General features: G+C 72.3%; 52 protein-coding genes (2 of these 52 running past the window's edge). 24 read left to right on the top strand and 28 right to left on the bottom strand.

The features are described from left to right. On the bottom strand, nt 1-611 hold the beginning of the coding sequence (locus tag BS83_RS39965) for a bifunctional glycosyltransferase/CDP-glycerol:glycerophosphate glycerophosphotransferase (protein ID WP_037608271.1). It extends 1,546 nt beyond the left edge of the window; the window shows 611 of its 2,157 coding nt (coding positions 1-611); the start codon lies at nt 609-611; its stop codon lies beyond the left edge, outside the window. Nucleotides 612-678: 67 nt separating this feature from the next. Continuing rightward, on the bottom strand, nt 679-1,056 hold the full coding sequence (locus BS83_RS39970; protein ID WP_051945838.1) for an STAS domain-containing protein: 378 nt from the start codon (nt 1,054-1,056) through the stop codon (nt 679-681). Between the two features lie 175 nt (nt 1,057-1,231). Here BS83_RS39970 and BS83_RS39975 point away from each other — a divergent pair, with 175 nt between their 5' ends. Both BS83_RS39975 and BS83_RS39980 read left to right on the top strand, forming a co-directional pair. Continuing rightward, the gene (locus BS83_RS39975) at nt 1,232-1,798 is read left to right on the top strand and encodes a sigma-70 family RNA polymerase sigma factor (protein WP_037611012.1); all 567 of its coding nucleotides are present in this window, start codon (nt 1,232-1,234) and stop codon (nt 1,796-1,798) included. Then, the gene (locus BS83_RS39980; RefSeq protein ID WP_051945166.1) at nt 1,795-2,916 is read left to right on the top strand and encodes a zf-HC2 domain-containing protein; all 1,122 of its coding nucleotides are present in this window, start codon (nt 1,795-1,797) and stop codon (nt 2,914-2,916) included. The genes BS83_RS39975 and BS83_RS39980 overlap by 4 nt, the downstream gene beginning before the upstream one ends. Before the next feature lie 8 nt (nt 2,917-2,924). On the opposite strand, the gene purU is transcribed toward BS83_RS39980, so the two are convergent. Together purU and BS83_RS39990 are read right to left on the bottom strand one after the other, a co-directional pair. Beyond that, the gene (gene purU, locus BS83_RS39985) at nt 2,925-3,782 is read right to left on the bottom strand and encodes a formyltetrahydrofolate deformylase (RefSeq protein WP_037608272.1); all 858 of its coding nucleotides are present in this window, start codon (nt 3,780-3,782) and stop codon (nt 2,925-2,927) included. 111 nt (nt 3,783-3,893) lie between these two features. Then, nucleotides 3,894-4,412 carry an SCO4402 family protein gene (locus BS83_RS39990; protein ID WP_084714832.1) on the bottom strand — a complete coding sequence of 173 codons (519 nt, stop codon included), beginning with the start codon at nt 4,410-4,412 and terminating at the stop codon, nt 3,894-3,896. Nucleotides 4,413-4,569: 157 nt separating this feature from the next. Here BS83_RS39990 and BS83_RS39995 point away from each other — a divergent pair, with 157 nt between their 5' ends. Continuing rightward, nucleotides 4,570-5,802: an ABC transporter substrate-binding protein gene (locus BS83_RS39995; RefSeq protein ID WP_037608276.1), complete on the top strand. Its 1,233-nt coding sequence runs from the start codon at nt 4,570-4,572 to the stop codon at nt 5,800-5,802. Nucleotides 5,803-6,051: 249 nt separating this feature from the next. Here BS83_RS39995 and BS83_RS40000 read toward each other — a convergent pair whose 3' ends face one another. Further along, a complete protein-coding gene (locus BS83_RS40000; RefSeq protein ID WP_051945172.1) occupies nt 6,052-7,005 on the bottom strand; it encodes a hypothetical protein in 954 nt (317 codons plus the stop codon). Nucleotides 7,006-7,126: 121 nt separating this feature from the next. Continuing rightward, nucleotides 7,127-8,506 (bottom strand): hypothetical protein, encoded by a 1,380-nt coding sequence (locus tag BS83_RS40005; RefSeq protein WP_037608277.1) that lies wholly within the window; start codon nt 8,504-8,506, stop codon nt 7,127-7,129. A gap of 285 nt (nt 8,507-8,791) precedes the next feature. On the opposite strand from BS83_RS40005, the gene BS83_RS40010 reads away from it, so the two are divergent. Further along, nucleotides 8,792-9,517 carry a bifunctional DNA primase/polymerase gene (locus BS83_RS40010; protein WP_084714834.1) on the top strand — a complete coding sequence of 242 codons (726 nt, stop codon included), beginning with the start codon at nt 8,792-8,794 and terminating at the stop codon, nt 9,515-9,517. 514 nt (nt 9,518-10,031) lie between these two features. Here BS83_RS40010 and BS83_RS40015 read toward each other — a convergent pair. After that, nucleotides 10,032-10,718 carry a metal-dependent transcriptional regulator gene (locus tag BS83_RS40015; RefSeq protein WP_037608279.1) on the bottom strand — a complete coding sequence of 229 codons (687 nt, stop codon included), beginning with the start codon at nt 10,716-10,718 and terminating at the stop codon, nt 10,032-10,034. Nucleotides 10,719-10,932: 214 nt separating this feature from the next. Between BS83_RS40015 and BS83_RS40020 the strand changes: the two genes are divergently transcribed. Next, entirely contained in the window at nt 10,933-11,682 is a 750-nt protein-coding gene (locus BS83_RS40020; protein WP_037608282.1) for a sugar isomerase domain-containing protein, read from the top strand. A 7-nt stretch (nt 11,683-11,689) separates the two neighbouring features. Here the strand turns inward: BS83_RS40020 and BS83_RS40025 are convergent, their stop codons facing one another. Continuing rightward, entirely contained in the window at nt 11,690-13,003 is a 1,314-nt protein-coding gene (locus BS83_RS40025; RefSeq protein WP_037608283.1) for a PAS domain-containing protein, read from the bottom strand. 185 nt (nt 13,004-13,188) lie between these two features. On the opposite strand from BS83_RS40025, the gene BS83_RS40030 reads away from it, so the two are divergent. Together BS83_RS40030 and BS83_RS40035 are read left to right on the top strand one after the other, a co-directional pair. Beyond that, nucleotides 13,189-14,106 (top strand): DUF4231 domain-containing protein, encoded by a 918-nt coding sequence (locus BS83_RS40030; RefSeq protein ID WP_037608284.1) that lies wholly within the window; start codon nt 13,189-13,191, stop codon nt 14,104-14,106. Nucleotides 14,107-14,145: 39 nt separating this feature from the next. Further along, a complete protein-coding gene (locus BS83_RS40035; RefSeq protein ID WP_037611016.1) occupies nt 14,146-15,021 on the top strand; it encodes an alpha/beta fold hydrolase in 876 nt (291 codons plus the stop codon). Between the two features lie 103 nt (nt 15,022-15,124). On the opposite strand, the gene fxsT is transcribed toward BS83_RS40035, so the two are convergent. The 5 genes from fxsT to pdxH form a co-directional block, all read right to left on the bottom strand. Continuing rightward, nucleotides 15,125-19,111, bottom strand: a complete 3,987-nt coding sequence (gene fxsT / locus BS83_RS40040) for an FxSxx-COOH system tetratricopeptide repeat protein (protein WP_051945175.1) — start codon at nt 19,109-19,111, stop codon at nt 15,125-15,127. Continuing rightward, entirely contained in the window at nt 19,108-20,469 is a 1,362-nt protein-coding gene (locus tag BS83_RS40045) for a TIR-like protein FxsC (protein WP_332262385.1), read from the bottom strand. The genes fxsT and BS83_RS40045 overlap by 4 nt, the downstream gene beginning before the upstream one ends. Before the next feature lie 102 nt (nt 20,470-20,571). Next, nucleotides 20,572-23,016 carry an FxsB family cyclophane-forming radical SAM/SPASM peptide maturase gene (locus BS83_RS40050; protein ID WP_051945181.1) on the bottom strand — a complete coding sequence of 815 codons (2,445 nt, stop codon included), beginning with the start codon at nt 23,014-23,016 and terminating at the stop codon, nt 20,572-20,574. 583 nt (nt 23,017-23,599) lie between these two features. Continuing rightward, a complete protein-coding gene (sjiA, locus tag BS83_RS46055; RefSeq protein WP_157597500.1) occupies nt 23,600-23,785 on the bottom strand; it encodes an FXSXX-COOH family cyclophane-modified RiPP peptide SjiA in 186 nt (61 codons plus the stop codon). Nucleotides 23,786-24,204: 419 nt separating this feature from the next. Beyond that, complete coding sequence (gene pdxH / locus BS83_RS40055) at nt 24,205-24,837, bottom strand: pyridoxamine 5'-phosphate oxidase (protein WP_037611020.1); 633 nt, start codon at nt 24,835-24,837, stop codon at nt 24,205-24,207. A 399-nt stretch (nt 24,838-25,236) separates the two neighbouring features. Between pdxH and BS83_RS40060 the strand changes: the two genes are divergently transcribed. Beyond that, the gene (locus BS83_RS40060) at nt 25,237-26,337 is read left to right on the top strand and encodes a citrate synthase 2 (protein WP_037608286.1); all 1,101 of its coding nucleotides are present in this window, start codon (nt 25,237-25,239) and stop codon (nt 26,335-26,337) included. Nucleotides 26,338-26,895: 558 nt separating this feature from the next. Beyond that, nucleotides 26,896-28,014 carry a phosphoserine transaminase gene (serC, locus tag BS83_RS40065; RefSeq protein WP_037608287.1) on the top strand — a complete coding sequence of 373 codons (1,119 nt, stop codon included), beginning with the start codon at nt 26,896-26,898 and terminating at the stop codon, nt 28,012-28,014. Nucleotides 28,015-28,079: 65 nt separating this feature from the next. On the opposite strand, the gene BS83_RS40070 is transcribed toward serC, so the two are convergent. The 11 genes from BS83_RS40070 to BS83_RS40120 all read right to left on the bottom strand — a co-directional run bounded on the left by BS83_RS40070 (nt 28,080) and on the right by BS83_RS40120 (nt 37,706). Continuing rightward, on the bottom strand, nt 28,080-28,523 hold the full coding sequence (locus BS83_RS40070) for a hypothetical protein (protein WP_037608288.1): 444 nt from the start codon (nt 28,521-28,523) through the stop codon (nt 28,080-28,082). 313 nt (nt 28,524-28,836) lie between these two features. Then, nucleotides 28,837-29,886, bottom strand: a complete 1,050-nt coding sequence (locus BS83_RS40075) for a LacI family DNA-binding transcriptional regulator (RefSeq protein ID WP_198035405.1) — start codon at nt 29,884-29,886, stop codon at nt 28,837-28,839. A gap of 266 nt (nt 29,887-30,152) precedes the next feature. Beyond that, the gene (locus BS83_RS40080) at nt 30,153-30,482 is read right to left on the bottom strand and encodes a DUF4229 domain-containing protein (protein WP_037608292.1); all 330 of its coding nucleotides are present in this window, start codon (nt 30,480-30,482) and stop codon (nt 30,153-30,155) included. 91 nt (nt 30,483-30,573) lie between these two features. Beyond that, complete coding sequence (locus BS83_RS40085) at nt 30,574-31,098, bottom strand: GNAT family N-acetyltransferase (RefSeq protein WP_037608294.1); 525 nt, start codon at nt 31,096-31,098, stop codon at nt 30,574-30,576. A gap of 6 nt (nt 31,099-31,104) precedes the next feature. Then, on the bottom strand, nt 31,105-32,268 hold the full coding sequence (gene mqnE / locus BS83_RS40090; protein WP_037608295.1) for an aminofutalosine synthase MqnE: 1,164 nt from the start codon (nt 32,266-32,268) through the stop codon (nt 31,105-31,107). A gap of 98 nt (nt 32,269-32,366) precedes the next feature. After that, nucleotides 32,367-33,338 carry a threonine ammonia-lyase gene (locus tag BS83_RS40095; RefSeq protein WP_037608296.1) on the bottom strand — a complete coding sequence of 324 codons (972 nt, stop codon included), beginning with the start codon at nt 33,336-33,338 and terminating at the stop codon, nt 32,367-32,369. Between the two features lie 7 nt (nt 33,339-33,345). Next, complete coding sequence (locus BS83_RS40100) at nt 33,346-33,825, bottom strand: Lrp/AsnC family transcriptional regulator (protein WP_037608298.1); 480 nt, start codon at nt 33,823-33,825, stop codon at nt 33,346-33,348. 129 nt (nt 33,826-33,954) lie between these two features. Further along, a complete protein-coding gene (locus tag BS83_RS40105; protein ID WP_084714838.1) occupies nt 33,955-34,599 on the bottom strand; it encodes a UbiX family flavin prenyltransferase in 645 nt (214 codons plus the stop codon). Nucleotides 34,600-34,676: 77 nt separating this feature from the next. After that, nucleotides 34,677-35,261: an NADPH-dependent F420 reductase gene (locus BS83_RS40110; protein ID WP_051945186.1), complete on the bottom strand. Its 585-nt coding sequence runs from the start codon at nt 35,259-35,261 to the stop codon at nt 34,677-34,679. Nucleotides 35,262-35,349: 88 nt separating this feature from the next. After that, nucleotides 35,350-36,249, bottom strand: coding sequence for a menaquinone biosynthesis prenyltransferase MqnP (gene mqnP / locus BS83_RS40115; protein WP_037608301.1), 900 nt, complete (start codon nt 36,247-36,249; stop codon nt 35,350-35,352). Beyond that, complete coding sequence (locus tag BS83_RS40120; protein WP_037608302.1) at nt 36,249-37,706, bottom strand: menaquinone biosynthesis decarboxylase; 1,458 nt, start codon at nt 37,704-37,706, stop codon at nt 36,249-36,251. Before BS83_RS40120 ends, mqnP begins: the two co-directional genes overlap by 1 nt. 173 nt (nt 37,707-37,879) lie before the next feature. Between BS83_RS40120 and BS83_RS40125 the strand changes: the two genes are divergently transcribed. The 3 genes from BS83_RS40125 to BS83_RS40135 are packed head-to-tail and all read left to right on the top strand — an operon-like array spanning nt 37,880 to nt 40,744. Next, on the top strand, nt 37,880-39,328 hold the full coding sequence (locus BS83_RS40125) for a purine-cytosine permease family protein (RefSeq protein WP_051945189.1): 1,449 nt from the start codon (nt 37,880-37,882) through the stop codon (nt 39,326-39,328). 4 nt (nt 39,329-39,332) lie between these two features. Beyond that, on the top strand, nt 39,333-39,785 hold the full coding sequence (locus BS83_RS40130) for a nucleoside deaminase (RefSeq protein WP_037608304.1): 453 nt from the start codon (nt 39,333-39,335) through the stop codon (nt 39,783-39,785). Next, on the top strand, nt 39,782-40,744 hold the full coding sequence (locus BS83_RS40135) for an isopenicillin N synthase family dioxygenase (protein ID WP_037608305.1): 963 nt from the start codon (nt 39,782-39,784) through the stop codon (nt 40,742-40,744). The genes BS83_RS40130 and BS83_RS40135 overlap by 4 nt, the downstream gene beginning before the upstream one ends. Nucleotides 40,745-40,943: 199 nt before the next feature. Here BS83_RS40135 and BS83_RS40140 read toward each other — a convergent pair whose 3' ends face one another. Continuing rightward, the gene (locus BS83_RS40140; RefSeq protein ID WP_037608307.1) at nt 40,944-41,870 is read right to left on the bottom strand and encodes a DUF3027 domain-containing protein; all 927 of its coding nucleotides are present in this window, start codon (nt 41,868-41,870) and stop codon (nt 40,944-40,946) included. Between the two features lie 174 nt (nt 41,871-42,044). On the opposite strand from BS83_RS40140, the gene BS83_RS40145 reads away from it, so the two are divergent. Genes BS83_RS40145 through BS83_RS40160 form a run of 4 tightly spaced genes read left to right on the top strand, consistent with a single transcriptional unit; the run spans nt 42,045 to nt 45,570 of the window. After that, complete coding sequence (locus tag BS83_RS40145) at nt 42,045-43,430, top strand: MFS transporter (RefSeq protein ID WP_408641082.1); 1,386 nt, start codon at nt 42,045-42,047, stop codon at nt 43,428-43,430. Nucleotides 43,431-43,457: 27 nt separating this feature from the next. Continuing rightward, nucleotides 43,458-43,994, top strand: coding sequence for a hypothetical protein (locus BS83_RS40150; protein ID WP_157597501.1), 537 nt, complete (start codon nt 43,458-43,460; stop codon nt 43,992-43,994). Next, nucleotides 43,964-44,713, top strand: coding sequence for a futalosine hydrolase (locus BS83_RS40155; RefSeq protein ID WP_232248664.1), 750 nt, complete (start codon nt 43,964-43,966; stop codon nt 44,711-44,713). The genes BS83_RS40150 and BS83_RS40155 overlap by 31 nt, the downstream gene beginning before the upstream one ends. Then, nucleotides 44,710-45,570: a 1,4-dihydroxy-6-naphthoate synthase gene (locus BS83_RS40160; protein ID WP_037608311.1), complete on the top strand. Its 861-nt coding sequence runs from the start codon at nt 44,710-44,712 to the stop codon at nt 45,568-45,570. Before BS83_RS40155 ends, BS83_RS40160 begins: the two co-directional genes overlap by 4 nt. A gap of 199 nt (nt 45,571-45,769) precedes the next feature. Here the strand turns inward: BS83_RS40160 and BS83_RS48485 are convergent, their stop codons facing one another. Further along, entirely contained in the window at nt 45,770-46,153 is a 384-nt protein-coding gene (locus tag BS83_RS48485; protein ID WP_037608312.1) for a cold-shock protein, read from the bottom strand. Nucleotides 46,154-46,503: 350 nt separating this feature from the next. Here BS83_RS48485 and BS83_RS40170 point away from each other — a divergent pair, with 350 nt between their 5' ends. Further along, the gene (locus tag BS83_RS40170; protein ID WP_037608313.1) at nt 46,504-46,728 is read left to right on the top strand and encodes a hypothetical protein; all 225 of its coding nucleotides are present in this window, start codon (nt 46,504-46,506) and stop codon (nt 46,726-46,728) included. A gap of 13 nt (nt 46,729-46,741) precedes the next feature. Here the strand turns inward: BS83_RS40170 and BS83_RS40175 are convergent, their stop codons facing one another. Beyond that, nucleotides 46,742-47,359 carry an HAD family hydrolase gene (locus BS83_RS40175; protein ID WP_037611025.1) on the bottom strand — a complete coding sequence of 206 codons (618 nt, stop codon included), beginning with the start codon at nt 47,357-47,359 and terminating at the stop codon, nt 46,742-46,744. A gap of 75 nt (nt 47,360-47,434) precedes the next feature. Between BS83_RS40175 and BS83_RS40180 the strand changes: the two genes are divergently transcribed. Further along, entirely contained in the window at nt 47,435-48,478 is a 1,044-nt protein-coding gene (locus tag BS83_RS40180; protein WP_037608314.1) for an ABC transporter substrate-binding protein, read from the top strand. Between the two features lie 58 nt (nt 48,479-48,536). After that, entirely contained in the window at nt 48,537-49,433 is an 897-nt protein-coding gene (locus BS83_RS40185) for a class I SAM-dependent methyltransferase (RefSeq protein WP_051945192.1), read from the top strand. A 265-nt stretch (nt 49,434-49,698) separates the two neighbouring features. On the opposite strand, the gene BS83_RS40190 is transcribed toward BS83_RS40185, so the two are convergent. Beyond that, the gene (locus tag BS83_RS40190; RefSeq protein WP_037608315.1) at nt 49,699-50,745 is read right to left on the bottom strand and encodes a hypothetical protein; all 1,047 of its coding nucleotides are present in this window, start codon (nt 50,743-50,745) and stop codon (nt 49,699-49,701) included. A 63-nt stretch (nt 50,746-50,808) separates the two neighbouring features. Between BS83_RS40190 and BS83_RS40195 the strand changes: the two genes are divergently transcribed. The 5 genes from BS83_RS40195 to BS83_RS40215 all read left to right on the top strand — a co-directional run. Continuing rightward, entirely contained in the window at nt 50,809-51,294 is a 486-nt protein-coding gene (locus BS83_RS40195; RefSeq protein ID WP_408641083.1) for a PH domain-containing protein, read from the top strand. Next, the gene (locus BS83_RS40200; protein WP_051945199.1) at nt 51,291-52,616 is read left to right on the top strand and encodes a PH domain-containing protein; all 1,326 of its coding nucleotides are present in this window, start codon (nt 51,291-51,293) and stop codon (nt 52,614-52,616) included. The genes BS83_RS40195 and BS83_RS40200 overlap by 4 nt, the downstream gene beginning before the upstream one ends. A 123-nt stretch (nt 52,617-52,739) precedes the next feature. Next, nucleotides 52,740-55,211, top strand: coding sequence for a helicase-associated domain-containing protein (locus BS83_RS40205; RefSeq protein WP_051945202.1), 2,472 nt, complete (start codon nt 52,740-52,742; stop codon nt 55,209-55,211). A 14-nt stretch (nt 55,212-55,225) separates the two neighbouring features. After that, nucleotides 55,226-55,756, top strand: coding sequence for a GNAT family N-acetyltransferase (locus tag BS83_RS40210; protein WP_037608317.1), 531 nt, complete (start codon nt 55,226-55,228; stop codon nt 55,754-55,756). Nucleotides 55,757-55,869: 113 nt separating this feature from the next. Next, nucleotides 55,870-56,219, top strand: the 5' portion of a protein-coding gene (locus BS83_RS40215; protein ID WP_037608318.1) for a Uma2 family endonuclease. It continues 232 nt past the right edge of the window; only the first 350 of its 582 coding nucleotides appear in the window; its start codon is at nt 55,870-55,872; its stop codon lies beyond the right edge, outside the window.

A 56,219-nucleotide genomic window follows, 5' to 3' on the forward strand; every position in this document is an offset into this window, starting at 1 on the left:
GCGGCGAGCAGCAGCGGGTAGGTGACCGAGATGTCCTCGTAGTAGCCGCCGCCGAAGTGCACGTCGAGCCCGGTCAGGAAGTCCCTGCGGACGACCTTGTTCCAGACCGACATGATCATCTGCAGCAGCCCGGGACGGTCCGCCAGCGTGAAGGTCTCCGGCAGCGGGGGCTCGACCAGCAGGCGGCGCCAGGTGTCCGGCTCGGTGCTGCCGTCGGGGTAGGTCCGGGCGAAGCCGGTGATCAGCACGTCGGGCCGGACCGCGGCGAGCCTGGCGGCGATCTCGTCCACCGCGTCCTCGGCCAGCCAGTCGTCGCTGTCGACGAACCAGACGTACTCGCCGGTGGCCTCCCGCAGCCCCACCTCGCGCGCGCCGCCCAGGCCCCGGTTGACGGCCAGGTGCCGCACCCGCAGCCGGGAGTCCCGCGCGGCGTAGGCGTCGAGGATCTCGCCGCTGCGGTCGGGCGAGCAGTCGTCGACGGCGATGACCTCCAGGGAGGGCAGCCGGGCGGCGAGGATCGAGTCGAGACAGCGCGGGAGGTAGTCGGCGACGCCGTACACGGGCAGCACGATGCTGAGGGAGACTCCCGTCTCTGCGGCTGCGGGGTTCACGGCTGTCGCGCTCCTGGTCGTGCGGTGGTGCGAACGTGCTGGGCACCCCGACTCTACTGGGCGGCGATCAGTTCGGTCGCTCGTCCTCCACCGTGAACAGGCGGTGCACGCCGAGCGCGGCGAAGACCCGGTGGACCTGGGAGGGAACGGCGCCCGCCGAGTGGTCGACCTCCGGCAGCACCAGACGGAACTCGCCCCCGCAGGATCGCAGCAGCCGTCTGGCCGCGATCAGGACGCCGACCCCGGTCGAGTCGCAGAAGCGGACCTCGCTCAGGTCGACCAGGACGCGGCGCGAACCGGTCGCCACCGCCTCCCTCACCGCCTCGCGAACCTTCGAGCCGGTGCCCAGGTCCAGGTCGCCGGCGACCTGCAGCAGTACCCAGCCGTCGCGCTCTTCCCGCTCCACCTTCAGTGTCGTCGTCACGGTGCCACGATTCCCTAGCATGTTCATGATGGTGATTCAGACTAACCGCGGTCTGCGGCCGCTGACACTGGGTGCCATCTTGCCTCCGGAGCGATTCTTCAAACACTCGGACGAGGGCCACCGCCCGGCGCTAGATTCGGTTCAAGGATTCCTTGGTCGTAGCTTGTGAAGCTCGTGAGGCGAAGCGGTGGTGCCGATGGCGAGTCCCGCACCGATCCGCTGGGACCGGCAGATCCAGCGACGGCTGGCCCGCGGCGAGGAGTCCGCGCTGGGCGAGCTCTACGACCAGTTCGCGCCCCTGGTGCACGGCCTCGCCCACCGGGTGCTCGCCGACCAGGCCGCCGCCGAACAGATCACCCGCGAGGTGTTCGCCCACGTCTGGGAGCATCCCGAGAGCTTCGACCCCGCCCAGGGTTCGATGCGCTCCTGGATCGGCACGCTCACCCACCGCCGCGCGGTCGAGCGCCTGCGGCGGGAGCACGCCGCCGGCGCGGAGGGGAGCGGCGACGCCGGGGGCGGTCCGCTGGAACCGCCCAGCGTCGAGGAGGAAGTCCTGGCCGCGGCCACCGCCGCGCGGGTCCAGTACGTCGTGGCCTCGCTGCCGCAGGCCCTGCGCGAGACGCTGCTGCTCACCTACTTCGGCGGACGCACCTACGCGCAGGCCGCGAAGGAGCTCGGCATCGCGCCCGCCACCGCCAAACACCGGATGCGGCTCGGCCTGCAACTGCTGGCCACCGCCCTGTCCACGGAGCCGACCCGATGACCGCCGACGCGCCGCAGACGCGCGAGGCGCTGGAACCCCCGGCGCACGAAGCGCTGCGCGGACTGCTGGGCGCGTGGGCCCTGGACGCGTGCCCGCCGCACGAGGCGGCCCGCCTGGAGGCCCACCTCGCCAACTGCCCCTCCTGCGCCGAGGAGGGCCACCGCCTGCGCGACGCGGCCGGCTGGCTCTCCGCCGACGAACCGCTCGACCCCGAACCGGCCCTGCGCCGCGCGGTCCTCGACGGCTGCCTCGGCCGCCGCGACGCGGCGTACCGGGTGCCCGCCTACGCGGAGCCCTACGTCGCCGAGACGGCCAGGCTGGACGCGCTGCTGCGCGATCTCGGCGAGCTGGACTGGCTGGAGCAGGCCTCGCTCACCTGGCACGGCGGCACCGAGCTGCGCCGCCCGGCCGAGGTCCTCTCCCACCTCGCCGCGGTCGACGGCGTCCTGGCCCGCGCGCTCGGGCTTCCCGATCCCGCGCCGGGCGTCGACGACCTGGTCGCCCGCACCGAGGTGGTGCGCGCCGCGCAGTCCCGGCGCTCGCCGGAGGCGGTCCGCGCGTTCTGGCGGGCCCAGACCCGCGCGGTGGTGGAGACCGCGGCGCTGGCCCCGCCGGAGACGGCGGGCCAGGCGGTGGACTACGGCGCGTTCCGGATACCGGTCCGCGACGCGTTCCTTGACCGGGCCTTCGAGTGCTGGATCCACGCGGACGACATCGCCGAGGCCGTCGGCTACCCGTACCACCCGCCGCGCGGCGCGCACCTGCGCCAACTGATCGGCCTGGCGGCCAAGATGTTGCCGCTGGCCCTGGCGGGCCTGCGCGAGGCGGGCCTGGCGACGTCCCCGGCGCCGGACGCGGCGGGCGCGGCGGGGCCGCGGGTGCTGAAGCTGATCATCGAGGGACGCGGCGAGAGCGAGTGGCTGATCCCCCTCGACGACCCCACCTGGACCCCGCCGCCCGGAACGGAACCGACGTCCACCCTGGCGATCGACGGCGTCGAGTTCTGCTTCCTCTGCGCCGCACGCCGCGACCCCGCCCGCGTCCCCGTCGGCATCCTCGGCGACCATGCCCCCGCCCGCGACCTCCTGGCGGCCGCACCCCTGCTCTCGCGTCCGTAGGACGCGCGTCAGGCGAAGACGACGGTGCGGGAGCCGTTCAGGAGGACGCGGTGTTCGGCGTGCCACTTGACCGCGCGGGCGAGCGCCTGGCATTCGGCGTCGCGGCCGAGCGCGACCAGCTTCTGCGGGGTGACGTCGTGTCCCACCCGCACGACCTCCTGCTCGATGATCGGACCCTCGTCCAGCGCCGCGGTCACATAGTGCGCCGTCGCCCCGATCAGCTTCACGCCCCTGGCGTGCGCCTGGTGGTAGGGCTTGGCGCCCTTGAAGCTCGGCAGGAAGGAGTGGTGGATGTTGATCGCCCGCCCGGCAAGGTCCTTGCACAGGTCGTCGGAGAGCACCTGCATGTAGCGGGCCAGGACCACCAGGTCCACCCGCTCCTCCTCGACGAGGCGCAGCAGCGCCGCCTCCGCCTCGGGCTTGGTGTCCGCGGTGACCGGGATGTGGTGGAACGGCACCCCGTACGAGCCGGCCAGTTCCTCGAAGTCGCGGTGGTTGGAGACCACGCCCGCGACCTCCACCGGCAGCGCGCCCGAGCTCGCCCGGAACAGCAGGTCGTTGAGGCAGTGCCCGAACTTGCTGACCAGCAGCAGCACCCGCATCCGCTCCTCGGCCGGGCTCAGCTGCCAGTCCATGCGGAACGCATCGCCCGTCGCCGCGAAGCTGGCCCGCAGCTTCTCCAGGGTGACCGGCGGCTCGGCCGAGAAGTGGACGCGCATGAAGAAGAGTCCGCTGTCCGGGTCGCCGAACTGCTGGCTGTCCACGATGTTGCAGCCCGTGAGGAACAGGTAGCTGGACACCGCGTGCACGATGCCCCGCTTGTCAGGGCAGGACAGGGTCAGGATGTACTGCTCGTCGGCGGCCACGGGGGTATTTCCTCCCGGAACTCGGTGGGGGCGGACCTCCGGAAAGCGTGCCACACTCCGGGCCGGCGAGGCCCTGGCGTCTCACGCCGTGGCGCCTCAGGCCGTGGCGTCTCAGGCTCCGGCGTGCGTCAGGATCTCCAGCATCGCCAGCGAGCGCGGCGCGGCGGCCGGGTCCTCACCGTCCGCGAGGGCCAGCCGCACGTGCGCCTCGTGGCAGGCGCGGACCGCCTCGGGCCAGGCGTGGTGCTGGAAGTACGCGGAGGCCGGCGCGTCAGGACCGACCTGGTGCATGATCCGCAGGACCCGCAGCACGGCCGTGTCGACCGCGGTCGCCTCCGCCGAGTCGCGGAAGATCGTGCCGACGTACTTCTCCGCCGACCAGCGGTCCAGCCAGGTGTCCTCCACGAGGCGGTAGACGGCGTCGGTGACGTCGCCGTAACCATCGCGACCTGCGGACCAGCACTCCTGCTGGAACTGCGGGTCGCCGAGCATGTGCAGCGCGGAACGGACCCGGGCCCGCCAGCGCCACCAGGGGATGTCAGTGAGCGGCATGCCGCCCATCCTCCTGGAGCGGGTGCCTGTTCGAGAAGACTTCTGGGGAGCCTCTTGGGACGTCTGTGCCGCCTGCATGGGTCACGATCCTACGTTCTACGCGTGTCCTCACCTCCTGTTCACCTTGTGATGACCTTGCGTTACCCCCACGGCCCCGCTCCCGTACGCATTCATGACAAGGGTTGAGTGCTGACGGTTTGGACGCGGGAGGGGAAACGGGCGCATGAGGTCCAAAGTGACCGGACGCACGACCAGGCGGACGAAGCTGGCGGCGGCCATCGTCGTCACGGCCCTGCTGGGCTCCGGCGCTGCGGGCTGCGGGGGCAGCGCGAGTGCCGACGACGGTGACGCCATCACCGTGATGACGTGGGCGGCGATGGACAGCCGTGCGGGCTCCGAGCCCGGTATGCCCGCGCTCGCGCAGGCCGTCGCGAAGTACTTCGACGACAACGGCGGGGTGGCGGGACACCCGGTCAGGGTCATCACCTGCGACGAGCACGGCACCAGGGACGGCGCGATCGCCTGCGCGAACCAGGCCGCGTCGGAGCAGGTCGTGGCCGTGGTCGGCTCCTCCAGCCAGTTCGGCGACCAGTTCATGCCGATCCTGGAGTCCGCGGGCATCAGTTACGTCGGCGGCTCGGGCGCGTCCGCTGCGGAGTTCACCTCGCCCTACTCGTACCCGGTGAACGGCGGCTACCAGACCCTGCTGGTCGGCAACGGCGAGCAGCTGGCGACGGCCGGGTGCCGCAGGATCGCGATCGTCCGGCCGGACACCGCGGTCGGGGACAGCATGTTCACCGACCTCAGCAACGGTCTGGCGGCGTACAACCTGACCGCCGTCGACGTGAAGGCCGCCGCCGGCCGGACCAACTACGAGAACGAGATCGCGGCGGCGGTCGGCCCCGACCGTGCGCACAACTGCGTCACCAGCGCGATGGACGCGGCCTCGACGCAGACCCTCTTCGACGGCTGGCGCCGCCTGTCCCCGCACGCGCGCCTGTCGGCGCTGATCGGAAGCTTCCAGCAGTCGCTGGTGGACTCGATGGGCGGCGCGGACAGCACGCTCGAAGGCGCGCTGGCCACCGGCTGGTACCCGCCCGACGGCAGCCCGGTCTGGAACCAGCTGCACGCGGTGATGAAGAAGTACGCCTTCACCGACAACTCCATCAACGCGTCCGACCCCGGCGTGGAGACGACGTGGGTCGCCTACGAGGTCTTCAAGAAGGTCGTCGACCGCATCCAGGGCCCGATCACCGCGATGACGGTGCACGCGGCCTTCGACGCGACCGGTCCCGTCGACACGGGCGGCGCGACGCCGCCGCTGGCCTGGCAGGACCCCAACCTGGTGGCCCTACAGTCCGCGCCGCGCACGGTGAACACCTTCGTCAGCTTCCAGCAGGTCCGCAACGGCGTCCTCACGGAGAGCCGCAGCGGCCTCGTCAACGTCGCCGCCGCCCTCACCCGCTGACCCTCAGGGGTGCGGGGAGCCGCGCGAGAAGCCACCGACATCCGGATGGTCCTCACCGAGCAGGGCCGTCCTCCCCGGCTGGGTTGCCCGCGCCGTTCCCCGCACCCCTGAGATGGCGCAACCCGCCCCTCGCCCACAAGACCCCGCGCTCGCCCGCCGCAGGCGCGCCCACGCGGCGGAGCCGCACATCAGCACAGCCCCGCACCCCTGAAACAGGGCAACCACCCCTCTGCGGTGAGGCTCGCGCCCCTACAGGTGGCCCGGCTCCTTGGACGGGAGGTGGTTGGCTGCGGCGATCGGGTTCCAGAGGGCGGCGGCCTGGGACTTGGCCGAGCTGGCGATGCCGCTGGAGGTGTTGCCCGCCGCGCCGTCGCCACCGGCCTTGGGGTGGTGGTGCTTCTGGCAGGGGTCCACGGACTCCGCGGCCCACGCGGCGTAGTGCTGGTCGGCCTGCTGGGAGGCCTGCCAGCCGCGGGTGAGCGCGTCGACCAGGGCCGGGCCCTGCTGGAGTTGGTCCACCTTCAACGCGGCCAGCTGGGTCACCAGGTTCCCGCGCGCCTGCGCCGCCGCCGTCAGGGCCTGCTGCGCCTGCGGCAGCCCCTGGCAGTGCTTGATGTCGTCCACGGCGCTGATCACCGAGGCGCGGTTGCTGCCCGCGGTCTCCAGCAGCGCGCTCAGCGCCTGCGCCTGCGGCGAGACACCCTGACCGCCGCCCTTCGCGGCCGAGGGCTGCGACACCGCCGTCCCCGAGGCCTTCGGGGACGCGGACGAGCTGCCGCCGCCGCTCAGCAGCGCACCCATCCCGATGCCGACCACCGCGCAGGCCGCGACCACGCCGATGCCTATCGTCCGCATCGAGGGACCGCTGCGCGGCGGCTCGTGGTCGCCCTGGTACCCGCCGTCCGCATAGCCGCCGTCCTGGTAGCCCTGGTCCTGGTAGCCGCCGTGCTGCTGCTGCGGGTACGCCGCGTACGGCTGCGGCTGCGGCGGCTCGTAGGAGGGCTGGGGCTGGGCCGGGGGCTGGCCGTAGGCCGCCTGCTGCGGGGCCGGCGGCATCGGCGGGAGGAACTGGGTCGCGGCGGCCTGGTGCTCGGGCGCGGGGTGGGGCGGCAGCTGCTCGGCGTAGGCCGCCGTCGGCTCCGACTCCGGACGGAAGAGGTCATCCGGAGTGAGCTCGCCGGGGTTGGGACGACGATGGTTCACGCGCTTCCTCACCTATGGGCCGAGCCGGCCCGCAGGCCCGTGCTCACAACGGCCCCACGCTACCCGTTCACCCCGACGAGTGACCATCCTGGGGGACTTCCGTCTCACCCTCCCGACGGGTTCACGCGGCCGCCTCCGCCAGCGCCCTGGCCTGGAACTCCTGGACCACGCGCTGATGGCGATAGGGCTCCAGCTTCCGCCGGAAATCCTCCAGGTATTCAGAGCCCCGCGCCGACCGCAGACAGGACATCAGTTCCATGGCCCGCGCACCCGTCTCGCACGCCTGGTCGACCTCGCGCAGCTGCAACTGCGCGGTGGCCAGCAGCACCAGATCCACCGCCCGCCGCCGCACCCGCGTCTCCGGGTGGCCGCGCAGCGCCTCCTGCGCCTGCCGGGCGCTCTGCCGTGGCTGGTCCAGGTCGCGGTGGCAGTGGGCCAGTTCGTCGGCGAGATAGGCGCCGTCGAAGTGGCAGATCCACTCCGGGTCCTCCTCCGGGCGGCTGTGCTCCAGCGACTGCATCGCACGGCCGGCCGCCGCGTCGCAACTGCGGCTGTCGCCCAGCAGGGCGTGGCCCCGCGCCTCCGCCGCATGGAACATGGCCATCGCCGTGGGCGTGGCCGCGCCGCGCGCGCCCTCCTGGGCGGCGCGGGCCAACTGCGCGATCTCGCGCGGGTTGCCGAGCGCGGCGGCCAGGTGGCTCATCGAGGAGGCCAGCACGTAACCGCCGTAGGCGCGGTCACCCGCCGCCTGCGAGAGCCGCAGGGCCTGGATGTAGTACCGCTGCGCCAGGCCGGGTTGGCCGGTGTCGATGGCCATGTACCCGGCCAGCTCGGTCAGCCGGGCGACCGCGGTGAACAACTGCCGCCCGGTCTCCTCCCGGTAGGAACCCGACAGCAGGCCGGAGACCACGGAGTTGAGGTAGTGCACGACGACCGGCCGGACGTGCCCGCTGCCGAAGCGGTGGTCCAGGTCGACCAGCATCTGCGTCGTCGCCCTGACGGCCTCCACGTCCGCCGGGCCGACGCGCGGTCCGCCGTTGCGCGCCACCGAGGGGTCGGGGCCCGTGATCAGCCAGTCCCGGCTCGGTTCCACCAGCGCGGAGGCGGCCACCTGCGCACCTGTCAGGAAGTCGCGTCGGCCGACGTCGCTGCGCCACAACTCGCAGACCTGCTCGACGGCCCCGGCCAGGGTCGCCGAGAACTGCAGGCCGATGCCCGAGGAGAGGTTCTTGCCGTCGGCCATGCCGATCTCGTCGACCGTCACCTGCCGGCCGAGCTTGCGTCCGATCGCCTCCGCGATCACGGAGGGGGCCTGCCCGCGCGGCTGCTGGCCGCGCAGCCAGCGCGCGACGGACGTCTTGTCGTACCGCAGGTCGAGCGAATGCTCGGCCCCGCAGAGGTTGACCCGGCGGGCCAGGCCCGCGTTGGAGCAGCCGGCCTCCTGGATCAGGGCCTGGAGCCGTTCGTTGGGCTGTCGTGCGACGAGCGGTCTGGCGGCCATGGACGTCACTGCCTCCCCTTTGAGGTCGGAGGTCGCAGGACAGGAGCATGCCCCTGATGCGTTCCGGTGATGCGTCACGAGGTGTCAATCGCGGGCAATGGCTTGGAATATCAGGACATTCGGTGCGAGACCTCCAGCGTATCGAAGCCACAAGGGGTACACATACCCGTTGCCGGGGGTGCAGCACATGTGCGCCCCCCGGTGTGCAACCGCGCGCCCCGCGTGTCGCGTCCCGGATGGTCGAGTTTTGGAGATCGCCCGTAACCAGCTGCCCCGCTGTGAGTTGTGCAGCACGTGGAAGACACCCTGGGAGCCACTCGGCAGCACGATCTCGCGGACGAACTCGCGGCCACCGGCAGGAGTGCCGCGCGCGACCCCCTGTTGACGGCGGCGGTCGCGTACGCGGAGGAGCGGCACTGGGAGGTCTCCCCCGGCGCCTGGCTGCTGGAGGACGACGGCCCGCCGCGCTGCTCCTGCGGCGACGCCGCCTGCCCGATGCCCGGTGCGCACCCGGCCACCCGCGACTGGACGCGACGCGCCAGCTCCGGCCCCGGCGTCGTCCGCCGCTGGTGGACGGAGAACCCGGCGGCCTCGATCCTGCTGCCGACGGGCCGCTCGTTCGACGCGATCGACGTGCCCGAGGTGGCCGGCTGCCTGGCGCTGGCCCGGATGGAGCGGATGGGCCTGCAGTTGGGCCCGGTCCTGGCGATGCCGGGCGGCCCGGGGCGTGGCCGCCGGCTGGTCTTCCTGGTCCTCCCCGGCGCACTGCCCAAGCTGCCGGACATGCTCCGCCGCCTCGGCTGGGGCCCCGGCCGGCTGGACCTGGTCGGCCACGGCGAGGGCGGCTGGATCGTCGCCCCGCCGACCCGGATCGGCACGCTGGGCTACGCGCAGTGGGCCAGGGAGCCCACAGCGCTGAACCGGTGGCTGCCGGAGGCGGCCGAGGTGATCAACCCCATTGCTTACGCCTGCGGCCGAGAGGCGCCGCTGCCCGCACACGCGGGGCAGTAGCACAAGCCCGGCAATCCCCTGTGCCCCCGAGTCACGCGGTGTCCGCTCCCGCGTCGGACCGGGGGCACAGTCACGCTCCGCGGGGAATGGGGAATCTACCCACTCGGGAGAGTGGAAAAGCCCCACCTTCGAGTGAAGGGGCTCAAGGATTGTCCGGAGATGCCGAGGGGATCTATCTCGTCGTAAGGGTCGCAGCCACAGCCTCACCGACACGGAAGGAGAGACCGCGTCGACAGGGGGCGCCCGGAGGGGAAGCCGGGCCCGGTGGGGGAATCGGGGAGGGATCAGCGGGGCCTCGGCGCTCGGGGAAAGTCAGCCGAGGCCCCGCACCTTCGCTTGCCGCAGACATCCCGTTGCACCATCGGGGGCGCGGGGAACTGCGCGAGCAACCACCCTGTGCGGATGGCCCCGCGCGTTGAGGACCATCCGCATGCCGGTGGCTTGGCGCGCACGCAGTTGATCAAGCAGAGCCTCGCGCCCCTGAGGTAGTGCAATCGAGCCTCTGCGTAAAGGGCTACGCGCGGGCGACGAAGACGTGGGCGGCGATGTCCTTGCCGAGTTCCGCGGCTTCGCCGCCGCTGCCGACGAGGACGCCGCCGGTGGACTCGGTGACGTTGACGACCGCGCCCGGCTGCACGCCGGCCCTGCGGAGGGTGTACATCAACTGGGCGTCCGTCTGGATCGGCTCGCCGATCCTGCGGATGATCACGGCGCGGCTCTCCGCGCCCGGCGAGAGCTCGTCGAGGGCGATCAGCGCCTCCGCCTCGTCCGCCGGGGTCTCACCCAGCTCCTCCAGCCCGGGGATCGGGTTGCCGTAGGGCGACTCCGTCGGGTGCCGCAGCAGTTCGAGGACGCGGCGCTCCACAGCCTCGCTCATCACGTGCTCCCACCGGCACGCCTCCGCGTGCACCTGCTCCCATTCCAGGCCGATCACGTCGACCAGCAGGCACTCGGCGATCCTGTGCTTCCGCATCACCCGCGTCGCCAGCCGGCGGCCCTCCGCGGTCAGCTCCAGGTGGCGGTCGTCGGCGACCGTCAGCAGGCCGTCCCTTTCCATCCGGGCGACGGTCTGGCTGACCGTGGGCCCGCTCTGCTCCAGGCGCTCCGCGATCCGCGCGCGCATGGGGACGACGCCCTCTTCCTCCAGCTCGAAGATCGTCCGCAAGTACATCTCGGTGGTGTCGATCAGGTGGCCTGACATCGGACAGCGGGCTCCGTTCCTCAAAAGTGCTCCGGTCGCGCTCCCGGGTGCTCCTCAATTCTTGCGCATGCCGCCGACAATCGGCTGCGCCTCTCACGCGGGGCACCGATGCTTCGTGCCCGCGCGGTGTTGACAGCACCCCCACGCACCCATCACCGTGCCAGTCACCACACGCAGCGCATCGATCCACCTACGCAGGGGAGCCAGAGACCCGATGAGCGATCTCGCCGGTCAGTACCTCGACGCCGCCATCGCCCACCTCCAGCGGATCAAGGAAGAGGAGTCCGCCGGCGTCGAAGCCGCCGCCGACGCGCTCGCCAGGACGATCAGGGAGGGCGGGCGGATCTTCACCTTCGGCGCCGGGCACTCCTCCCTGCCCGCACAGGACGTCGTCTACCGGGCCGGAGGCCTGGTGCTGATGAACCTGCTCGCCGTTCCCGGCGTGATCGGCGTGGACGTCGTGCCGGCGCATCTGGGCAGCGCGCTGGAGCGCGTGCCCGGGCTGGCCACCGCCACCCTGGACGCCGGGCCCGCCAGGGCCGGCGACCTGCTCTTCGTGATCTCGCTCTCCGGCCGCCAGGTCATGCCGGTGGAGCTGGCCCGGCACGCGCGCGAGCGCGGGCTGACCGTGGTCGGCGTCACCTCCCTGGCCTATCCGTCGGCGGTCACCTCGCAGCACCCCAGCGGGCTGTACCTCAAGGACGTCTGCGACATCGTGCTGGACAGCAAGATCGCGGTGGGCGACGGCGAGCTGACCGCCACCGGCGCGGAGACCACCTTCGGACCGGTGTCGACGCTCACCACCGTCGCGCTGATGCAGTCCGTCGTCGCCGTCGCCGTCGGCAAGCTCGCCGAGGCCGGGATCACCCCGCCGCTGTTCCGTTCCGGCAACGTCGACGGCGGCACCGACTGGAACGCCAAGCTGATGGCCGAGCACAAGGACCGCATCTTCTACGCGTTCTAGTCGCGCCTCAGCGCGACGCCGCGTCCAGGTCCACGGCGGCGGCGACCCGCGCGGCGACGTCCTCGGCGAAGTCGGTGTCGGCGCGGTCGAAGCGCTGCCGCCCCGCTCCGCGCAGGAAGGTCAGCACGCCGTGGCTCCGGCCGCGGCTGCGCAGCGGCGTGGAGAGACCGTGCAGCGTGCCGGCCGGCCAGTGCCGCAGCGCCGCCCAGCCGGGGGCGGCGGGCACGGCGCCGACGCCGCCCGGCGGCGTCCCCGCGTCCGAGACGCAGACCGAGCCCCCGCGCTCCAGGGCGCGCAGGGCGGGGTGGACCTCGCCGTAGCGGGTCGGCAGGCCGAGCGGGGTGAGGCCGCCGCCAGGCCGGAAGGCCCCGGTGGGCGCGGCGGCCACGCGGATCAGCGCGTCCTCGCGGAGCACGTCGAGCAGGGCGTGGTCCGCGAAACCCGCCAGCACGAAGTCCAGATAGCCGACGGCCGCCTCCAGGCCGTCCTGGCACTCCGCCGCGGCGAGCCCGGCCCGCCGCAGCTGGTTGGCCCGGAAGCGGAGCACGGCGTTCTCCTGGTCCGCGCGCTCCTGCAGGGTGACGTCCTCGAAGAGCCAGACCACGCCGAGCGGCACGGGCTCCTCTCCCAGCGGTGAGCCGAGCCTGACGAACTCGCTGCGCACGCACCGCCGCCGGACCGGATCGGCGCGCAGGGCGATCCACAGCTTGACGCCGCCGAGCGGCTTGCCGGTGGAGAGGGTGTGCTGCAGCGCGGACTCCAGCTCCTGCACGCCCTCGCCGAGGACCTCCCCCAGCGGGTGGCCGAGCAGGGCGGCCCGCGCCCGGTCGAGCCAGCGGGCGGCGGTGTCGCTGACCGTGGCCGGCCGCAGGTCGGCGTCGACGAGGACGATGCCGGTCGGGGCGTCGTCCAGCAGCGACTGGGCCAGGCCCAGCGAACGCTCCAACTCGATCTGCGCCCCCGCCTCGGAGAAGGCGAAGTAGTGCCCGAGGGTGTCGCCGCACTCCGAACGGACGGAGCTGACCTGCGCGCGGACCAGCACCCTGCGCCCGTCGCTGGTCAGCAGCGGGAACTCCTCCAGGGTGCGGACGCCCTCGGGGGCGCCCTGCAACTGCGCGCGGACCGCCTCGGCGTCGGCCTGGCGCACCGCCCAGCCCTCCAGGCCGCGTCTGCCGACGGCCTCGTCCGCGCTCCAGCCGAGCAGCCGGCCCGCCTCGCGGTTCCAGTGCGTGACCACGCCGTCCGCGTCGAGCGCGGCGAGGCCCACCTCCATGCTCTCCAGCAGAGCCGTGAGCAGTCTGTCGTCGTTCTCGACGGGCATGCCGGGCGCACCTCCCCCTGCGGACTCGTCCATTCAACTCGCCCGGTTCGTTCCGTACACCCCGTTCCGGAATTTTCGGACCGGAGGCGGGACGCCGGATTCAGCGAATACGTGTGCTGTGCAAGGACGGTGGGCAGGGTGACACTGATTCAGGGCGAACGGGCGAGGGCGAGGGGGAGTCGACCATGGTCCAGATCTCTGCTCGGGAGTTCCAGGAGAGAGACCTGATCCCGGATCCCTACCGGCAGGTGGACCGGATCTCCGTGACGGAGCAACGCAGGGCCACCCGCTGGTACGGCGGTCAGATACTCGCGCTGTTCCTCGCCTCACTGCTGGGCATATGGGACTGGCACGCGGGCGGGCTGGACATCTCCCCCGGACTCTCGATCGCGGCGTTCGTCGCGGCGTTCTACTACTGGAGCCGGCTGCGCGCGAAGAAACCGCAGACGGCCTGGTTCGAGAGCCGGGCCGCCGCCGAGGCGATCAAGGGCCTGGTCTGGCGGTACGCGATCCGCTCGCGCCCCTTCGAGGGCGACGCCGTCTCGGACGAGGCCGACGAGCAGTTCCTCGACCAGATCAGCGAGGTCTTCGAGATCTACCGCGGGCTCGGCGTCATCGACAAGGACTCCGAACCGGCGATCACCCCGGAGATGGTCCGGCTGCGCCGGGAGGGACTGGCCGTCCGGCGCGAGGTGTACCTGCGCGAGCGGGTGCGCGCCCAGCGGGTCTGGTACCTGTCGAAGGCGGACGCCTTCGACAACAAGAGCACCGGCTGGTCGCTGGCCACCCTGATCGCCATCTGCTTCGGCGGCGCGCTCGCGCTGCTGCAGATGTCCGGCGCGACCCACGTCCACGCGCTCGGCACGCTGGCGACCTCGGGCGCCGCTATCACCGCGTGGACGCAGCTGAAGCAGTTCCGGCCGCTGGCCGCCGCCTACCGGGTGGCCGCCAAGGAGTTGGAGCAGATCGAGAACCGCCTGACCAGGCTCAATCCGGCCGAACCCGGCGCGGAGGAGCTCTGGTCGCGACTGGCCCGCGAGGCCGAGTCGACGCTGGCCAAGGAACAGGCGGTGTGGCGGGCCAGGAGCGACCGCAGGATCTGAACGTTCCGACGACACGAGGACGACGTGCAGAGGAGCAACGTGACGGACTTCGAGGTCAAGACGCCGGACGGCGGCACGCTGATGGCCGCGACGTGGGGCGACCAACGCGGAGACCCGGTGTTCCTGATCCACGGCACGCCAGGCAGCAGGCTCGGCCAGTTGCCTGAGGAGCGGAAGCTGACCCGCCTCGGGGTTCGCGTCATCACCTACGACCGGCCCGGCTACGGTCAGTCCGACCGGATGCCGGGCCGCCGCGTCCGTGACGCCGCGTCCGACGTCCGGGCGATCGCCGACGTGTTGGAGCTGCCGACCTTCGGCGTGGTCGGCCGTTCCGGGGGCGGCCCGCACGCCCTCGCCTGCGCGGCGCTGCTGCCCGAGCGGGTGTCCCGGGCGGCCGCGCTGGTGAGCCTGGCGCCGAGGGACGCGGAGGGCCTCGCCTGGTACCAGGGCATGACGGAGTCGAACATCTCCGCCTACACGGCGGGCGAGCAGGGCCTGCGGCGGCTGGGGCCGCTGCTCGCGGCGCGGGTCCACGACATCCGCGAGCAGCCGAGAATGCTGATCGAGGCGATGCGGGCCGAGCTGCCGCCCGCCGACCGGAATGTGATCGCCGACGCCGGGGTCCGCTCGACGCTGGCCCGCAACTTCGCGGAAGCGCTGAGCAACGGAGCCGGCGGCTGGATCGACGACCTGCTCGCCTTTCTCCAGCCGTGGGGGTTCGACCCCGCCGACATCACCGTCCCGGTCGACCTCTGGCACGGCGAGGACGACGTCTACTCCCCGGTGGAGCACACCCTCTGGCTCGCCGGGCGCATCCCCGGCGCGCACCTGACGCTGGAGGCGAAAGCCGCGCACTTCGACGCGTGGCGCATCCTGCCCGACATCCTCTCCCGCGTCGCCCTCAAGCCCGCGTAACCGGCTCCGCCACCTCACGGCGAAGGGTCAGTTGCAACACCCAGGGGCGCGGGGAACGGCGCTTGTCGCGCCGTTCCCCGCGCCCCTGCTTCCGCTCCGCGGATCAGGCGGGCACGAGTTCCAGGTCGCGGCCCATGCGGCGCCAGGCGCGGGCGTTGTAGACGGTCGGGTGCGACTCGCCGAACTGGAGCACGAGTTGGTCGATAGCCCGGGTGCGCAGGTCCTGCGCCTCGGGCTCGCGGCTGCGGTCCCGCATGGTGATGGCCAGATTGCTCTGGCAGACCAGCGCGTCCGGGTGCTTGGGGCCGTAGCGGAGGACGAGTCCCTCCAGTGCGGCCCGGCCCAGCTCCTCGGCGCGGACCAGATCGCCGTTGTCGCCGTGGGAGTTGGCGAGGTTGAGCATCGCGCAGAGGGTGTAGGGGTGTTCCAGGCCGAGCTTCGTGGTGAGGCGGTCGAGGGTGCGCTCGCCCAGGTCCACCGCCTCCGTCTTCTGCGCCGGCTGGCCGATGTCGCGCAGGTAGATGGTCAGGTTGTTGGCGCAGATCAGGGTGAACGGGTGTTCGGCGCCCAGGCGTTCCCGGTACGAGCGGTAGACCTCCTGCGCCGTGTCCCTGGCCAGCTCCTTGTCGCCCGCCGCGGAGTACTCCGCGGCGAGGTTCAGCGCACAGGAGAGCGCGTCGGGCACGTCGGCGCTGTAACGCTCCAGGTAGCGGTTGTAGGTGTCCATGGTGAGTCTGCGGGCCTCACTCTGCTGGCCCGCCCGACGGAGCGAGAGCGCGAGGCTCTTCGCGTAGCGGAGGGAGGCCAGGTCGGGCACGGGGACCGAGTACTCCTCGCGGAACTCGCTCAGCAGGCTGATCGACCGGGCGTAGTTGCCCAGTGAGCGCTCGTCCTCGGCCAGCGCGGCCTTGGAGGACAGGGTGTACGGGTGGGTCACGCCGAGGACGGCCGTCCGCAGGCTGTAGACCTCCTCGTCCAGGATGCGCGCGGCCTCGTAGTCGCCGTTGAAGCGGTAGTCGACGGCGAGGTTGTTGGCGATGTTCAGGGTGCGCGGATCCTCCTCGCCCAGCTCCTCCTTCATCTTGGCGTACGTCTCCTGGTCACGCCGGAGCGCCTCGGGGAAGCGGCCGAGCACGCGCAGGTCGGCGGCGAGGTTGCCGGCCGTCTGCAGGGTCAGCGGGTGGTCGCTGCGCAGCACCCGGCTCTGCCGGGAGAGGGTGTCCTGGTCCAGTTCCAGGCACTCCTGGGCCAGGCCCTTGCTGCGCAGCACGCTGGCGAGCTGGAAGCGGAGCTGGAGCGTCTGTCGGTCGTCCTGGCCCAGCTTGTCGGTCCAGTTGGAGTCGAGCCGGCGGCCGAGCGTCTCGGCGCGGTCCAGGTCGCCGCGCTTCCACAGGTAGCGGACACGGTCGATGAGCAGCTGCCGGGTGTCGGCCTCGTCGCAGTTCTCGGCGTTGGACGGGGTGAGGTGCGGCCAGATGAGCTCGAACAGCGGCCAGTTCTCCGGGTCGTCGGTGTCACCGAAGTCGGGGCGGGCGCCGACCAGGATCCTGTGCACGTCGTGGACCAGCTCGTCCTCCTGCTCGAGGGTGAGCTCGGCGCGGATCACGGCCTGGACCATGCGGTGGACCTGGAAGGTGCGGTTGCTGTTGTCGACCCTGGCCAGGCCGTACCGGCCGATGGCCCGGATGACCCGGCCCATCATGTTCTTGTCGCGCAGCTCGTCGTCGTAGGGCAGCAGCGAGGTCATCATCTGGTCGCTGTAGAAGATGCTGATCGCGATGGAGTCCGCCGAGAGGAAGGCGCACAGCTGCAGCAGCCGCACCGCGGCCGGCATCTGCTCGCGCAGCCGCGCGATGGACACGTTCCAGGTCGCCCCGAAGGTCGTCGGGTAGTCGACGGGCTTGGTGACCGCGAGCGCCTTGACCGCCTCGTTGTGCAGTTGGTCGACGTAGTCGCTGACGGGGACACCGGTGGTCTCCAGCCAGGCGGAGGCGATCTCGACGGCCAGGGGCAGGTCGCCGACGGCCTCGGCCACCAGGGCCGCGTCCTGCGGGCTGAGCGCCGGAGCACGGCGGCACAGGTGCTCGATCGACTCCTCGCGGCGGAAGACGTCGACCTCGAGGGCCTCGGCGTGGCTGACCCAGGCCTGGTTGCGCGAGGTCACCAGCACGTCGCCGGGACCGCCGGGGAAGAACTGGACGATCTGGGAGGGGTCGTCGGCGTTGTCGAAGATCAGCAGCCAGCGCTTGGCCTTGGGGTGCATCCCAAGCCGCAGTGTCTCCTTGACCAGTTCGGCGTTCTCGTTCGCGTTCTCGCCGACTCGCAGGTCCAGGCGGCGGCCGAGGTCGGTGAGCGAGACGGCGACCTGCTCGGGCTGTTCCGCCTCTATCCACCAGACCAGGTCGTAGTCGGCCATGAACCGGTGCGCGTACTCCAGCGCCACCTGGGTCTTGCCGACGCCGCCGAGGCCGTAGAGGGTCTGCGGGGTCGGCAGCACCACCGTCGAGCGGCGGTCCCGCTGCTGGCCGCGCAGCTGGTCGCGGAGCAGGTCCAGCACCGCGGCGCGGCCGGTGAAGGACGGGTTGCGCAGGCGCAGGTTCCAGATCGCCGGACGGCGCCCGGGGAAACGCGGTCCCTCACCGGGGACCGGATCCATCAGCGCCGTGTCGGGCAGGCCCACGGCGCGCAGCAGGACGACGCGCGCCGCGTCCTCCTCCAGTCGCAGCAGCTCCACCACGTTGTTGCTGCCGAAGGAGGGACCGGAGCGGGCGTCGCCGACCCGGACGGTGATCAGGTCGGGCTGGTCCTCGGTCCGCTCGCCGACCAGCAGCTCCCTGGCCAGCCGGGACTGTGTGGCCTTGGCGTACGCCTGGCTCCAGACGGCGACGGTCCTGGTGACCGCGTCCCTGACCCGGTCGGAGTCCAGCCGTTGGAGCGAGCCCAGCTCTCTGGAGACGACCCGCAGTCCGGCGCGGGTGAGCACCCACTCGATCCACTCCGCCCACATCCGGTCCTCGGAGGCGTAGGACAGGATGATGTCCTCGCGGGCGGTCGGGCGGGGCCGGGTGAACAGGTCGGTGTAGTGCAGCCGGACGTCCTCGTCCATCGGGGGCAGGGAGGTGACCCGCTCCTCCGTGACGGAGGAGACCAGCCGCTCGACGGCGGAGAGCATCGAGGTCGGCGAGCCGGGCTTGTCCCCGAAGGGCGCCAGGATCTCCTCGTAGGCGTAGTAGGGCTGGTAGGGGATCTCGACGGAGTCCCAGTGGTGGTCCCTGGCGGACTCGGAGAGGCCCTGGGGCAGACCGCTGAAGCGCTTGCGGGCCAGCGCCCGGCCCGCGTCGGCCTTGCCCTTCTCGCCGTCGTCGATGCGCATCGGGACGGGCAGGATGCGGATGCCCCGGTTGTAGTGCCGTTCGGTGATCTTCCTGGCGATCTCGGAGGCGCCCTCGATGCTCTGGTTGCTGAGGGTGAAGCAGATCACCAGGTCGTCGGGCAGCTCGACGGTGCATATCTCCTGGATGTCGGAGAGACCGGTGCGGCTGTCGATCAGGATGTAGTCGTACTGGCGGCGCATGTCCGCGCGCAGCGCCTTGAAGAACTCGGCACCGTGGCGGCGGGCGTAGAAGTCGTCCCAGTTGATGTTGGCGACGGTCGCGCCGTAGTCGCTGTGGGCCTGGCCGGCCGGCAGGAAGTCCAGGCAGCCCTCGCCGGGGAAACCGGCCCAGTTGAGCGAGAGCACGTGCGGCAGCACCCGGGCCGCGTCGCGGAGCCGCTCCGCGTCGTACTCCTCGTGCTCCAGCGTCTCCTCGCGGTAGTCGTGGATCAGGTCGATCACGCCGGTGGAGGCGTCGAGCGCGGCCTGCTCCAGGAACGGGGTGAAGAACCGGTAGAGCCCGGGGGCCTCCAGGTCCCAGTCCACGGCGAGCACCCGGTGGCCGTTGGCCGCCAGGATCCAGGCGCTGTTGGCCAGCGCCATGGTGCGGCCGGTACCGCCCTTGTACGAGTAGAAGGTGACGATCCGGCCGTCCCGCTGTTCGCGCGCCGGCGACTCCGGGTCCTGACCTTGGCGCTCGGGCGGTGTGAGGCTCATGGGGTCCCTCCCCCGGGACTGGGTGATGACGGGTCGTCGGGATCGTGGCCGTTCTTGAAGCGCTCGTCGCGCAGGTTGGGGCGCGGCGCGGGCGGCGGGCCGCCGTTCGGGGCCGGGCCGGGCGGTGCGCCGGGATCGGGCGGCTCAAGATCCTCGAAGGCCCGCATCGCGCTCAGCGCGACGTGCGGCAGCACGCTCTCGAACTCGTCCATGCTGGAGATGACGTCGACCCCGCGCAGCCGGGCCCGCTGCTCCCGGTGGGAGCGGAGATTGACCATGGTCTGCTGTGCCAGGTCCCGTAACTCCTCCTGGCGCGTGGTGCATTCGGGATCGTCGGCGCTCCACGGCTCCATCAACCCGACCCAGGTCGGGTTGCAGGCGTCGAGACGCTGCAGCGTCTCCCTGAGCCTGGCGTCCAGCAGGGCCCAGCGGTCCAGCAGCAGCAGGCCGGGCGCCTCGGGGCGCTCACCGGCGAGCACCCTGGCGGCCTCCTCCTCGAAGGGCTCGATGCTGGCGTGGAACTCCCACTCCTTCGCCAGCGCGGCGGCGCGGCGGGCGATGCCCTCGTTGCTCCCCCCGGGGAACGGCCGCCAGTCGTGCGGGGCGGTGCCGTAGCTCTGCCGGGAGCGACCGTCGGGCAGGTGGTTCACGTCGCAGGCGGCCACCGAGATCCGCAGCGTCCGCCGCGGCTCGGGCGCGGGGAAGACGCTGTCGTAGTCCTGGAAGTCGCGCCGGCCGCCGATCCGCACCCGGTGCCGCTCGGCGACCTCGACGATGCGCTGGGCCAGCCGGTAGACGGCCAGCTGGTAGTCCGAACGGAAGGAGTTCAGCTTGAGCAGCGGCTGCATCCCCTCGGTCCGGTAGCGCTCCCCGAACGCCTGGTGGTCGAACTGGAGGGCCTTGGCCACCGGGGGCAGCCGCTTCTCGGGCACCATCACCCACTGCACCGGCACCACCGCGGACGGCGCGCCGCCCCCGGGCGTCACGGACAGCACCTCACGCGAGGTGAAGGCCGCCCACTCCTGGCCGCAGGCCTGGCTCTTGAAGTAGTGCACCGAGTAGAGCGGCACGAAGACCCGGCAGTGCGCCAACGCCTCGCTGATCCGGTCGGACCAGCCCTCGCCCACGTTGAGACCGGAGTCCATGAAACCGGGCGGCTCGTTCTCGTCCCAGCCGGAGAGATCGGTCACGGCGTCGCACAGATCCCTGAAGAGCCGTGCCTCCCAGAGGTTCGAGACGCTGCGCGGTCGCCCGGCGCCCCGAGGGGAGTGCGCGTAACTCAGAAAGAAGATGGGCCGAGGTATGCCCTCGTCCCAGCCCTCTTGGTCGGTCACTCGCACCCCCGAACGGTGTTGCACCTGCCGTAGGAAGATGGAACCTCGCCAGTTGATGCGCCGTCAACACCGTCAACCCGCAACGGCGGAGGCGACGAACGAGGTCGCCGCCGCGTGACCCGGCGCTCAGGCGCGGTCGCCTCCCACGGCGGACACGGCGGCGCACTCGCCGAGCCACGGCTCCACGGTGGCGCGCATTCCGGCGACGAAGCGCTCACCGCGCGCCGTGAGCGCCCCGGAGCCCGTCATGGTGCCGATGGCCTGGTGGGTGTGGTCGAGCCAGCGGGTGAACTCCTCGCGGGCGTGCTCGTCGCCGGTGGCGCGCCAGCGTGACAGCCAGAACTCGACGACGGCGATATGGGCGTAGGTCCCCTGGAACAGGCCCTCGAAGGGCCGCGGATCGGGCCGCCACGGAGCGTGGTACAGGTCGGTGTGATGCGGGTCGAACAGGTCCTCCACGTCGAAGATCGCGCCCAGCTTGACGTGCTGGAACTCGTGGATCATCAACAGTGCCATGGTCTCGCTGGAGCCCGGCCTGGCGATGCCCACGGCGCCGAAGACGTCTCTCGCCGCCCCGCTGACGCCCCGCCCGGCGGACGGATCCCGCTGCAGCGGAACCACGGCGGACAGTCCGGCGCGAAGGCCGGGAGCGTACGCCGGCAGCGTGGCGTCGACCAGCCCCCAGGCCCCCTCCAGCTCGGCCTGCCACCTGTCGGCCTCCGCCTGGTCCATCGGGTCGGCCGGGCGCCAGTTGTGCGCGCGGCGCTGCGGGTCGGTGTCGTCCAGCCGCAGCTGCCAGCCGCCCACCACGGATCCGACCGTGTGCACCGGATGCCACCGTGGATCGGCGCCGCACGGCCGGTCGAGCTCCACCTCGATCCGCTCACCGCCGCTCGCCACGGAGAAGCGCGGGCCGGGCCCGGTGGTCAGGAGCGCCGTACCGGGCTGGAGGCAGGTGACCACACCATGGCCGGGCAGCCGCAGCTCGCCCCGCTCGCCGACCGGGAGTCGCAACCGCTCCTCCCAGCCCGCGAAGAGGGCGGCAGCGGCGGCGACCTCCACGAGTCCGTCGAACCGCTCCGGTCCCTCGTCGGCTCCCCGGAGCGCGGCGACGGCCCAGGAGCGGGTGAAGGGATGCTCCACTGCGGCGTCCAGCGCCTGCGGCGCCGACTGGTCGAGCCGGCCGATCAGGTCGTAGACGTCCGCGAAGGGGCCCGCGTCGGGCGCCTCGGCCCACAGGCCACCGACCGCGTCCAGCAACGCCCGGTTGAGCTCCAACTGGGCGTCGCGGAGGGCGCCGACCGCCGCCGCACCGCCGTGGCCGCCGGCCAGCTCGTCGAACTGGTCGTCGGTCAGCAGACCTTCGGGCATGCCGGAGTGCTCCTTGCTGGGGGCCGACGGAGCGGCCATGAGGGCGGGCGGGGCCGCAGCGGTGTCGTGGATCCTGGTGATCAGGCTGAGCAGGTCGGGGCAGAAGACGCTGGGATTGTCGAAACCGCCCTCGGCGGAATGCACGCCGCCGTCCGCGCTGCGGTAGCGGTGGGCGTAGAGACCTGCCCCGCAGGACTCGACGACGGGGCACGCTCGGCACTGGGCGCAGAGGCCGGCCAGCCCGTTGCGGCGGTCCATCATGCCGGGGTGGCGCGCGGCCGTGTCGAAGTCGTGGTCGAAGACGTCGAAACCGGTGGCCGCGGCGCCGTCGAAGGCGGTCTTGAGCGAGTCGGCCTGCTCCAGCGTCCCGTCCGTCTCCACCACCACAAGATCGGCGGGAGCCAGCCCCAGCGACTCGGTCAGGCTGCTCTCCCCGCGGAGGGTGCGGTGCACCGAATCGAACATGCGGACCGGCACCGGGCGCCCCTGTGCCGTCCAGCGCTCGTAGATCCGCCACAGCCAGTCGGCGTAGGGGGTGCTCGCCGGCCCGTGGGGACGCAGCGGCGGCTCGTCCCAGGTGGCGTGCGGCAGCAGGAAGTCGATGCGCGGCGGGTCGAGCGCGACCAGCGCGTCGTAGACGGCGACGGGATCGTTGCGCACGTCGATGGTGCAGAGCAGGCCCGCGTAGAGATGCCGCCAGCGCGGCTGACGCAGCAGGTTCACCGCCCTGACGACCCGGTCGTGGCTGCTGCGCCCGTCCGCGTAGCGGCGGTGCAGGTCGTTGGCGGAGCGGTCACCGTCGAGGGAGATGCCGACCCTGATCCGGAACTCGTCGAAGAGGTCCAGGAACCGCTCGTTGAGCGTCACACCGTTGGTGTGGATCCGCAGATCCAGCCGGCAGACCCCGCGCAGCGCGTCGGTCAGCTCCTGCGCCGCACGCCGCAGTCGCACCGGCCCGGCCAGCAGTGGCTCCCCGCCGTGCAGCACGACGTGGACGGTGTCGAGCCCGTGTGCGCGCGCATGCTCGGCGATCCTGACCGCGGTCTGCCGGAGCACGTCCTCGGCCGCGGCCTTGGGCCGGCCCTGCCAACTGGTGTCGGCGTGCTCGTAGACGTAGCAGTGGTCGCAGGCGAGATCACACCTGCTGTGCACCTTTAAGACAAACTGGCGGAAGGCAGGAGCCTTTTGATCATCAGTCATGTGAATCCCGCCAGGGTCGGCGCGCAGGCGAACTCTTCAGATGGCGGCGAATGTACTCTCGCGACCACGGCTGAGGCGCGAGGCAGCCGGAGTGACACCCGGGAGTGCGGCCATCTTCATCCATCGGGGTGACGATTACACCGGGGACGACCGCCCACAAGGCATCACCTGGTGATCGTTACGCCAACGCAACTCCGGTCGGGGCCCGAGTGGCCGCCGTCGTCAGACTGTCAGCGCGTACGCCCAGCGCGCATGCCAGGGCAGGGACCGCACACCCGAACGGGTGAATCTTGGCCCCGAATGACATCAGCCGCGCGAGCGCGCGGCCGGAAGGAGGCGCACCCCGGTCCGGGGGCAGGCAGGCTCACCATGACGACACGTCAGTCCTGACGGTGGGAGCCCGTGTTCGGTGAGGGGAGCGAAGGACCGGCGACCGCCGGACCATGGGGACCACACCCGGTGCGTGGACCCGTCGCGACCCGTTTCGCAGAGGCCCCCCGTGACGCCGTGATGTGTCGACCAGGAGACGGATTGCTCGGCCGTGGCCGGTTCGACGTGCGGACGGAAAGGCCTCCACGCCTCGTCAGATGGAGGAATTGAAGGCCGCAACGTCGAGTCGGGAAACGCCGTTGTCGGGCAGCACGCGGCTCAGCATCAAGCTGTGCGCGGCATCACCCCGCTTGGCCAGGCGGACGGGAACGGCACGGGTGACGGCAGCGACCGCGGTCGTCTCTGCCGGGCGGGACTTGGTGTCACGCGATGCGGACATGTGAGGACCCCTCGGGGGTTAGTCGGGACACGAAGCGGGTAAACCGCTTGCGACACGGCCTGATGGGCTGATCCCGATGGTTCGATGGTCTGCATCGCCAGGGGGCCCAGTACCGTGAAACGCAAACCATTCACTCAGGCGGAAACTTACCCGCTGGGACAAGATCACGAGACCTGTCCCCGAAGGCATCACGCCAGGTGGGGCCGCCCTTTGGCCGAAATGCGCAGCTCAGGGCCAGCGCCCGCGGCAACCCGCCGCCGGAGAATCACTCCGGCGGGTGATCAACTACGCCAGTCGCAGTACGCGCAGTAGACAGATCCCACCGGTCCCGCACGCCCCACCTGCCCCTATGCGCCCACAACCCCTCAACACTCTTTTTCAGCCGGGAAGTTGCCGCTGAGGCAGGCATGCCACCGGGCCTAGGGGCAGAGGCGCTCCACCGTCCAGCCCGAGGGCGCGGTCGGGTCGGCGTCGTAGCGGAGGCGGTCGTGGAGGCGGTTCTCGCGGCCCTGCCAGAACTCGACGGACGTGGGCGAGACCCGGTATCCGCCCCAGAACGGCGGCGCGGGGACCCCCTCCCCCGCGGGGTAACGGGTGGCGAGGTCGGCGTACCGGCGTTCGAGGTCCTCGCGGGAGGCGACCGGGCGGGACTGCTCGCTCGCCCACGCGCCCAGCTGCGAGCCGTGCGGACGACTGCGGAAGTACGCCGCCGTCTCGTCCCGGCCGACCTTCACCGCGGTGCCGGTGACGATCACCTGCCGGGCGATCGGGTGCCACGGGAAGAGCAGCGCGACGTGCGGGTTGCCCGCCAGCTCGCGGCCCTTGCGGGACTCGTAGTTGGTGTAGAAGGTGAAGCCGCGTTCGTCGTACCCCTTGAGCAGGACCGTACGCAGGCTCGGCCGGCCGGCCTCGTCCACCGTGGAGACGATCATCGCGTTCGGCTCGTCGAGAGCGGCGTGCTGGGCGTCGACGAACCAGCGGGTGAACTGCTGGATCGGGTCCGCGGCGAGTTCCGCCTCCAGCAGGCCGGTGGCCCGGTACTGGCGGCGCATGTCGGCGGGGTCGACCGGACCGACCGGCTGGTCGTGGTCGAGCGGCGCGAGGGGGGCTTGATCCGATGCATGCACGGCGACATCATCCCAGGATCGGCTGAACAGACCGGGAAGCTGATCCGACGAGTAGGTGCGTGGATTCTCTCGACATCGAGAGAGTATCGTTGCGGGGCTCCGGTCGATGACGCCCGGAGGTGACAGATCCTGTGCGAATACGACGCGTGTGCACGGCATCACCGTCGTGGGATCTGGCGCTATGCACCCGGTGCCTGCCAATCTGACACTGCGTGCCACGCGCGCGTCGAACACTTCCGCGCAACCGCGCGGCAACAACAGCAGAGACGACTTGGCCACACCCCTAAGTCATCCGCCGATCCGACCGATCAGAGGAGCCGCCTGATGTCCGACTTCGTACCCGGACTCGAAGGAGTCGTTGCGTTCGAGACGGAGATCGCCGAACCCGACAAGGAGGGCGGCTCCCTCCGCTACCGCGGTGTCGACATCGAGGAGCTGGTCGGGCACGTCTCGTTCGGCAACACCTGGGGCCTGCTGGTCGACGGCAAGTTCAACCCCGGCCTCCCGCCGGCCGAGCCGTTCCCGATCCCGGTCCACTCCGGCGACATCCGCGTCGACGTCCAGTCCGCGCTGGCGATGCTCGCCCCCGTCTGGGGCCTGCGTCCGCTGCTCGACATCAGCGCCGAGCAGGCGCGCGACGACCTGGCCCGCGCCGCGGTGATGGCGCTCTCCTACGTGGCGCAGTCCGCGCGTGGCCAGGGCCACCCGATGGTGCCGCAGAGCGAGATCGACAAGGCCGAGACCATCGTCGAGCGCTTCATGATCCGCTGGCGCGGCGAGCCCGACCCGAAGCACGTCAAGGCGGTCGACGCGTACTGGACCTCCGCGGCGGAGCACGGCATGAACGCCTCCACGTTCACCGCCCGCGTCATCGCCTCGACCGGCGCGGACGTCGCGGCCGCGCTGTCCGGCGCGGTGGGCGCGATGTCCGGCCCGCTGCACGGCGGCGCGCCCTCGCGCGTGCTGGGCATGATCGAGGACATCGAGCGGAGCGGCGACGCGGTCGCCTACGTCAAGAACGCCCTCGACAAGGGCGAGCGCCTGATGGGCTTCGGCCACCGCGTCTACCGCGCGGAGGACCCGCGTGCGCGTGTGCTCCGGCGCACGGCGCAGGAGCTGGACGCTCCTCGCTTCGAGGTGGCCGCGGCGCTGGAGAAGGCCGCGCTGGAGGAGCTGCACGCGCGTCGCCCCGACCGCGTCCTCGCCACGAACGTGGAGTTCTGGGCGGCCATCGTCCTTGACTTCGCCGAGGTCCCTGCGCACATGTTCACGTCGATGTTCACCTGCGCCCGCACGGCGGGCTGGTCGGCGCACATCCTCGAGCAGAAGCGCACGGGCCGCCTGGTGCGCCCCTCTGCGCGCTACATCGGCCCGGGTACGCGCAGCGTCTCCGAGGTCGAGGGCTTCGGCGACATCTCGCACTGAGCCTTCGGCGGTAGGGCCGGTTGCACCTCCAGGGGCGCGAGGAACTGCGCGCCTCCGGCGCGCGGGCGCGAGGCGTCACGGCAGAGGCCCGGTTGCACCTCAAGGGGCGCGGGGCTGTGCCGATCTGCGCCTCCGGCGCGCGGGCGCGAGGCGTCACGGCAGAGGCCCGGTTGCACCTCAAGGGGCGCGGGGCTGTGCCGATCTGCGCCTCCGGCGCGCGGGCGCGAGGCGTCACGGCAGAGGCCCGGTTGCACCTCAAGGGGCGCGGGGAACTGCGCGACAAGCCACTGACACGCGAATGGTCCTCATCGAGCAGGGCCATCCGCACAGGGTGGTTTCTCGCGCAGTTCCCCGCGCCCCTTGTCGTGCCCCGGGCATCGCGCGCACGGATCCCCGCGCCCCGTTGTGGCTGATCATCGCGCGCATGTGGCCCCGGCCTCCGTTGTGGTTGATCGCCGCGCGCATGCGCCTCCGCGCGCCCCTGACGTGCTGCGACAGCACCATCTCACTCGGCGGACCGCACCGTTCGCCCACCGTTTCAACCGATAGGCTTCCGCCGTGGCTGAGATCCAGATCCCCGCTGACATCAGGCCCGCTGACGGCCGTTTCGGCGCAGGTCCGTCCAAGGTTCGCCCGGAGGCGCTCGACGCCCTCTCCGCGACCGGTAGCTCGCTGCTCGGAACCTCCCACCGCCAAGCCCCGGTCAAGAACCTGGTGAAGCGCGTGCGCGAGGGAATCGGCAGCCTCTTCTCCCTGCCCGAGGGTTACGAGGTCGTCCTCGGCAACGGCGGGTCCACCGCCTTCTGGGACATCGCGGCCTTCGGGCTCGTCGAGAACAAGTCGCAGCACCTCAACTTCGGCGAGTTCTCCTCGAAGTTCGCGGGAAGCGTCAAGGCCGCGCCGTGGCTGGCCGAGCCCACCGTCATCAAGTCCGAGCCCGGCACGCACCCGCTGCCGCAGGCCGAGGCCGGCGTCGACGTGTACGCGCTGACCCACAACGAGACCTCCACCGGCGTGGCCATGCCGATCCGCCGGGTCGAGGGCGCCGACGAGGGCGCGCTCGTGCTGGTCGACGCCACCTCCGGGGCCGGCGGTCTGCCGGTGGACATCACCGAGTCGGACGTCTACTACTTCGCGCCGCAGAAGAGCTTCGCCTCCGAGGGCGGTCTGTGGATCGCGGTCTTCTCCCCCGCCGCGCTGGAGCGCGCCGCGCGGATCGCCGCGAGCGGCCGCTACATCCCGCCGTTCTTCGACCTGCCGACGGCCATCGACAACTCGTCCAAGGACCAGACGTACAACACCCCGTCCATCTCCACGCTGTTCCTGCTCGCGGACCAGCTGGACTGGATGAACGGCAACGGCGGCCTGTCCTTCACCACCGGCCGCACCGCGGACTCCTCCTCGCGCCTGTACACCTGGGCGGAGAAGTCCTCCTACGCCACGCCGTTCGTGACCAACCCGGCCGAGCGTTCGCAGGTCATCGGCACCATCGACTTCGACGACTCGATCGACGCCGCGGCGATCGCCAAGGTGCTGCGCGCCAACGGCATCGTCGACACCGAGCCCTACCGCAAGCTCGGCCGCAACCAGCTGCGCGTGGCGATGTTCCCGGCGATCGAGCCGGCCGACGTCGAGGCGCTGACCGCCTGCATCGACCACGTCGTCGAGAAGCTCTAGTCGCCGACATGCAGACATGAGGAAGGGCCCGGCCTCTCGGCCGGGCCCTTTCCTGCATCGGAAGGTCAGTGCTGCACGACCGGCAGCGGAAGGCTGAGGCCGAGGCCCGCGACCGTCTGGGTGACGACGGCCAACAGGTCGGTGACCGTGGCGGTGAGCGCCGCAAGGACCTTCGCCGGGTCGAGTGAGGTGATCGCCGCGACCAGCGCGGTGGCGTCGCCCTGCAGCTTGGTCAGCGCGTCGCCGAGCGGGTTGGGCACCGGGATCGGCAGCGGCGGCAGGTCGGCCGAAGCGCCCGACGTCTTGCCGGTGACCGGCAGGGGCGGCGCGGGGAGCGACGACTTGAGCGTCGCGATCGCAGCCGTGAGCTTGTCCTGCACCGCCTGCAGGTCGGTCGGACTGGGGGCGGGCTTCGCCGAGGCCATCGCGGTGAGCTGGCCGATCAACGACTGCACGGCGCCGAGATTGCCGAGCACGGTGAGCGCGGTCGACGGATCCGCGGCGGGCACGAGTCCCTTCTGGACGACTCCGCCGCCGGGTCGGGGGGCCGCTACCGCGGTCGCGGCAAGACTTCCGCTCGCCACGGTGGCGGCAAGGGCTATACCGGCGATGACAGAGTGGGTACGACTGACACGCATGAGCTGGGGTCCCTCACTTCCGGGTTGGTAGGACTCGCCCACCGTGACCCGGGAGATCACTGACCGCAACCTGAAGACTCCGAACGGTTACCGCACGAGCGCGCCGATCACGACGGCGACCAGGAGCAGCACCAGCGCACCGGAGACGATACGACCACGGGTTTTCGGATCCACGCGGACCAGCCTATCTTTCGGGGTCAGGCGCGGTGGAACCGCGCACGATCAGGGCCGTGGGCAGGGGGTCCGGCGCGGGCCCGACCCGGTCCGCGCCGGCGGCCGTGTCGATGTCCGCGTCGCCGGCCGCGCCGATGGCGGCGAGCAGCCGCACGCCGGCCGCGCCGAGGCGTTCGCCCGGCAGGTCCACGGTGGTCAGCGCCGGCGCGAAGAGCGCCGCGGCGACGATGTTGTCGATGCCGACGACGGAGAGCTCGTCGGGGATGCGCAGGCCCAGCTCGGCGGCGACGTGGTAGACGCCCGCGGCCACGACGTCGTCGTCGCAGACCACCGCCCGTGGACGGTCCTGCGGTGCGCCGGACGCCAGCAGTGTCCGCGCGGCGGCGCGGGCGGCCTCCAGGCCGCCGTTCACCGAGACGCCGACCTCCACGACCTCCGCGCCCTCGGCCGCCGCCTCGAAGCCCGCCTGACGGGCCCGGAAGGTGTGCGCGGACTCGACCGAGCGCAGATGGCCCAGCCGGGTGTGCCCGAGCGCCCGCAGATGCGTGACGGCGGCGGCCATGCCGCCGCCGACGTCGAGCTCCTGGATCCGTCGGCGCGGGTGCCCGGCGGCGAGCGCGGGGTCGGCGTCGAGGAAGACCGTGGGGAGGGCGTCGGGCAGGTCGTCACCCAGCTGGCCGTCGTCGGGCGAGCAGATCAGCAGCCCGTCGTACTGTCCGCTGCGCGCGGCGCGGGCGAGCGTGGCGTGGTCCCACCCCGAGGAGACGACGACGGCGAGCCCGTCCCGCTCCGCCTCCGCCTGCGCGCCCGCCAGAACTCGGGCGAAGAAGGGGCCGAGGATGTTCGGCACGGCGAGCAGCAGCAGGCCGGTCCGGCCCAGTCGCAGCTGTCTTCCGGCCGCCTGCGGCGCGTAGCCGAGCTCCGCGGCGGCTGCCAGCACGCGCTCCCGCGTCGGTCCGGACACCCGGTGCGCCGCCGCCCCCGAGAACACCAGCGACACCGTCGCCTGCGACACCCCGGCCACCCTGGCGACATCCTTGCCCGTCGGCCGACCGGTCACCACGAGTCACCTTTCGACGAAGGGCTGGTTGCACCCGCCAGGGGCGCGGGACTTCTGCAGGCGATGAACCACGCACCGACCCGGGGCCGCGAGGAACTGCGCGCCTCGGCGCGCGGGCGCGGCACCATGGAACAAAAGGGCCGCCTGCACCATCCAGGGGCGCGGGGAGCTGCGCGACAAGCCACTGAGGTGGTGAGTCGCCGAACGCGCAGGGCCGTCCGCACAGGGTGGTTGCTCGCGCAGTTCCCCGCGCCCCTGGGGGCGCGTCAGCGCTCGGCGCGGACCGCGTCGTCGAGGGCGTCCTCCGCCGCGTTCTGCGCGGCGATGCGGCCGCTCATCGTCTGCTTGTCGGCCCTGCGGCGGTCCAGCCCCGTGCTGATCTGCTCCGACATCGCGTCCCGCTGCTTGCTCAGCACGACGTAGCTGATCGGCGCCGACACCAGGCCGGCGATGATCAGCAGCTCGAAGACGCCGGACGCGCCCCGCACCGGCAGCACGCCGGTGCGGGCCAGCACCAGCGCGACCAGGAACGTGGCCAGGAAGATGCTCGCGCGCATCGCGGAGTAGCGGAGCGTGGCGTGTGACTTGGAGCTCACGGCGGGTTTCTCTTTCCCAGGTCGCGGAGAACGAACGACTCGTCCAGTGAAGCACGCCCACAGGGGCGATCTTCACCGGGTCGGCGGAGCCTCAGCGAAGCTCCAGCCACATGAAGACCTCGTCTCGGTCGTCGTCGGGCGCGACCCGGATGACTCCCGGGATCCGCCCGACCTCCTTGTAGCCGCAGCGCTCGTAGAAGCGTTCGAGCCCCAGCCCGCCCCTGCAGGTGAGCCGGAGGCCGGCGAGGCCCCAGGCGCGGGCGACGTCCTCCGCCTCGGCCAGCAGGGCGGCGCCGTGGCCGCGGCCCTGGAAGTCCGGGTGGACGACGACGCGCTTGAGGGTGCGCCAGTGGTCCATCAGCTCGAAGCGCTGGTCCTCGAAGAAGAGGAAGCCGGCCAGACGGCCGGTCTCCTCGTCGTGGGCCGTCAGCATCCGGTCCGGCCCCTCGGCCGCCCCGGCGAAGGCCCGCGCCGCGGTCGGGCGGACCTGCTCCGGCGTGACCGGCGCGACGAAGCCGATCGCCCCGCCGGCGTTCGTGGCGTCGGCCCAGAGGGCGACCGCCGCGTCGCGGAGCTCAGGGGTCAGCTCGGGGTCGAGGGTGAACCGCAGCGCCATGGACCGTCAGAACCTCATCGCCTGCGGGACCTCGCGCCGGGACGCGTCCGGACCGTCGTACTCGCGGATGGTCTCGTAGCGGGTGTTCCGCTCGACCGGGCGGAAGCCCGCGTCGCGGATGAGGTCGAGCAGGTCGTCGCGGGTGAGCTTGTTCGGCGTTCCGAAGCCGTCCGCGTCGTGGGTGATCTTGTACTCGACGACCGAGCCGTCCATGTCGTCCGCGCCGTGGTTCAGCATCAGCTGGGCGCCGGCCAGGCCGTGCATCACCCAGAAGACCTTGACGTGCGGGACGTTGTCGAAGAGCAGCCGGGAGACGGCGAAGGTGCGGATCATGTCCGCGCCGGTGGCCATGGTGGTGCGCGCCTGCAGCGTGTTGCGGATCTTGCCGTCGCGCGAGTCGTGGAAGTCGTGCTGGTAGCGCAGCGGGATGAAGACCTGGAAGCCGCCGGTCTCGTCCTGCAGCTCACGCAGCCGCAGCACGTGGTCGACCCGGTGGCGGGGCTCCTCGATGTGGCCGTAGAGCATCGTCGCCGGAGTCTTCAGCCCCTTGGAGTGCGCCAGGCGGTGGATCCGCGACCAGTCCTCCCAGTGGGTGTCGTGGTCGACGATGTGCTGGCGGATCTCCCAGTCGAAGATCTCCGCGCCGCCGCCGGTCAGCGACTCCAGGCCGGCGTCGATCAGCTCGTCCAGGATGTCCGAGGCGGACAGGCCGGAGATCTTCTCGAAGTGGTGGATCTCGGTGGCCGTGAAGCACTTGAGCGCGACGTTCGGCAGCGCCTCCTTGAGAGCGCGCAGCGAACGCGGGTAGTAGCGCCAGGGCAGCGTGGGGTGCAGGCCGTTGACGATGTGCAGCTCGGTGAGCTGGTCGGTCTCCATCGCCTTGGCGAGCTTGACCGCCTCCTCGATGCGCATCGTGTAGGCGTCCTTCTCACCCGGCTTCCGCTGGAAGCTGCAGTAGGCGCAGGAGGCGGTGCAGACGTTGGTCATGTTGAGGTGGCGGTTCACGTTGAAGTGGACGACGTCACCGTTCTTCTGCGTCCGCACGTGGTGGGCGAGACCGCCCAGCCAGGCCAGGTCGTCGGTCTCGTAGAGGGCGACGCCGTCCTCCCGGCTGAGCCGCTCCCCGGCGTAGACCTTCGCCTCCAGCTCGCGCTTGAGCCCTGCGTCCATGCGCGTCCCGCCTCCATCAGCCACCAGAACAATCCCGAACGAGCCTACGCCCCCGGCCCCTCGTTCAGTTGCACGGCCCTCGGGGGCGCGCCCTCGAGCTACACGGCGAGGATGCGGGCCAGCAGCGCGGGATCGATGTTGCCGCCGCTCACGACGGCGGCGAAGCGGCTGCCCGGCAGCTCGTCCGCGTGGTACAGGTACGCCGCCGTGGTGACCGCGCCGGACGGCTCGGCCACGAGCCGGCCGCGGCGGGCCAGCACGGCGACGGCCGCGCGGATCTCGTCCTCGGAGACGGTGATGATGTCGTCCACGTAGGCCTGCACGTGCTCCCACGGCAGCACGCCCAGCGAGTTCGTCCGCAGGCCGTCGGCGATGGTGCGGTGGGTGTCGGCGAAGTCCCACGCGCGCCGCTCGCCGGCGCGGAAGCTCTCGGCCGCGTCGCCGGCCAGGTCCGGCTCGACGCCGATGACCCGGACGCCCGGCATGGTCAGCTTCAGGGCCGTCGCCACGCCGCTGATCAGGCCGCCGCCGCTGACCGGCACGAGCACCGTCTGCAGGTCGAGGTCCAGCGCCGTCGCGTCGTCCGCGATCTCCAGGCCCGCCGTGCCCTGGCCCGCGATGATGTACGGGTCGTCGTACGGCGGCACCCAGACGTAGCCGTGCTCGGCGACAAGATCCGCCGGGGTGGTGTCCCGCTCGTGCATCGCGACCAGGATCACCTCGGCCCCGAAGGAACGGGTGTTCTCGATCTTCACCTCGGGTGAGGTGTCCGGCATGACGATGACGGCCTTGACGCCCAGCGCCCGCGCCGCGTAGGCGACCGCCTGGGCGTGGTTTCCGCTGGACTGCGCGACGACGCCCCGCGCCCGCTCCTCCGCCGTCAGCGCGGCCAGCCTGTTGTACGCACCGCGGATCTTGAACGCGCCGGTGGGCTGCAGCCCCTCCGGCTTCAGGTGCAGTGACCGCCCCTCCGCGTCAGCCCACGGGCAGGGCATCAGCGGGGTGCGCACGGCGACCCCGGCGATCCGCTTCTGTGCCTCGCGCAGTTCGTCCAGGGTCACCAGCGTCATGCGGGGATCACGCCTTCCGTTGCTCGGCGAGCAGTTCGGTGTCGGGAAGTTCGACCGCCCGGTTCTCCCACTTCGTGGAGAGGACGACCGTCGTGCGGGTGCGGGCGACGCCCTTCGTGCCGGAGAGCCGCTTGACGATCGACTCCAGCCCGTCGACGTCGGGGACGCGGACCTTGAGCATGTACGAGTCGTCGCCGGCGATGAACCAGCAGTCCTCGACGTCCGGAAGGTCCCGCAGCCGGGAGGCGACGTCGTCGTGGTCGGCGGCGTCGGTCAACTGGAGGCCGATCAGCGCCGTGACGCCGAGGCCCAGCGAGGCCGGGTTGACCGTCGCGCGGTAGCCGGTGATGACCCCGGCCTGCTCGAGTCGGTTGATCCGGTCGGTGACGCTGGGGCCCGACAGCCCGACGAGCCGCCCCAGCTCGGCGTACGAGGCACGCCCGTTCTCGCGCAGCGCCTGGATGAGCTGTCTGTCCACCGCGTCCATGCTCGGAAACCTGGCCTTCCAATCGTTGGGGAACCTGCCGACAGTATCCGGAATCGTAAAGTCCAGGCCGACGTGACCCCCGGTTCGCAAAGAAGATACTCCGACGAGGTGACCTCCATCACTTCGACGTCAGCTCGACCCGAGTTCACCCTCCCAGCGGCGGTACAGCCGGTGCTCCACCTTGACCGAATCGAGCACCCGTCCGGCGACGAAGTCGACGAGCTGCTGGACGCTCGCGGACCCCGCGTAGAAGCCCGGCGAGGCGGGGATCACCACCGCTCCTTCGCCGTCCAAATCGGCCAGTTGACGTAGCGTCACGCCACTGAGCGGGGCCTCCCTGACGCAGAGCACGAGCGGCCTGCGCTCCTTGAGGGTGACGTTCGCGGCCCGCTGCAGCAGGTCCTTGCTCAGCCCGATCGCGATCCCCGCGACGGCGGCGGCGCTGCACGGCACCACGATCATGCCCTTGGCCGGGTAGGAGCCGCTGGAGGGACCGGCCGCGAAGTCCCCCGCGGTCCAGTAGCGCACGTCGTCGAGCTCGAACGGCTCCGGCTTCCCCCGATCGAGCGGCGTCTCCAGCCACTCGCGCAGGTCCTCCTGCCAGTGCGCGTCGCGGAAGGAGATCCCGGTCTCGTCGATGATCGTGAGCCGCGCGGCGCGGCTCACCACGACGTCGACGGCCTCCCCGGCCCCGAGCAGCCCCCGTATCACCGCCGCCGCGTACGGCGTCCCCGACGCCCCCGACACCCCCACGACCCACGGTTCTCGCTGCACGGTTCCGACCCTACCCGCGCCGGGGAAGCGGAACGGCACACGCCGAAGTGCGACGGGTGCCGTAGGGCGGCGCCGGGTCAGTCGTGCAGGACCTTCAGGCCGGTGTGGCGGCCCTTCTGCATCGAGGGGAAGAGCAGGAAGAGCGCCGCGTCCAGCAGGTCGGGGCGGTTGACGCCGGCGGAAGCCGGGGCGAGGCCGACGGCCTCGATCAGGGCCTCCAGGGTGGGGGCGTCGGACTCGTCGGCGACGGTGTAGAAGAGGCTGCCGGGGACGCCGTCCCAGAGCGGGTCGACGTAGGTCTCCCAGGGCTGGCTGTTGAAGGCGCGGGCGTAGCGCGCGCCGGGGGCGAGTTCGGCGACCAGGTCCGCGCTGTGCAGGACCGGGCCGGGGAAGCGGTTGGTGGCGTCCAGCAGCAGCTTTCCGGCCAGGGCCGGGCCGTGCTCACGCAGGAAGCCCTCGACGGCGTCGGCCGGGATGGCCAGCACGACCGTCTCGCCCGCCGCCACGGCCTCCGCGAGCGTCACCGCGTCAGGGGCGTCCGGCTTGCGGGCGCCGAAGACGACGGTGTGGCCCGCGCGGGCGAAGGCGCGGCCGAGGCTGCCGCCGATGTTGCCGGAGCCGATGACCGCGATCGTGCCGAGCCCGGCGTTGGTGTCGCTCATGAGAAGCCCTCCCGTTGACTGAGACGAGTCAGCTCAGCAACGGGAGGGCAGGTGATATTCCGTCAGCGCGGAACCGGGACGGACAACGTCACATCCCCAGCCCGCGCAGCACCAGGTCCAGCAGGGCGAAGCAGAACAGCGAGATCCCGACGAAGCCGTTGACCTGGAAGAAGGCCCGGTTCAGCCGGCTCAGGTCGTGCGGGCGCACGATCGTGTGCTCGTAGCAGAAGGCCACCGCGACGACCGCCAGACCCATCCAGAACGCCCAGCCGGCGTCGGTCAGCCAGGCGTACCAGCCGAGCAGCAGCATGGTCACCACGTGGGCGGCCCGCGCGCCGTACAGTGCGGCGGGGACGCCGAAGCGGGCCGGGACCGAGCGGACGCCGTCGGCGCGGTCGGCCATGACGTCCTGGCAGGCGAAGATCAGGTCGAAGCCGCCGATCCAGACGCCGACCGCCAGGCCGAGCACGACCGCGTCCCAGGACCAGGTCCCGGTCACCGCGATCCACGCGCCGATCGGGCCCATCGCCTGGGCCAGACCCAGGATCGCGTGCGGGAAGTCGGTGAACCGCTTGCCGTAGGGGTAGACCACCATCGGGATCACCGCGATCGGCGCGAGCGCCAGGCACAGCGGGTTCAGCAGCGCGGCGGCGGCCAGGAAGACCACCAGCGCCACGGCCGAGCCGGTGTACGCGGTGCGCAGCGACACCGCACCGGTGACCAGCTCGCGGGTGGCGGTACGCGGGTTCCGGGCGTCGATCTCGCGGTCGATGATCCGGTTGGCGGCCATCGCGAAGGTGCGCAGCCCGACCATGCAGAGGGTGACCAGGAACAGCTGGACCCAGTGCACGCGCTGGTCGGCCAGGAACATCGCGGTCAGGGCGGCGATGTAGGCGAACGGCAGCGCGAAGACCGAGTGCTCGATCATCACGAGCCGCATGAAGGCCTTGGCCCTGCCGATCTCGGGTGCGGCGACTGCTGTGGTCATCAGAGCCCGTACTCCTTCCAGCGCTTGCTCACGCGCTCGGCCGTCTCCGGATCGGAGAGGACCATCTCGGGCCAGCCGCCGTCGCGGGTGTAGCCCTCCTCCGGCAGCTTGCGGGTCGCGTCGATGCCCGCCTTGCCGCCCCAGAACTGCTGGTAGGAGGCGTGGTCGAGGTGGTCGACCGGGCCCTCCACCACGGACAGGTCGCGGCTGTAGTCGACGTTGCCCAGGGCCCGCCAGGCGACCTCCTGGTAGTCGTGGACGTCGCAGTCCGCGTCCACCACGACGATCAGCTTGGTCAGCGACATCATGTGCGCGCCCCAGATGGCGTGCATGACCTTCTGCGCGTGCTTGGGGTACTTCTTGTCGATCGAGACGATCACGCAGTTGTGGAAGCCGCCCGCCTCGGGCAGGTCGTAGTCGACGATGTCCGGGACGATGACCTTCAGCAGCGGCAGGAAGAAGCGCTCGGTGAACTTGCCCAGCGGGCCGTCCTCGGTCGGCGGGCGGCCGACGACGATGGACTGCAGCAGCGGACGGCTGCGCATGGTGACGCAGTCGATCGTCAGCGCGGGGAAGGGCTCCTGCGGGGTGTAGAAGCCGGTGTGGTCGCCGAACGGGCCCTCCGGCAGCATCTCGCCCGGCTCCAGCCAGCCCTCCAGCACGACCTCGGCGTCGGCGGGGACCTGCAGCGGCACGGTCCTGCAGTCGACCATCCTGACCCGCTCGCCCGCGACGAAGCCGGCGAAGAGGTACTCGTCGATGTCGCCGGGCAAGGGCGCGGTCGCGGCGTAGGTGACGGCCGGCGGGCAGCCGAAGGCGATGGCGACGGGCAGCCGCTCGCCGCGCTTGGCGGCGACCGCGGCGTGGTTGCGGCTGTCCTTGTGGATCTGCCAGTGCATCCCGATGGTGCGCCGGTCGTGGCGCTGCAGCCGGTACAGGCCGAGGTTGCGGACGCCGGAGTCGGGGTCCTTGGTGTGGGTCAGGCCCAGGTTGAAGAAGGAGCCGCCGTCCTCCGGCCAGGTGAAGAGCGCGGGCAGCTGCATCAGGTCGACGTCGTCGCCGGTCAGGACGACCTCCTGGCACTTGGCCTCGCCCGGCTTCACCTTCTTCGGCGGCACGTGGGTCATCCCGGCCAGCTTGCCGAAGGCCTCGCGCACGCCGGTGAAGCCGTGCGGCAGCTCCGGCTTCAGCAGCCCGGCGATCTTGTCGGCGATCTCCTCGGCGGACTTCAGCCCCAGCGCCTTGGCCAGCCGGCGCTCGGTGCCGAAGACGTTCATGGCCAGCGGCATCGCCGAGCCCTTGACGTTCTCGAAGAGCAGCGCCGGGCCCTTGGCCTTCTGCACCCGGTCGACGATCTCCCCGACCTCCAGGTACGGGTCGACCTCCACCTTGATCCGCTTGAGGTCGCCCTCGCGCTCCAGCGCCCGGAGGAAGGACCGTAGATCGTCGTAAGCCATAGCGCTCAGTATCCGTCACCGACCCCCGCGGCTTGCGCGCGCACCCCCGGAACGGGCCGCGTCGCGGAGCGGTCACCGCCGCGCCGGCGAACGGAGGAGAAGTTTTCCGGCCGGGCCGTAAAGAGATTGTTTCGCGCATTTACAGCCTGCCGCACCGCCCCGACACTGCCGGGATGACCACCACGCACGGCGCCGGAGCGGGCGCCGCCCCCGAGGAGATCGCCGCCTACGGCGACCATGTGCTCGCCGTGGAACCGACGGGCGCCGAGCCCGTCCCCGAGTCCGCACGCCACGGACGGCCGCTGGGCCTGCTGTGGACCTGGACCTCCCCCAACATGGAGTTCGCGACCGTCTTCGTCGGCGTCCTCGCCGTCGGGGTCTTCGGCCTCGGCTTCTGGCCGGCCGCGCTGGCGATCCTGCTCGGCACCGGGCTCGGCGCGCTGTCCCACGGCTTCCTCGGGCTGGCGGGCCCGCGGTTCGGCGTGCCGCAGATGGTGGCGTCCCGCTCGGCCTTCGGCTTTCTGGGCAACGCGCTGCCCGCCGGGCTGAACGCGCTGACGGCCGGGATCGGCTGGTTCGCGGTCAACAGCGTCAGCGCCGCCTACGCGCTGAGCGCGCTGCTGGGCTGGCCGGTGCTGCTCTGCCTGTTCGTCGTCGCGGGGCTGCAGGTGGCCATCGCCTTCTTCGGGCACAACCTCATCCACACGGCCGAGAAGTACACCTTCCCGGTGCTGACGGTGGTCTTCCTGGTCGCCTCCGCGGTGCTGCTGAGCAAGGCGGACGTCGGCGCGGCCGACGGCAAGCACGCCTTCACCGGCGCGTTCCTGCTGACGGCCGGCGCCTCCTTCGGCTACGCGGCGGGCTGGAACCCGTACGGCTCCGACTACACCCGCTACCTGCCGAAGTCCGCGCCGACATGGCAGGTCGGGCTCTTCCCCGCGCTCGGGGTCTTCTTCTCCTGCGTCTTCCTGGAAATCGTCGGCGCCGCCTCGGTGACCATCGCGGTCCCCAAGGGCCTCAGCCTGACCGCCGCCTTCGTCCACCCGCTGCCGGGCTGGCTGGGCGATCTGACGCTGCTGGCGATCGTGGTGGGCGGCATCGCGGCGAACGCGCTGAACATCTACTCCGGCGCGCTGTCCTTCGTGGCGATGGGCATCCGGCTGCCGGCGCTGGCGAAGGCACGGGTGCGGCGGGCCGCGGTCGCGGTGCTCTTCGGGGTCGCGGGCACGGCGGTGGCCTGGTCGGGGCTCGGCGACTACGGCGACAAGTACACCAACTTCCTGCTGATCATCACCTACTGGATCGGCCCGTGGCTGGCCGTGGTCTTCCTGGACCGCGTGCTGCGGCGCGGCCAGAGCGACGAGCGGATCGCGGCCGACCTGGCCGACCCGCGCTTCGCCAACTGGGCCGGGCCGATCGCGATGCTGGTCGGCACCGGGCTGGGAGTCTGGCTCTTCTCGAACCAGACCGAGTACATCGGACCGGTCGCCAAGCACTTCCCGCAGATCGGCGACATCGCCTTCCTGGCCGGGTTCCTGATCGCGGGTCTGGTCTACCTCGCGTTGCGGGCCGTGCCGGTTTTCGCGCCTTCTGCCCAGGCGGCCGCCGCTGAGGCATCGTAGGCGCATGGGTTCTGCTCCGGATTTCCACGCCCTGCTGGCGACCGCCGTCGACGAGGCCAGACGCGGCCTCGCCGAGGGCGGCATCCCGATCGGCGCGGCGCTCTTCGGTCCGGACGGCGAGCTGCTGGGCGCGGGCCGCAACCGCCGCGTCCAGGACGGCGACCCGTCCATGCACGCGGAGACCTCCGCCTTCCGCGCGGCGGGCCGACTGCGCGGCTACGGCCGCACCACGATGGTGACGACGCTGTCGCCCTGCTGGTACTGCAGCGGCCTGGTGCGGCAGTTCGGCATCGGCCGGGTCGTCATCGGCGAGGCCCGCACCTTCCACGGCGGTCACGACTGGCTGGCCGAGCACGGCGTGGAGATCGTCCTGCTCGACGACCCGACCTGCGTGTCCCTGATGACGGACTTCATCAGGGACAACCCCGAGCTGTGGAACGAGGACATCGGCGAATGATCCCCACGATCCCCACCATCGACCTGACGCCCTGGCTCTCCGGCGACCCCGCCGCGCGGGCCGCGACGGCGGCGGCGGTCGACGCGGCGCTGACCGACGCGGGCTTCCTCCTGGTCACCGGACACGGCGTCACCCGCGAGGAACGCGCGGCGGTCCGAGCGGCGGCCCGCGCGTTCTTCGCCCTGCCGGTCCCGGTCAAGGAGCGGTACGGCGTGAGCGTCGGCGGCCGCGGCTGGCTGGCGAAGGGCGCGGAGGCCAACGGCTACAGCGAGGGCACCGCCACGCCGCCGGACCTCAAGGAGTCCTGGACGGTCGGCGCGGACACCCCGACGGGCGCGGACCCGGAGATCGACGCCTTCTGGTTCCAGCCCAACCGCTGGCCCGACGCCGAGGCCCCGACGCTGCGCCCGCTGGTGGAGTCCTACCTGACCCGGATGCGCCGCGTCGCCGACGAGGTGCTGCGCCTGCTGGGCTCTGCGCTGGGCCAGGGCGAGGACTTCTTCACCGCCCACACCCGGCACCCGACCTACACGCTCAACATCAACTGGTACCCGGGCGTCTCGGTCATGGGCCCGCCGGAACCCGGCCAGTTCCGGATCGGCCCGCACACGGACTTCGGCACGGTCACCCTGCTGGACCGGCAGGCCGGACAGGGCGGTCTCCAGGTCGACATCCCCGGCCACGGCTGGGTGGACGCCCCCTTCGACCCGGACGCCCTGACCGTCAACATCGGCGATCTCATGGCCCGCTGGACCGGCGACCGCTGGCGCAGCGGCCGCCATCGCGTGCTCCCGCCCGCGCCCGAAGCCCCGGAGGAGGACCTGATGTCCCTGGTCTACTTCTACGAGTGCGACCCCCACACGACGGTCACCCCCGTCGGCGGCCCGGTGACCTACGCGCCGGTGGACTCCTCCGCCTACCTCCGCGCCAAACTCGACGCGATCACCGTGACCCCGTAGGGGGCGCGAGGAACCGCGCGGCCAAGCCCCGTGGACCTGAGCTTCCCTACGTAGGGACCGTTGCACCACCCAGGGGCGCGGGGAACTGCGCGACAAGCCACCCTGTGCGGATGGTCCTCAACGCGCAGGGCCATCCGCACAGGGTGGTTGCTCGCGCAGTTCCCCGCGCCCCTCAGGTAGTGCAACCGAGCCGTGTGCCTCAGCTGTGGCCGAGCTCCTCGGCCGGGGTGCTCTCCTCGACGGAGCCGCCGGTGCGGTCCGGGTGGAGGGGCATGGGTTCGAGGCTGAACTCGTCCAGGACCGGCGGAGCCGGAACCGGCGGGGCCGGCATGACCGCGGCCTCACTGTGGCCGCCGCAGCCGAAGCCGAGCGAGACGATGCGACCGTCGGCCGGGCCGAACTCGTTCGAGCAGATGCCGAAGGCCTGGCTCAGCGCGCCGGCGATCGGGACCAGGAAGCCGCAGGACGCGCACGAGGCCGGCGCCGCCTGGGCCATCGGCGTGTGCGCGCCGAAGTCCTTCTCCCAACGGTCCGCCGCCAGGTTCAGCCCGAGACGGCTCAGCACGCGGACCCGGCCCATGCCCAGCTCGTCCGCGACGGAGGCGATCTGCGCCCGCTCCGTCGACGTCGCGGCGGCCGCCGCCTCGCCGGACGGCTCGATCGCCACGTCCTCCCCGGCGATGCCGGAGAAGCGGTCCTCGGCCAGCACCGAGTTCGGGGCGGGCTCGTCCTCGCCGGAGTAGCCCGGCTCCAGGCGCAGGTCGTCGGCCTCGGTCGGAAGGAGGTCGCCGGGGCCCATGTCACCGGGGCGCAGACGCTCGCTCCACGGCACCCACTGCGGCGCGATCATCGCGTCCGGGCCGGGCAGGAGCACCGTTTCGTCAAGCGTGACCTGCTTGCTCCGCGCGGCGCGCGTCACGGTCACGGCCCAGCGCCAGCCGCGGTAGGCGTTCTCCTTGGTGGCGAAGTAGTGGGTGACCACCCGGTCACCGTCGACGTCCACGCCGAGGTGCTCGCCGACCGCGAGCGCGCCCGCAGCCTCGACCGCGGCGCCCCGGGCGAACTCCACGGCATCGGCACACTGGCGGTCAGGGGTACGGCTTCGCGTCGTCGTCGCAGCACTCATCACGAACTGATTCTCTCCCAACCTTCCGCACCGTTTCACCACTGCCGTCGCGGCGGCACTTCGGCACGGCGCGCGTTCTCGGTCAGACTCCCATTCTGGGGGACACACGTGCCCGCTGTCCCGCCCGGGGGAGGAACCCGCCGGGGCAAAGTACCGCAGTGTGCCTGCGGGGTCATGCACCATGGGGGTGTGGCCGACGTGGGAGCGGGGAAGGCCCGGCGCGCGATGACTTCCGTGCACCGGTTCACCTCGGCTGCCGCGCTGCGCACCGGCATCATCGTGCACGCCACCGGCCGCAGGATCCGCAAGGCCACCTCCGCCGAGGGCGCGGGCGAGTCGGGCCTGGCGAAGCTGATCGAACTGCACGCGGTGAGCTCGGCCGGCGACATGATGATCACGGTCGCGCTGGCCTCCACGATCTTCTTCTCGGTCCCCACCGACCAGGCGCGCGGGCGCGTCGCCCTCTACCTGCTCATCACGATGGCGCCGTTCGTGCTGCTCGCTCCGGTCATCGGCCCGCTGCTCGACCGGATCCCCAGCGGCCGGCGCGCCGCGATGGCGGGCAGCATGCTGGTGCGGGCCGCGCTGGCCTGGATGATGGCGGGTTCGATCGCCGGGGCGGGTCTGCAGATCTACCCGGAGGCGCTGGGCGTGCTGGTCGCCTCCAAGGCCTACGGCGTGGTGCGCAGCGTCGTCGTGCCGCGGCTGCGACCACCGCAGCTGGCGCTGGTGAAGGCCAACTCGCGGGTCTCGCTGGCGGGTCTGCTGGCGACGGGGCTCGCCGGAGCCGTCGGCGCGCTGCTGCATCTGGTCGGCCCCGACTGGCCGCTGCGCGGGGCCTTCCTGCTCTTCGTGATCGGCGCCGGGTTGGCCTTCGCGCTGCCGCATCAGGTGGACCTGGCCAAGGGAGAGGAGCGAGCCGTCCTGCACGCGGACGCCCCGCCCGGCTCCCCCGGCAAGGTGGGGCTGCGCACGGTCGGCCCGAGTGTCGTGCTGGCGCTGGGCGCGGAGGGCACGCTGCGCGGGCTGTTCGGCTTCCTCACCTTCTTCCTCGCCTTCCTGGTCCGCGAGCATCCGATCGGCGGGCTGACCCCGACGCTCTCGCTGGGCCTGGTCGCCGCCGCCCTCGGCATCGGCAACACGCTCGGCACGGTGCTCGGCGCCTGGATGCGCACACGTGCCCCTGAGACTCTCGTCACCCTGATGCTCACCGTGGCCCTCGGCTCGGCGCTCGCGGCGACGATCGCCTACGGCGCGGTGACGGTGGTGGTGCTCGCCTTCGTGGCCGGTCTGACCCAGTGCCTGGGCAAGGTCGCCCTGGACGCGTCGATCCAGCGCGACGTGCCGGAGACCGTGCGGACCTCGGCATTCGCCCGTTCGGAGACCCTGATGCAGCTGACCTGGGTGCTCGGCGGCGGCCTCGGCATCGTGCTGCCGCTGGTCGGCGTGGTCGGCATGGCGACCGCGTCGGGCCTGCTGGCGGTGGCCGTGCTGTGGGCTGTCCGGACCAGGCTGACGCTGCGGCCGCGCCGCACATCGACCGCCCCCGACGTGGCGTGATCCCGGCGGGACGGTAGCCTCAGCACCATGAGTCTCAACCGCGGAGTCGCCGCCCTTGCTGGTCTCGTCGTCGTCGGCGCTGGAATCGCTGCGGGCGGAGCCGCCTGGGGCGTGAGCAGCGGCAAGCCCGTGCCGAACGTGGCCGTCGTCGCCGGGTCGCACTGGACCCAGATCGCGCCGCTGAAGGGCTGCTACAACGACGGCAAGGCGATGGACCAGGCCGCCCAGGCCAAGTGCGGCGTCTCCATCAAGGCGGCGCTGACCGACGAGAAGCTGCTCCCGACCGCGATCGTCCCGAGCGCGAACAGCACCTTCGGCATCAACGTCGACCAGCCCGTCGTCCACAACGGCTGGCTCGCCCGCTACTCCACCGGCACCCTGGTCCAGCACACGACCAACGCCTACGCCGGCCCGCTCTCCACCGCCCAGGTGCTGACCACGCAGGACCAGTCGACCGGGGCCAGCACGGTCGGCACCAACGGTCCGGTGCTCGTGGTCGAGACCGACAAGAGCGGCAACACCGTCTACGGCGAGTGGCTGTTCCAGCTCAAGGTCTCCAACTGACCTCCCCCCGCCTTCTCGTCGTCACCGCCGTCGCTCCCGAAGCGGCGGCGGTGCTGCGTGGCGTGCGGACGGCGAACGGCCACCACGCCGAGACCCCCCGACCGCCGCTTCCCGGCGGGTACGCGCTGACCGCCTGCGGCCCGGTGGACGTGGTCGTGGCGGGCGTCGGACCGGCCGCTGCGGCGGCGGCCACCGCGACCGCGCTGGCGCTCGCACCGGACGCCGGGTACGCCCTGGCCGTCTCGGCCGGCATCGCCGGCGGTTTCGCCCCGGCCGCGCCGCTGGGCTGCGCTGTCGTCGCCGAAGCGATGGTGGCGGCCGACCTGGGCGCGGAGACGCCCGACGGCTTCACCGACGTCGCCTCGCTGGGCTTCGGGCGGGTCCGCCACGACTGCCCCCAGGCGGACGACGTCGTGCGCGCGCTGCGCGGACACGGCCTGCGCACCGCGACGGGCCCGGTGCTCACCGTCTCCACCGTCACCGGCAGCGCGGAGCGCGCGGCGGAACTGCTGCGGCGTCACCCGGGAGTCGTCGCCGAGGCCATGGAGGGCTTCGGCGTGGCCGAGGCCGCCGCCGGACACGGGGTCCCGGTGCTGGAGCTCCGCACCGTCTCCAACGCCGTCGGCCCGCGCGACCGCGCCGCCTGGCGCATCGGCGAGGCGCTGGACGCCCTGGCGGGCGTGTTCGCCGCCCTGCCGTACGCGACACTGGTGAAGTGAACCCTCTGCGTATCGCGTACTCGCCCTGTCCGAACGACACCTTCGTCTTCCACGCCTGGACGCACGGTCTCGTGGTGGGCGGCGAACCGGCCCCCGAGGTCACCTTCGCGGACATCGACGTCACCAACGGCATGGCCGAACGCGGCGAGCTGGACGTCCTGAAGATCTCCTACGCCCAGCTGCCGTGGGTCCTGGACGAGTACGCGCTGCTGCCGACCGGCGGGGCGCTGGGCCGCGGCTGCGGCCCGCTCGTCCTGACCGGCCCCGACTCCCCCGCGACGGCCGCCGACCCGGCGGCGCTGCGCGGCCGCACGGTCGCGGTCCCGAGCGAGCGCTCCACGGCCTACCTGCTGTTCCGCCTCTGGGCGGCGGAGGCGGTCCCCGGCGGCCTGGGCGAGATCGTGGTGATGCCGTTCCACGAGATCATGCCGGCGGTCCGCGACGGCAAGGTCGACGCCGGCCTGGTCATCCACGAGGCGCGCTTCACCTACCAGAACTTCGGCCTGCGCTGCCTGGCCGACATGGGCGAGGCCTGGGAGGCCGCGACCGGCCTGCCGATCCCGCTCGGCGCGATCATCGCGAAGCGGTCACTCGGCGCGGAGCGCCTGGAGTCCCTGACGGACACCATCCGCGCGAGCGTCCGCCAGGCGTGGGCGGCCCCGGCCCTCTCCCGCGACTACGTGCTGGCGCACGCCCAGGAGATGGACCCCGCCGTCGCGGACCAGCACATCGCCCTCTACGTGAACGAGTTCACCGAGGACCTCGCCGACGCCGGCTACGCCGCGGTCGAGGGCCTCCTCACCCGCGCGGCCGCCCAGGGCCTGGTCCCCCCCGTCGCCCCCGAACTCATCCGGTAGTTGCACGACCCCCAGGGGCGCGAGGCACTGCGCGCCTCCGGCGCGCGGGCGCGGGGCTGCTCAGCAAAGGGGCGGTTGCACCACCTCAGGGGGCGCGAGGAACTGCGCGACAAGCCACCCACGTAGGGACAACCCCGAGCGAGCAGGGCCATCCGCACAGGGTGGTTTCTCGCGCCCCTGAGGGGCCGATCGCCCGACGTCAGACGTCGAGCTGGTCGGCGATGTGGTGGAGGAGGGTGGCGACCCGCTTGCCGACCGGCTTGTCCGGGTAGCGGCCCTTCTGGAGGCCGGGGAGGATCTTCTCCAGGACCGTCGTGAGGTCCTGCACCATCGCGGCAAGCTCATCCGGCTTCTTGCGCGACGCCGCCGCCAGCGACGGCGCCTCCTCCAGCAGGGTCACCGTCAGCGCCTGGTCACCCCGGTGGCCGGCGACCACGCCGAACTCGACCCGCTGGCCCGGCTTCAGCGACTCCACCCCGACCGGCAACGCCTTGGAGTGCACGAAGACATCGCCGCCGTCGTCGCGGGAGAGGAAGCCGAAGCCCTTCTCTGAGTTGAACCACTTCACTTTGCCCGTAGGCATGGGGAGACCTCATCGGTGGTGAGTCGGAGTGTGTCGTACGGGGTGCGGCGGACCGCCGCGCGTGCTGCACGCGAGCTAGCGCCGCGCCATTGTTCCAGTTCGGCGCCGGAATGATCGACCGGATTGCTCCGCCGGAGGCACCGGCGCCAGAGTCGGCCCACGGCGTACTCGCGTGGCGGTCATGGCGCACCTCCTCCTCCGGCCTGCCGGCCACCGTCGATCCGCGGTGCATTCACAGTGCATTCGCAGCGCATTCGCACGGTCCCCGTGCGTGACGTGCATACCCCCACGGGGCCTGCGGCTAACCCGTGCCGGGCGACCACCCGCGCGGACCGGTTAGCGTGGAGGGTGTGAACGCTGACTCGACCTCCCCGGGCGACCTCCTGGTGCGCATCGGTGCGATCCTCTTCGCCCTCGGCGCCGTGGCCACGATCGCCACGGTCGCCCCGCTCTTCCTCGGCCTGCACCGGCTGCCCACGGCCGCGTACTTCGTCTGCATGACGATGCCGCTCGGCTTCGCCGTCGCCCTGGCCGGCCTCTTCCGCACGGCCCGCTCCCAGCGCCGCGCGTCCTAGCCGGCCTGCCGGACTACCCCAGGTAGCCGTCCAGCCAGGCGGGGAACTCGGTGAGGTCCGCCAGCACCACGTCCGCGCCCGCCTCGCGCAGGCTCGCCGCGTCGTAGGGGCCGGTCGTGACGGCCACGGCGTACGCGTCCGCCTCGCGGGCGCCCGCGACGTCGCCGAGGTGGTCGCCGACGTAGACGCCCGCACCCTCGGCCCGTAGCGCCTCGGCCTTGCCCGCGCCGAAGACGTCGCCGTACAGCGCGTCCACGCGCATCGCCAGCGCGTCGAGGTTGAGCCGGGCGTTGGGCGTGTACTTGCCGGTCACCACCACCGAGCGGCCGCCCGCCGCGCGCACCGCGGCCAGCGACTCGACCGCACCGGGCAGCGGGGTGACGCCCGCGACGCCGTGCTGGGCGTACAGCTGCCGGTAGCGGTCCGCCATCGCCTTGACCTCCTCGGCGGGGAACCAGTTGGCCATCTCGATCTCGACCGGCGGTCCGAGCCTGGAGACGACGAGCGCGCTGTCGATGACCGTGCCGGTCTCCTTCGCGAGCAGGTCGTAGGCGCGCGCGATGCCCGGCCGCGAGTCGATGAGCGTCATGTCGAGATCGAATCCCACGGTCAGCGCCGTCTGCGTCGTCATGGCCTTCACCCTAAGTCAGCGCTGGTGGGTGATACTCCTCTCAATAAAGGCCGCAATTCGGGCACTGGAGGCAGAATGCCGCGCGCCTACTCCCGCAGAGCGGTGCTGGGCGGTGCGTTGGGCGCCCTGGGCGCGCTGGGCGTCGCCGGGATCGCGGGCTGCACCGGCAGCGGCCGCGTGCCGCTCAGCTCGGACGCGACCCCGACCCCCGGCTCGACCACGGCGTCGGCCTCGACCACGGCCGCCGCCGCGACGAGCGCCGCGCCCTCCCCGATGCGCACCGTGACGGCAGCGACCGGCACGGTGCAGGTGCCGGAGCAGCCCAGCCGGGTCGTGGTGCTGGACACCGGCGAGCTGGACTCCGCGCTCACCCTGGGCCTGACCCCCGTCGGCGCGGCGCGGCCCGCACTCGACCCGGGCCTGCCGCACTACTTCCCGGCGAGCTGGCTCTCCGGAATCGCCCTCGTCGGCACCGTCGGCGCGCCCGATCTCGCGGCCATCGCCCGTCTGGAGCCCGACCTGATCCTCTCCAACCGCACCCGCGACGGCGACCGCTACGAGCAGCTGGCCGCCATCGCCCCGACGGTGCTGACCGAGAGCAACGGGGCCGCCTGGAAGGACAACTTCCAGCTCCACGCGCAGGCCCTGAACAAGCAGAACGCCGCGGACGCGATCACCACGGCCTACCAGGAGCACGTGCACCAGTTCGTCGCGGCGCTGGGCGGCTCGGCGGCGACCAGGAAGCAGCGGATCAGCCTGGTGCGCTTCGTCCAGGACGAGGACCCGCGCGCCTACGCGAACAACAACTTCACCGGCTCGCTGCTCGCCGAGGTCCAGCTGGGCCGGCCGCCGGCGCAGAACGTGCCGGCGTTCGAGGTCGTGATCCCCACGGCGGCGGATCTGGGCGACGCCGACGGCAGCACGATCTTCTACGCCACCTACGGCGATCCGGCCAGGGCGCACACCACCGAGGTGGTGAACAGCGCGTCCTGGAAGAACCTGTCCGGCGTGAAGGCGCGCCGCGCGTTCGAGGTCGACGACCAGCTCTGGTACCTGGGCATCGGGTACTTCGGGGCGAACCTGATCCTGGCTCAACTTCAGCGCTACTTGGGCGGTTAGCGGACGATACGCGGCATGAGTCTTGTGATGCAGGTCACTCGGTAACACCATGGCAGCTATGCCGACGACAACCGAGCAGGGGAAGCAGCCGACCCAGGAACAGACACCGGAGAAGGCGCGCGCGGCCAGGAAGGCGTTCATCGCCGAGGGATTCGACCTGGTCGCCGACACGTACGACGAGGTCAACGGCGAGTTCTTCCGCGCGAACGGCGCCCGCCTGGTCGCGCAGGCCGGGCTGCGCCCGGGCGACCGCGTGCTGGACCTCGGCTGCGGCCGGGGCGCGGTGCTGTTCCCGGCCGCCTCGGCGGTGGGCCCGGACGGCTACGTGGCCGGGCTGGACCTCTCCCCCCGCATGGCGCACGCGACGGCGGCGCAGGTCGCCGCGCGCGGCCTGCGTAACGTCGCCGTCCGGGTCGGCGACGCGGAGGACCCCGGCTTCCCCGCCGGCTCCTTCGAGGCGGTGCTGGCCGGGCTGATGATCTTCATCACCCCGGATCCCGAGGCGGTGCTGCGCAGCGCACGACGGGTGCTGACCCCCGGCGGACGCTTCGCGATGTCGTCCTTCGGCAGCGTCGACCCGCGCTGGACCCGCCCGCTGGACGCTGCGCTGGCCTTCCTGGAGAACCCGCTGCCGGCCTCCTCCCCGACCCAGGGCGCGCGGGGCGGACACCCCGCGTTCGACACGGTGGAGTCGATCGCCTCCCTGCTGGACGCCTGCGGCTTCACCGAGGTCCGCACGGTGGAGGAACGGACGGTGGGCATCGTCGAGAGCGGCGACGCGTGGTGGCGCTCGCAGTGGGCGACGGGCCGCCGCATCTGGCTGGAGCAGATCCCCGCCGACCGCCTCCCGGCGGCGCGCGCCGCGGCGCTGGCAGCGCTGGAATCCCTGCGGGACGCCGACGGCATCCTCCGCAACCCCACAACCCTCCGCTACACCACGGCCCGCCGCGAATAGCACCTTCTGCACGCGAGGAACCAGGCAAGTGCTCAGGGGCGCGAGGAACTGCGCGAGAAACCACCCTGTGCGGATGGCCCTGCGCGTTGAGGACCATCTGGTCACCAGTGGCTTGGCCGCGCAGTTCCTCGCGCCCCTGAGGTCGTGCAACTGGCCCTTGATCCGAGGTGCCGCGTCCGCGCGCCGCAGGAGCGCAGTTCCTCGCGCCCCTGAGGTGAGTGCAACTGGCCCTTGTCGGAAGGCCTCCTCGCGCCCCCGGAGGGGATCAGCGGCGGGTGATGCGCCAGGTGAGGAGCGCGGCGGAGACGCCGGCCGAGCCGCGGAGCCAGAAGGTGAACGCGTTGTGCGTCGCCGCGGTCATCTGCGCCGGGGTCAGGCCCGGGTGTCCCGGCGCATGGCCCGCGCGGCTGTAGAGCCAGAACCCGCAGGCCACCGCGATCAGGCCGGGGACCCACAGCGCGACGAACCTGCCGAACCCACGCCCGAACCGGCGGCCTGCGTACGCGAAGAGCCACCCCAGCAGCGCGACGTACCAGAGCCCCGTCACCACGGCGGCGGCCAGCACCAGCGTCGCCAGCCCCTCCACCAGCGGGATCGGCCCCCGCTGCACCCTCCCCGGCCCGGCCACCGGCCCAGCCGCGGGAGCCGCCGGCGGCGTCGGGGTGAGCACCCGCCGCAGTAGGCCCCGCTTCGGTGCGGGAGCCGCGGCCGGCGCCGGGGTCTCCGGCGGCAGCTGACGGGACGTCGGGATGCCCGTGACCGGGTCGACCAGACCCGTCCGGTCGGGGCGGAGGAACTCGTCCGCGAACGCGCCCGACCAGCCCGGCGGCTGCAGCGCCGGCAGATCGCCGCCGTATCCGCCGCCGAGGCTCCCTCCCGCGCCCCCGCCGCCCAGGCTCCACCAGTCCGTCGCATAGGTCGTGCCGGGGCCGAGCGGATCGCCCGCGTCCGCGCGGGTGAACTCGGCGCGGCCCTCGATCACCGGGGCGCTGCCCTGACTCGGCACGGACGGCGTGGAGGGGGCGGAGGGGCCTCGCCCGGGGACCTCGGGTCCGGACGCGGGCAGCCCGCCGACCGCCGCTCGGTGCACCACCTCGTCCGGCGTTCCGAGCCCCGCGAGGATCTTCCGCACCGAGCCGACCGCCGCCCTCGGGGTGCGCGGGGCCGCCGCGGCCTGCTGGGCGTCTATGGTCTGACGCAGCGTGTTGACCAGCCGGGCGCGGTCCGACGCCGTGAGAGCGGGCGAGGCGCCCGCGAGGTCGCCCACGCGGCTGAGGTAGTCGTAGACCAGCTGCTCGCTCTCGATCCCCATCCCGCTCCCCGCCCTTCCAGCGGCCCTGCCGCAGCCACCCCGCGTCAGCTTAGGCTGGCGTCCGTGGATGTGACCCCCGTACCCGTAGATCTGCACTGGTACTCGCTGCCTCCGGGGCTGCGCCGACTGCGGCGCACCCTGCTGCTGGCGGTCGGTGTGCCGCTGACCGTGCTCGTGGGCGTGCTGCTCGGCGTGCTCGCCGACGGCGGGTGGGCGCTGCTCGCGCTGCTGCCGGCCGCGCTGGTGGCGTGGGGCTGGCGCGTGATCGGGCGGAACTGGGCGAGTTGGCGCTTCGCCGAGCGCGAGGACGACCTGCTGCTGGTCCACGGCGTGCTCTGGCGGCGTCAACTCGTGGTCCCCTACGGACGGATGCAGGCGGTCGACGTGGAGGCCGGGCCGTTGGAGCGGGCCTTCGGCGTCGCTTCGGTGCAGCTGCACACCGCCGCGCCGTTCAGCGCGGCCCGCATTCCTGGGCTGCTGCCGGCGGAGGCTGAACGACTCCGTGACGCCCTCGCGGAGCGCGGCGAGGCCCGCCAGGCGGGCCTGTGAGCACCGACAGCCCGGATCCCGCCGTGGAGTCCCTGCCCGCCGAGACCGCGGGCTGGCGACGGCTGCATCCCTTCACCCCGTTCCTGCGCGGCTGGGCGCTGCTCGCGGCCCTGGTCTTCGGCGTCGTCCGCAACGCGCACGATCTCCTCCACGACCTCACCGCCGACCGGGTCGGCCTCGGCCTGTCCTTGATCGTTCCGCTCGCGCTCGGGTACGGCTTCCTCGCCTGGCGCTTCACCCGCTTCCGGGTGGACGGCACCCAGCTGCGGGTCGAGCGCGGCGTGCTCTTCCGGCGGACTCGCGACATCCGGCTCGACCGGGTCCAGGCCATCGACGTCGTCCGCCCGCTCGCCGCGCGGCTGACCGGCGTGGCGGTGCTCAAGTTCGACGCCGCCGGGGGTGAGAAGGCCCGGTCGACGCTGGAGTACCTGGCGGTCGGCCAGGCTGTCGCGCTCCGTGCGGAGCTGCTCGCCCGTGCGGCCGGGCTGGCCCCGGACGCGGGCGAGGCGCCGCAGCGCGTCCTGTACGCGCTGCCGGGGGGACGGCTGCTCGGATCCATCGCGCTGAGCGTCGCCACCTGGGTCTGGGCGATCAGCGCCGCGGTGGTCTCCCTGCCGCTGCTCCTGGAGGGGCACCTGGCCGGGCTGTTCACGGCGCTGCCGCTGCTGGCGGCGCTCTGGGCCAGCACGTTCAAGCGCTTCGCGGCGGAGTTCTCCTTCACGGTGGCCGAATCCCCCGACGGCCTGCGGATCGGGACCGGTCTGCTGGAGCGCAAGCACCAGACGGTGCCGCCGGGCCGGGTGCAGGCGGTGCGGATCGACGAGCCGCTGCTGTGGCGGGCGGCGGGCTGGGCCCGGGTGCGGCTGAACGTGGCGGGGCAGAGCGAGAAGGCCTCCGTGCTGCTGCCGGTGGCGCCGAAGGCCGAGGCGGTGGCCCTGCTGTCCCGGCTCTGGCCGGGCCTGGACCTGGACGCCGTCGAACTGACCCGGCCGCCGCGCCGGGCCCGCTGGATCGCACCGTTCTGGGCTGCTCGCTCCGGCTGCGGGCACGACGAGCGGGTCTTCGTCAGCGTCAAGGGCCTGGCCGTGCGCCGCACCGAGGTGATCCCGCACGCCAAGCCGCAGAGCCTGGCGCTGAGGCAGAACCCCCTGACCCGGGCGCTCGGCCTGGCGGAGCTCCAGCTCCACTCCACGAAGGGCCCGGTCGCGGTCACCGCCCGCTTCCGCGACCTGGCCGAGGCCCAGGCCCTCCTGGACGCGCAGGCCCACCGCTCCCGCACCGGCCGCCACACCGACACCCCCGCCCGCTGGGCCACCGGCTGAGCCGGACCGGACGGCCGCCGTGCCCCGGTCGGCTCAGGGACGCCCGCCCTCGGCGCCGTCTCCACGGAATCCGCTGATCCCGCACCCAGGCTGTCGTCACAGGCTGCCGGTAATCTGAGTCGGATGAGCACCGGGAGAACCGGGGGGTCTCCCCGGGCGAAGACGGCGAAGGCGGCGCCCCGCGCGCAGGCACCGGCGCCGGTCGCGCCGCGCACGCTCGCGGAGGATCTGCGCGGTCGGGACGACGACGCCCTCGGCGCGCTGCTGCGGGCCCGCCCGGATCTGGTGCATCCGGTGCCCGCCGACCTGACGCAGCTCGCCACCCGCAGCTCCACCCGGGCCAGCGTGATCCGCGCGCTGGAGCGGCTGGACCGCTTCACCCTCCAGGTCGCCGAGGCGCTCGCCGTCGCCGCCGACCCGTGCGAGCCTGCCGAGCTGCGCACGCTGCTCGGCGCCGCGCAGGAGCCCGAGGTCGAGGCGGTGCTCGGTCCCGCGCTCGCGACGCTCCGTGACGCGGCCCTGCTGTGGGGGGAGCCGGAGCGGCTGCGGCTGATCCGGACCGCGCGCGACGTGCTGGCGCCGAGCGGCGGGCAGCCGGGGCCGACAGGGCTGGGGCCGGTGCTCAGTGAGGCGGGCGCGGGGATCTCGCCCGGTCGGCTGCAGGAGATCCTCGCGGACGCGGGCCTGCCCAGCACCCACGACCAGGTGAGCGCGCTGGCGTCGCTGAGCGCGCTCTTCGCCGACCGCGCGCGGGCGGAGGCGCTGCTCGCGCAGGCGCCCGAGGGCGCACGGGCGGCGCTGAACAAGCTGGTCTGGGGCCCTCCCTTCGGCGCGACCCCGCCGCGCGCCGTCCGCGCGGCCGACGCACGCACCCCCGTCGAGTGGCTCCAGGCACGCGGCTTCCTGCTGCCCGCGGGGCGGGACGCCGTCGTACTCCCGCGCGAGGTCGCGCTCTTCCTCCGGGACGGCCTGGCGCACCGTCAGCTCGAACCGACCGCACCGACGGTGGCGACGTCCCGGACGATCGGCCCCGACCAGGCGGACCGGGCGGCCGCCGCCCAGGCCTTCACGGCCGTCCGCACGGTCGAGGAGGCACTCGACCTGTGGAGCAACGAGCCGCCGACCGTGCTGCGGGCCGGCGGCCTCGGCGTCCGCGATCTGCGGCGCGCCGCCCAGGCCCTGGACCTGCCCGAGCCGACGACCGCCTTCTGGTACGAACTCGCCTACGGCGCGGGACTGCTGGCGCCCGACGGCGAGGCCGATGAGCGCTGGGCGCCGACCCCCGCCTACGACGAGTGGCTGCGGCAGGACGTCGCCGAGCGCTGGCTGCTGCTGGCCCGCACCTGGCTGGCTGCGACCCGGTTGGCCGCGCTGGTCGGCAGCCGCGACGCGAAGGACAAGGTGCTGCCCGCCCTCGGCGGCGGGCTCGACCGGGCGCTGGCGCCGGAGATCCGTCGGGACGTGCTGAGCCTCCTCGCCTCGCTGCCGCCCGGCGGCACGGGCGAGCCCGCATCGCTGACCGCCAGGGTCCGCTGGGAGCGGCCGCTGCGCGGCGGCGAGCTGCGGGACCGGCTGGTCGGCTGGACTCTGGACGAGGCCGAGCAGCTGGGTCTGACCGGCAGGGGCGCACTGGCACGCTACGCCGTGCCGCTGCTGGACGGTGACGAGACGTCGGCCCAGGCCCGCCTCGCTCCGCTGCTCCCGGAGCCGCTGGACCAGGTGATCCTCCAGCCCGACCTCACCGCCATCGCGCCCGGACCGCTGCGCACGCCGCTCGCCCAGACCCTCGGCGTGGCGGCGGACGTCGAGTCGAAGGGCGGCGCGACGGTCTACCGCTTCACCCCGGACTCGGTGCGCCGTGCCCTGGACGCCGGCCGCAGCGCGGCCGAACTGCATGCGTTCCTGGCCGAGCACTCCAGCACGCCGGTGCCGCAACCGCTCTCGTACCTGATCGACGACGTGGCCCGGCGCCACGGCCGGCTGCGGGTCGGCGCGGCCTCGGCGTACCTGCGCTGCGACGACGACGCACTGCTGGACGAGCTGCTCGCCGACCGGCGCGCCGCGCAGCTGCGGCTGCGCCGCCTGGCGCCGACCGTGCTGGCCGCGCAGGCGGAGCCGACCGCGGTGCTGACGGCGCTGCGCGCCATGGGCTACGCCCCGGCGGCCGAGTCCGCCGACGGCGACGTCCTGATCTCCCGCCCCGACGCCCGCCGCACGCCGCCGCGCACGCCGCCCGCGCCCGTCCCCGACGGCCCGCCGCCGGTCACCCGGGCGCTGCTGTCGGCCGCGGTCAAGGCCATCCGCGCCGGCGACCGCGCCGCCACGGTGCCGCACCGCGCCGAGACGCCCGGCGGCCCGCTCCCCCGCACGCCGGCGGCCGAGACCCTGGCCACCCTGCAGACCGCCGTCCTGACCGGCGACCCGGTCTGGATCGGCTACGTCAACGCGGAGGGCGCGGCCAGCCAGCGCGTCATCGAACCGGTCCGCGTCGAGGGCGGCTTCGTCACCGCCTTCGACCAGTTCCACGAGGAGATGCGCACCTTCTCCCTCCACCGCATCACCGGCGTCGCCGAACTGGCGGCCGACGAGGCCTGAAGAACAGGAGACCCGTGTCGAACGACGACGCACGCTTCCGGACCGCCGAGCTCGCGGACATCCCGGCACTGGTGCCGCTGATCGAGTCCGCCTACCGGGGCGAGTCGAGCCGCGCGGGCTGGACCACGGAGGCGGACCTGCTGGAGGGCCGCCGGACCGACGCCGAGAGCGTCGCCGCGGTGATCACCAGGGACGGCTCGATGATGCTGGTGGTGGAGCGGGAGGACCGCATCGTCGCCTGCTGCCAGCTGGAACACCGGGGCGGCACGGCGTACTTCGGCATGTTCTCGGTCCGCCCCGAACTCCAGGGCGCGGGCCTGGGCCGGACCGTCCTGGCCCGGGCCGAGACCTTCGCCCGGGAGGTGTGGGGCGTCGGCGAGATGGAGATGACCGTGATCGTGCAGCGCGCCGACCTCATCGCCTGGTACGAACGCCGCGGCTTCACCCGCACCGGCGAGTACTCCCCCTTCCCCTACGGCAACGACCGCGTCGGCACCCCGCTCCGCGACGACCTGCGCTTCGAGCGGCTGACCAAGAAGCTGTGACGGCCCGCCCGCCCCGACGAAACGTATCGTCCTCACACGATCGGGTGGTGTGACGGTCAGCGGCTCCCGCTACCGTGAGAGCGATGGCTTGAATCCCGTCCATGGGAGGAACCATGACCGCTGAGCCCGTGCACCGCTGGCACCGGCCGCCCGTCGGCGGCTACACCGTGGACGACCTGCTGACCCTGCCCGACCTCCCGCCGCACACCGAGCTGATCGATGGCAGCCTGGTATTCGTGAGTCCGCAGAAGGAATTCCACAGCTTGATGATCTTTCTGCTGGATGTCGGTCTACGGGCCACCGTTCCCGACGCCTACCGGGTTCGCCGGGAGATGGCGGTGGTGCTCGACGAACGCAACGCCCCGGAACCGGATCTGTGCGTCGTGAAGGCGGACGCCGTGGGTCTCGGCCGGACTCGCTACGCGGTGGAGGACGTGCTCCTTGCCGTGGAGGTGGTCTCGCC

Source organism: Streptacidiphilus rugosus AM-16 (assembly GCF_000744655.1).
In the GTDB taxonomy this organism is placed as follows: domain Bacteria; phylum Actinomycetota; class Actinomycetes; order Streptomycetales; family Streptomycetaceae; genus Streptacidiphilus; species Streptacidiphilus rugosus.

What these genes read in the sequence shown, in the direction of transcription:
- BS83_RS39970 (WP_051945838.1), bottom strand. Translation starts at nt 1,056, where the DNA reads ATGCTAGGGAATCGTGGCACCGTGACGACGACACTGAAGGTGGAGCGG.
- BS83_RS39980 (WP_051945166.1), top strand. Translation starts at nt 1,795, where the DNA reads ATGACCGCCGACGCGCCGCAGACGCGCGAGGCGCTGGAACCCCCGGCG.
- BS83_RS39990 (WP_084714832.1), bottom strand. Translation starts at nt 4,412, where the DNA reads ATGCAGGCGGCACAGACGTCCCAAGAGGCTCCCCAGAAGTCTTCTCGA.
- BS83_RS39975 (WP_037611012.1), top strand. Translation starts at nt 1,232, where the DNA reads ATGGCGAGTCCCGCACCGATCCGCTGGGACCGGCAGATCCAGCGACGG.
- BS83_RS40030 (WP_037608284.1), top strand. Translation starts at nt 13,189, where the DNA reads ATGGTCCAGATCTCTGCTCGGGAGTTCCAGGAGAGAGACCTGATCCCG.
- BS83_RS40145 (WP_408641082.1), top strand. Translation starts at nt 42,045, where the DNA reads ATGCACCATGGGGGTGTGGCCGACGTGGGAGCGGGGAAGGCCCGGCGC.
- BS83_RS40100 (WP_037608298.1), bottom strand. Translation starts at nt 33,825, where the DNA reads ATGGACGCGGTGGACAGACAGCTCATCCAGGCGCTGCGCGAGAACGGG.
- BS83_RS40125 (WP_051945189.1), top strand. Translation starts at nt 37,880, where the DNA reads ATGACCACCACGCACGGCGCCGGAGCGGGCGCCGCCCCCGAGGAGATC.
- BS83_RS40140 (WP_037608307.1), bottom strand. Translation starts at nt 41,870, where the DNA reads ATGAGTGCTGCGACGACGACGCGAAGCCGTACCCCTGACCGCCAGTGT.
- BS83_RS40015 (WP_037608279.1), bottom strand. Translation starts at nt 10,718, where the DNA reads ATGTCAGGCCACCTGATCGACACCACCGAGATGTACTTGCGGACGATC.
- BS83_RS40130 (WP_037608304.1), top strand. Translation starts at nt 39,333, where the DNA reads ATGGGTTCTGCTCCGGATTTCCACGCCCTGCTGGCGACCGCCGTCGAC.
- BS83_RS48485 (WP_037608312.1), bottom strand. Translation starts at nt 46,153, where the DNA reads ATGCCTACGGGCAAAGTGAAGTGGTTCAACTCAGAGAAGGGCTTCGGC.
- BS83_RS40205 (WP_051945202.1), top strand. Translation starts at nt 52,740, where the DNA reads ATGAGCACCGGGAGAACCGGGGGGTCTCCCCGGGCGAAGACGGCGAAG.
- fxsT (WP_051945175.1), bottom strand. Translation starts at nt 19,111, where the DNA reads ATGAGCCTCACACCGCCCGAGCGCCAAGGTCAGGACCCGGAGTCGCCG.
- BS83_RS40135 (WP_037608305.1), top strand. Translation starts at nt 39,782, where the DNA reads ATGATCCCCACGATCCCCACCATCGACCTGACGCCCTGGCTCTCCGGC.
- BS83_RS40085 (WP_037608294.1), bottom strand. Translation starts at nt 31,098, where the DNA reads ATGGCGCTGCGGTTCACCCTCGACCCCGAGCTGACCCCTGAGCTCCGC.
- BS83_RS40005 (WP_037608277.1), bottom strand. Translation starts at nt 8,506, where the DNA reads ATGGCCGCCAGACCGCTCGTCGCACGACAGCCCAACGAACGGCTCCAG.
- pdxH (WP_037611020.1), bottom strand. Translation starts at nt 24,837, where the DNA reads ATGCGCCGCCAGTACCGGGCCACCGGCCTGCTGGAGGCGGAACTCGCC.
- mqnE (WP_037608295.1), bottom strand. Translation starts at nt 32,268, where the DNA reads ATGGACGCAGGGCTCAAGCGCGAGCTGGAGGCGAAGGTCTACGCCGGG.
- BS83_RS40120 (WP_037608302.1), bottom strand. Translation starts at nt 37,706, where the DNA reads ATGGCTTACGACGATCTACGGTCCTTCCTCCGGGCGCTGGAGCGCGAG.
- BS83_RS40095 (WP_037608296.1), bottom strand. Translation starts at nt 33,338, where the DNA reads ATGACGCTGGTGACCCTGGACGAACTGCGCGAGGCACAGAAGCGGATC.
- BS83_RS40050 (WP_051945181.1), bottom strand. Translation starts at nt 23,016, where the DNA reads ATGACTGATGATCAAAAGGCTCCTGCCTTCCGCCAGTTTGTCTTAAAG.
- BS83_RS40180 (WP_037608314.1), top strand. Translation starts at nt 47,435, where the DNA reads ATGCCGCGCGCCTACTCCCGCAGAGCGGTGCTGGGCGGTGCGTTGGGC.
- mqnP (WP_037608301.1), bottom strand. Translation starts at nt 36,249, where the DNA reads ATGACCACAGCAGTCGCCGCACCCGAGATCGGCAGGGCCAAGGCCTTC.
- BS83_RS40110 (WP_051945186.1), bottom strand. Translation starts at nt 35,261, where the DNA reads ATGAGCGACACCAACGCCGGGCTCGGCACGATCGCGGTCATCGGCTCC.
- BS83_RS40185 (WP_051945192.1), top strand. Translation starts at nt 48,537, where the DNA reads ATGCCGACGACAACCGAGCAGGGGAAGCAGCCGACCCAGGAACAGACA.
- BS83_RS40190 (WP_037608315.1), bottom strand. Translation starts at nt 50,745, where the DNA reads ATGGGGATCGAGAGCGAGCAGCTGGTCTACGACTACCTCAGCCGCGTG.
- BS83_RS40025 (WP_037608283.1), bottom strand. Translation starts at nt 13,003, where the DNA reads ATGCCCGTCGAGAACGACGACAGACTGCTCACGGCTCTGCTGGAGAGC.
- BS83_RS40175 (WP_037611025.1), bottom strand. Translation starts at nt 47,359, where the DNA reads ATGACGACGCAGACGGCGCTGACCGTGGGATTCGATCTCGACATGACG.
- BS83_RS40060 (WP_037608286.1), top strand. Translation starts at nt 25,237, where the DNA reads ATGTCCGACTTCGTACCCGGACTCGAAGGAGTCGTTGCGTTCGAGACG.
- sjiA (WP_157597500.1), bottom strand. Translation starts at nt 23,785, where the DNA reads ATGTCCGCATCGCGTGACACCAAGTCCCGCCCGGCAGAGACGACCGCG.
- BS83_RS40150 (WP_157597501.1), top strand. Translation starts at nt 43,458, where the DNA reads ATGAGTCTCAACCGCGGAGTCGCCGCCCTTGCTGGTCTCGTCGTCGTC.
- BS83_RS40020 (WP_037608282.1), top strand. Translation starts at nt 10,933, where the DNA reads ATGAGCGATCTCGCCGGTCAGTACCTCGACGCCGCCATCGCCCACCTC.